This window comes from Duganella sp. BJB1802 (genome assembly GCF_013369445.1).
GTDB classification, from domain to species: Bacteria; Pseudomonadota; Gammaproteobacteria; order Burkholderiales; family Burkholderiaceae_D; genus Rugamonas; species Rugamonas vulcania_A.
This window is the reverse complement of record NZ_JABWEF010000013.1, coordinates 113001-168033: the sequence shown is the minus strand read 5'-3', so window position 1 is coordinate 168033 and position 55033 is coordinate 113001. Positions and strand designations below refer to the sequence as shown.

The 55033-nt window shown below is 64.7% G+C and carries 57 protein-coding genes (1 of these 57 running past the window's edge); 42 read left to right on the top strand and 15 right to left on the bottom strand.

The window, feature by feature from the left end; all coding sequences use genetic code 11:
• The first annotated feature begins 208 nt into the window (after positions 1-208).
• The 5 genes from HUX88_RS20660 (at position 209) to HUX88_RS20640 (ending at position 3787) form a co-directional block, all read left to right on the top strand.
• A complete protein-coding gene (locus tag HUX88_RS20660; RefSeq protein WP_176362970.1) occupies positions 209-835 on the top strand; it encodes a hypothetical protein in 627 nt (208 codons plus the stop codon).
• A 585-nt stretch (positions 836-1420) separates the two neighbouring features.
• A complete protein-coding gene (locus tag HUX88_RS20655) occupies positions 1421-1810 on the top strand; it encodes a VOC family protein (protein WP_176362969.1) in 390 nt (129 codons plus the stop codon).
• 84 nt (positions 1811-1894) lie between these two features.
• Entirely contained in the window at positions 1895-2587 is a 693-nt protein-coding gene (locus HUX88_RS20650; protein WP_176362968.1) for an aspartate/glutamate racemase family protein, read from the top strand.
• 15 nt (positions 2588-2602) lie between these two features.
• The gene (locus HUX88_RS20645; RefSeq protein ID WP_117014794.1) at positions 2603-3223 is read left to right on the top strand and encodes a glutathione S-transferase family protein; all 621 of its coding nucleotides are present in this window, start codon (positions 2603-2605) and stop codon (positions 3221-3223) included.
• A 33-nt stretch (positions 3224-3256) separates the two neighbouring features.
• On the top strand, positions 3257-3787 hold the full coding sequence (locus tag HUX88_RS20640) for a gamma carbonic anhydrase family protein (RefSeq protein ID WP_117014795.1): 531 nt from the start codon (positions 3257-3259) through the stop codon (positions 3785-3787).
• 4 nt (positions 3788-3791) lie between these two features.
• Here the strand turns inward: HUX88_RS20640 and HUX88_RS20635 are convergent, their stop codons facing one another.
• Positions 3792-4259, bottom strand: a complete 468-nt coding sequence (locus HUX88_RS20635) for a hypothetical protein (RefSeq protein ID WP_117014796.1) — start codon at positions 4257-4259, stop codon at positions 3792-3794.
• A 20-nt stretch (positions 4260-4279) separates the two neighbouring features.
• Positions 4280-5260 carry a poly(3-hydroxybutyrate) depolymerase gene (locus tag HUX88_RS20630; protein ID WP_229213394.1) on the bottom strand — a complete coding sequence of 327 codons (981 nt, stop codon included), beginning with the start codon at positions 5258-5260 and terminating at the stop codon, positions 4280-4282.
• A gap of 331 nt (positions 5261-5591) precedes the next feature.
• Between HUX88_RS20630 and HUX88_RS20625 the strand changes: the two genes are divergently transcribed.
• From HUX88_RS20625 to HUX88_RS20605, 5 genes are all read left to right on the top strand, one after another.
• Complete coding sequence (locus tag HUX88_RS20625) at positions 5592-7892, top strand: TonB-dependent receptor domain-containing protein (protein ID WP_176362967.1); 2301 nt, start codon at positions 5592-5594, stop codon at positions 7890-7892.
• A gap of 9 nt (positions 7893-7901) precedes the next feature.
• Positions 7902-9074: a hemin-degrading factor gene (locus tag HUX88_RS20620; RefSeq protein WP_176362966.1), complete on the top strand. Its 1173-nt coding sequence runs from the start codon at positions 7902-7904 to the stop codon at positions 9072-9074.
• Positions 9075-9132: 58 nt separating this feature from the next.
• Positions 9133-9885 carry a DUF4440 domain-containing protein gene (locus tag HUX88_RS32495; RefSeq protein WP_176362965.1) on the top strand — a complete coding sequence of 251 codons (753 nt, stop codon included), beginning with the start codon at positions 9133-9135 and terminating at the stop codon, positions 9883-9885.
• 112 nt (positions 9886-9997) lie between these two features.
• On the top strand, positions 9998-11284 hold the full coding sequence (locus HUX88_RS20610; protein WP_176362964.1) for a selenium-binding protein SBP56-related protein: 1287 nt from the start codon (positions 9998-10000) through the stop codon (positions 11282-11284).
• Between the two features lie 13 nt (positions 11285-11297).
• A complete protein-coding gene (locus tag HUX88_RS20605) occupies positions 11298-12008 on the top strand; it encodes an SCO family protein (RefSeq protein ID WP_229219436.1) in 711 nt (236 codons plus the stop codon).
• 12 nt (positions 12009-12020) lie between these two features.
• Here the strand turns inward: HUX88_RS20605 and HUX88_RS20600 are convergent, their stop codons facing one another.
• Positions 12021-12800 carry a MipA/OmpV family protein gene (locus HUX88_RS20600; protein WP_176362962.1) on the bottom strand — a complete coding sequence of 260 codons (780 nt, stop codon included), beginning with the start codon at positions 12798-12800 and terminating at the stop codon, positions 12021-12023.
• A 158-nt stretch (positions 12801-12958) separates the two neighbouring features.
• On the opposite strand from HUX88_RS20600, the gene HUX88_RS20595 reads away from it, so the two are divergent.
• Together HUX88_RS20595 and HUX88_RS20590 are read left to right on the top strand one after the other, a co-directional pair.
• Positions 12959-13651 (top strand): response regulator, encoded by a 693-nt coding sequence (locus tag HUX88_RS20595; protein WP_176362961.1) that lies wholly within the window; start codon positions 12959-12961, stop codon positions 13649-13651.
• Complete coding sequence (locus HUX88_RS20590) at positions 13648-15078, top strand: ATP-binding protein (RefSeq protein WP_373886819.1); 1431 nt, start codon at positions 13648-13650, stop codon at positions 15076-15078. Before HUX88_RS20595 ends, HUX88_RS20590 begins: the two co-directional genes overlap by 4 nt.
• Here the strand turns inward: HUX88_RS20590 and HUX88_RS20585 are convergent.
• Positions 15038-16207: a glycerophosphodiester phosphodiesterase gene (locus HUX88_RS20585; protein WP_176362960.1), complete on the bottom strand. Its 1170-nt coding sequence runs from the start codon at positions 16205-16207 to the stop codon at positions 15038-15040. The two genes, HUX88_RS20590 and HUX88_RS20585, sit on opposite strands and share 41 nt — an antisense overlap.
• Positions 16207-18603 carry a TonB-dependent receptor gene (locus HUX88_RS20580; protein ID WP_176362959.1) on the bottom strand — a complete coding sequence of 799 codons (2397 nt, stop codon included), beginning with the start codon at positions 18601-18603 and terminating at the stop codon, positions 16207-16209. The genes HUX88_RS20585 and HUX88_RS20580 overlap by 1 nt, the downstream gene beginning before the upstream one ends.
• 118 nt (positions 18604-18721) lie before the next feature.
• Here HUX88_RS20580 and HUX88_RS20575 point away from each other — a divergent pair, with 118 nt between their 5' ends.
• From HUX88_RS20575 to bla, 4 genes are read left to right on the top strand one after another with little or no spacing between them, the layout of a single operon-like run.
• Positions 18722-19036: a hypothetical protein gene (locus HUX88_RS20575; RefSeq protein ID WP_117014807.1), complete on the top strand. Its 315-nt coding sequence runs from the start codon at positions 18722-18724 to the stop codon at positions 19034-19036.
• A 55-nt stretch (positions 19037-19091) separates the two neighbouring features.
• A complete protein-coding gene (locus HUX88_RS20570; protein ID WP_176362958.1) occupies positions 19092-19667 on the top strand; it encodes a GNAT family N-acetyltransferase in 576 nt (191 codons plus the stop codon).
• The gene (locus HUX88_RS20565) at positions 19660-20148 is read left to right on the top strand and encodes an MgtC/SapB family protein (protein ID WP_176362957.1); all 489 of its coding nucleotides are present in this window, start codon (positions 19660-19662) and stop codon (positions 20146-20148) included. The genes HUX88_RS20570 and HUX88_RS20565 overlap by 8 nt, the downstream gene beginning before the upstream one ends.
• Before the next feature lie 17 nt (positions 20149-20165).
• Positions 20166-21068: a subclass B3 metallo-beta-lactamase gene (bla, locus tag HUX88_RS20560; RefSeq protein WP_176362956.1), complete on the top strand. Its 903-nt coding sequence runs from the start codon at positions 20166-20168 to the stop codon at positions 21066-21068.
• A 57-nt stretch (positions 21069-21125) separates the two neighbouring features.
• On the opposite strand, the gene hslO is transcribed toward bla, so the two are convergent.
• Positions 21126-22085 carry an Hsp33 family molecular chaperone HslO gene (gene hslO / locus HUX88_RS20555; protein WP_117014812.1) on the bottom strand — a complete coding sequence of 320 codons (960 nt, stop codon included), beginning with the start codon at positions 22083-22085 and terminating at the stop codon, positions 21126-21128.
• 3 nt (positions 22086-22088) lie between these two features.
• Positions 22089-22613, bottom strand: a complete 525-nt coding sequence (locus HUX88_RS20550; protein WP_176362955.1) for a gamma carbonic anhydrase family protein — start codon at positions 22611-22613, stop codon at positions 22089-22091.
• A gap of 157 nt (positions 22614-22770) precedes the next feature.
• On the opposite strand from HUX88_RS20550, the gene HUX88_RS20545 reads away from it, so the two are divergent.
• The 10 genes from HUX88_RS20545 to bamC all read left to right on the top strand — a co-directional run bounded on the left by HUX88_RS20545 (position 22771) and on the right by bamC (position 32221).
• On the top strand, positions 22771-23655 hold the full coding sequence (locus HUX88_RS20545; protein WP_176362954.1) for an alpha/beta fold hydrolase: 885 nt from the start codon (positions 22771-22773) through the stop codon (positions 23653-23655).
• Positions 23656-23906: 251 nt separating this feature from the next.
• Complete coding sequence (locus tag HUX88_RS20540; RefSeq protein ID WP_176362953.1) at positions 23907-24935, top strand: threonine/serine dehydratase; 1029 nt, start codon at positions 23907-23909, stop codon at positions 24933-24935.
• A 29-nt stretch (positions 24936-24964) separates the two neighbouring features.
• Positions 24965-25798, top strand: coding sequence for a 3',5'-nucleoside bisphosphate phosphatase (locus HUX88_RS20535; RefSeq protein WP_117014818.1), 834 nt, complete (start codon positions 24965-24967; stop codon positions 25796-25798).
• A gap of 116 nt (positions 25799-25914) precedes the next feature.
• Entirely contained in the window at positions 25915-26805 is an 891-nt protein-coding gene (gene htpX / locus HUX88_RS20530; RefSeq protein WP_176362952.1) for a protease HtpX, read from the top strand.
• 37 nt (positions 26806-26842) lie between these two features.
• Positions 26843-27466 carry an L-threonylcarbamoyladenylate synthase gene (locus HUX88_RS20525; RefSeq protein ID WP_117014820.1) on the top strand — a complete coding sequence of 208 codons (624 nt, stop codon included), beginning with the start codon at positions 26843-26845 and terminating at the stop codon, positions 27464-27466.
• A 106-nt stretch (positions 27467-27572) separates the two neighbouring features.
• Positions 27573-28250: a site-2 protease family protein gene (locus HUX88_RS20520; RefSeq protein WP_117014822.1), complete on the top strand. Its 678-nt coding sequence runs from the start codon at positions 27573-27575 to the stop codon at positions 28248-28250.
• 6 nt (positions 28251-28256) lie between these two features.
• Positions 28257-29459, top strand: coding sequence for a tryptophan--tRNA ligase (locus tag HUX88_RS20515; RefSeq protein WP_176362951.1), 1203 nt, complete (start codon positions 28257-28259; stop codon positions 29457-29459).
• On the top strand, positions 29456-30004 hold the full coding sequence (locus HUX88_RS20510; protein ID WP_117014826.1) for a bifunctional 2-polyprenyl-6-hydroxyphenol methylase/3-demethylubiquinol 3-O-methyltransferase UbiG: 549 nt from the start codon (positions 29456-29458) through the stop codon (positions 30002-30004). Before HUX88_RS20515 ends, HUX88_RS20510 begins: the two co-directional genes overlap by 4 nt.
• Positions 30005-30091: 87 nt before the next feature.
• Positions 30092-30967: a 4-hydroxy-tetrahydrodipicolinate synthase gene (gene dapA, locus HUX88_RS20505; protein ID WP_117014828.1), complete on the top strand. Its 876-nt coding sequence runs from the start codon at positions 30092-30094 to the stop codon at positions 30965-30967.
• Between the two features lie 138 nt (positions 30968-31105).
• Positions 31106-32221: an outer membrane protein assembly factor BamC gene (gene bamC / locus HUX88_RS20500; protein ID WP_176362950.1), complete on the top strand. Its 1116-nt coding sequence runs from the start codon at positions 31106-31108 to the stop codon at positions 32219-32221.
• A gap of 161 nt (positions 32222-32382) precedes the next feature.
• On the opposite strand, the gene HUX88_RS33295 is transcribed toward bamC, so the two are convergent.
• The 3 genes from HUX88_RS33295 to HUX88_RS20485 all read right to left on the bottom strand — a co-directional run bounded on the left by HUX88_RS33295 (position 32383) and on the right by HUX88_RS20485 (position 34535).
• A complete protein-coding gene (locus HUX88_RS33295; RefSeq protein WP_116990225.1) occupies positions 32383-32625 on the bottom strand; it encodes a hypothetical protein in 243 nt (80 codons plus the stop codon).
• Positions 32626-32921: 296 nt separating this feature from the next.
• On the bottom strand, positions 32922-33398 hold the full coding sequence (locus HUX88_RS20490) for a hypothetical protein (protein ID WP_176362949.1): 477 nt from the start codon (positions 33396-33398) through the stop codon (positions 32922-32924).
• A gap of 15 nt (positions 33399-33413) precedes the next feature.
• Positions 33414-34535, bottom strand: a complete 1122-nt coding sequence (locus HUX88_RS20485; RefSeq protein ID WP_176362948.1) for a cupin domain-containing protein — start codon at positions 34533-34535, stop codon at positions 33414-33416.
• Between the two features lie 103 nt (positions 34536-34638).
• Here HUX88_RS20485 and HUX88_RS20480 point away from each other — a divergent pair, with 103 nt between their 5' ends.
• Positions 34639-35181 (top strand): peptidylprolyl isomerase, encoded by a 543-nt coding sequence (locus HUX88_RS20480; RefSeq protein ID WP_161090055.1) that lies wholly within the window; start codon positions 34639-34641, stop codon positions 35179-35181.
• A gap of 4 nt (positions 35182-35185) precedes the next feature.
• Here the strand turns inward: HUX88_RS20480 and HUX88_RS20475 are convergent, their stop codons facing one another.
• Positions 35186-36226: a hypothetical protein gene (locus HUX88_RS20475; RefSeq protein ID WP_373886818.1), complete on the bottom strand. Its 1041-nt coding sequence runs from the start codon at positions 36224-36226 to the stop codon at positions 35186-35188.
• On the bottom strand, positions 36223-38913 hold the full coding sequence (gene mutS / locus HUX88_RS20470) for a DNA mismatch repair protein MutS (protein ID WP_176362947.1): 2691 nt from the start codon (positions 38911-38913) through the stop codon (positions 36223-36225). The genes HUX88_RS20475 and mutS overlap by 4 nt, the downstream gene beginning before the upstream one ends.
• A 250-nt stretch (positions 38914-39163) precedes the next feature.
• On the opposite strand from mutS, the gene HUX88_RS20465 reads away from it, so the two are divergent.
• From HUX88_RS20465 to HUX88_RS20425, 9 genes are all read left to right on the top strand, one after another.
• Positions 39164-39835, top strand: a complete 672-nt coding sequence (locus tag HUX88_RS20465) for a heavy metal response regulator transcription factor (RefSeq protein WP_176362946.1) — start codon at positions 39164-39166, stop codon at positions 39833-39835.
• Positions 39832-41238, top strand: a complete 1407-nt coding sequence (locus HUX88_RS20460; protein ID WP_176362945.1) for a heavy metal sensor histidine kinase — start codon at positions 39832-39834, stop codon at positions 41236-41238. The genes HUX88_RS20465 and HUX88_RS20460 overlap by 4 nt, the downstream gene beginning before the upstream one ends.
• A gap of 88 nt (positions 41239-41326) precedes the next feature.
• Complete coding sequence (locus HUX88_RS20455; protein ID WP_176362944.1) at positions 41327-41671, top strand: CzcE family metal-binding protein; 345 nt, start codon at positions 41327-41329, stop codon at positions 41669-41671.
• A gap of 105 nt (positions 41672-41776) precedes the next feature.
• Positions 41777-42055 (top strand): copper-binding protein, encoded by a 279-nt coding sequence (locus HUX88_RS20450; RefSeq protein ID WP_117014999.1) that lies wholly within the window; start codon positions 41777-41779, stop codon positions 42053-42055.
• A gap of 17 nt (positions 42056-42072) precedes the next feature.
• A complete protein-coding gene (gene copC, locus HUX88_RS20445; protein ID WP_117014841.1) occupies positions 42073-42441 on the top strand; it encodes a copper homeostasis periplasmic binding protein CopC in 369 nt (122 codons plus the stop codon).
• Between the two features lie 23 nt (positions 42442-42464).
• A complete protein-coding gene (locus tag HUX88_RS20440; protein WP_117014842.1) occupies positions 42465-42974 on the top strand; it encodes a plastocyanin/azurin family copper-binding protein in 510 nt (169 codons plus the stop codon).
• Between the two features lie 122 nt (positions 42975-43096).
• The gene (locus tag HUX88_RS20435; RefSeq protein WP_147330507.1) at positions 43097-43450 is read left to right on the top strand and encodes a hypothetical protein; all 354 of its coding nucleotides are present in this window, start codon (positions 43097-43099) and stop codon (positions 43448-43450) included.
• Positions 43447-43731: a hypothetical protein gene (locus HUX88_RS20430; RefSeq protein WP_117014844.1), complete on the top strand. Its 285-nt coding sequence runs from the start codon at positions 43447-43449 to the stop codon at positions 43729-43731. The genes HUX88_RS20435 and HUX88_RS20430 overlap by 4 nt, the downstream gene beginning before the upstream one ends.
• Positions 43732-43792: 61 nt before the next feature.
• Positions 43793-44695: a LysR family transcriptional regulator gene (locus HUX88_RS20425; RefSeq protein WP_117014845.1), complete on the top strand. Its 903-nt coding sequence runs from the start codon at positions 43793-43795 to the stop codon at positions 44693-44695.
• Here HUX88_RS20425 and HUX88_RS20420 read toward each other — a convergent pair.
• Positions 44667-46037, bottom strand: coding sequence for an MFS transporter (locus HUX88_RS20420; RefSeq protein WP_176362943.1), 1371 nt, complete (start codon positions 46035-46037; stop codon positions 44667-44669). The two genes, HUX88_RS20425 and HUX88_RS20420, sit on opposite strands and share 29 nt — an antisense overlap.
• Positions 46038-46166: 129 nt before the next feature.
• Positions 46167-46904 (bottom strand): CPBP family intramembrane glutamic endopeptidase, encoded by a 738-nt coding sequence (locus HUX88_RS20415; protein WP_176362942.1) that lies wholly within the window; start codon positions 46902-46904, stop codon positions 46167-46169.
• Positions 46905-47317: 413 nt separating this feature from the next.
• Here HUX88_RS20415 and HUX88_RS20410 point away from each other — a divergent pair, with 413 nt between their 5' ends.
• The 6 genes from HUX88_RS20410 (at position 47318) to HUX88_RS20385 (ending at position 53994) form a co-directional block, all read left to right on the top strand.
• The gene (locus HUX88_RS20410) at positions 47318-50215 is read left to right on the top strand and encodes a M12 family metallo-peptidase (RefSeq protein WP_229219435.1); all 2898 of its coding nucleotides are present in this window, start codon (positions 47318-47320) and stop codon (positions 50213-50215) included.
• Between the two features lie 44 nt (positions 50216-50259).
• A complete protein-coding gene (locus HUX88_RS20405; protein WP_176362940.1) occupies positions 50260-50844 on the top strand; it encodes a cohesin domain-containing protein in 585 nt (194 codons plus the stop codon).
• Positions 50845-50993: 149 nt separating this feature from the next.
• Positions 50994-51467 carry a VOC family protein gene (locus HUX88_RS20400; RefSeq protein ID WP_117014853.1) on the top strand — a complete coding sequence of 158 codons (474 nt, stop codon included), beginning with the start codon at positions 50994-50996 and terminating at the stop codon, positions 51465-51467.
• A gap of 12 nt (positions 51468-51479) precedes the next feature.
• On the top strand, positions 51480-51893 hold the full coding sequence (locus tag HUX88_RS20395; protein ID WP_176362939.1) for a YciI family protein: 414 nt from the start codon (positions 51480-51482) through the stop codon (positions 51891-51893).
• A 33-nt stretch (positions 51894-51926) separates the two neighbouring features.
• Positions 51927-52739 (top strand): YciI family protein, encoded by an 813-nt coding sequence (locus tag HUX88_RS20390; protein ID WP_176362938.1) that lies wholly within the window; start codon positions 51927-51929, stop codon positions 52737-52739.
• A gap of 31 nt (positions 52740-52770) precedes the next feature.
• Positions 52771-53994: an RNA polymerase sigma factor gene (locus HUX88_RS20385; RefSeq protein ID WP_176363007.1), complete on the top strand. Its 1224-nt coding sequence runs from the start codon at positions 52771-52773 to the stop codon at positions 53992-53994.
• 70 nt (positions 53995-54064) lie between these two features.
• On the opposite strand, the gene HUX88_RS20380 is transcribed toward HUX88_RS20385, so the two are convergent.
• Positions 54065-55033: the final stretch of a TonB-dependent receptor gene (locus HUX88_RS20380; RefSeq protein WP_158568951.1), read on the bottom strand. Its footprint extends 1803 nt past the window's final position; the window shows 969 of its 2772 coding nt (coding positions 1804-2772); the start codon falls outside the window, past its right edge — the gene reads right to left on this strand; the stop codon is at positions 54065-54067.

Here is a 55033-nt window from a genome sequence, read left to right as displayed (position 1 = left end):
GGTTAGGCATCGGCCTGAGCTACGGATATGCTGCATTTTTTTGGATTATTCGTCACAACAATTATAGGTGGATGGTTTTTTCGACTTCGTGCAACAGCCATTAGCGGCGAAGCGCTTGGGTGGCGCGGCGGTATGCAACTTGCCGCACTGGCTTTTGTTTTAATGATGCTTACTTCGCTGACGATCTCGGTGCTACTGCGTAAATAGCATGACCGTGGCGCTGACGGTCAGAAGCGCCGCCCGACCCTTCTTGTGTGTTAATTTTTCAGGATTTTCAGTGTATCGACGCTTATCAAAAAATCTGGTTGTCATGCTTACGAATTTATTTTTGCTTTCTGGCTTATCTACTTCAGCAATCGCTTCGCCGTTACCTGTTACTGATAAAACTGCGAGGATGATTGGCATTGCTGCCACCGTGCCGGAATCTACCCGACGAGTACTTATAGGTATGGTTTCGTACTGTTCACAGTTTGGTGTGAAATCAACTGATGCGTTCACAGGTGCATTTTCTACCTGGCTGCTACGGCACCAAGAGTATCTTGCGGAAAGTGCTCGCGTTAAGGAGGACCTGATTGCTCTTGTCAAGCAAACAGGAAATCCACCTACCTATCTGAAGGAAATCGAGCAAATGTATATGGTCGGAATCCCGAAGATGGTAGCTGCTAAGATTGCAAGAAATACGAATTCAATCGACGTCCTACCAAACGCAGACGCAAAGGCAAGCCGCTGTATGGCTGATGCGAAAATGATCAATGATGGCCTATGGGATTTGAAAGTAAACCACGCCGATGCCGCTCGGTTTCTCGAGGAACGCTTTCTTATACGGAAAAAATAAGCGGAAACTGGTAGTGCACACCATATATGAAGGAATGGTTTTGGCCGAGATCGGCCAATAACGGACCTTCAACAACTGTCGGAATTTGGATGCCAGAATTTTCATGGGAACCGCTAGATTTTCTTGATGCCTTGGGCGTCGTACCTGTAGGCGAGGAGTATGGCATTTCCTATTGCTATTCCGTCGAACGCTCTCCGTTAAATTTAGCTCTCACCATTTGGCCGATGGCGGGTGACGTGGAACTAGCGATTCGATGTGACGGAGTTGCCGAACCAGTGATATTCTTGAATCTCTTAAGTAGCCCTGGGGCGAGAGTAATCAACGGTAAGGACGGTAAATTCATCGAATTCGCTGCGGCTAATTTATTCGCTGGGCGCTACGATATCACGCGTCCGGCCCCTTACGGTTTCCGTCTCAGGCTGGAACCTAGTTGGCAGGTAACGACATTTAGCTATGACGTGTAGTAGATTTGCTGGTTTGGTAGAGCATCTCGAATTGCATTCTAAACTTTGAGGGACTGCTTCGGGGCGTAAGCGATCTGACTACCTCCGCGCCGCTGCGCTAAAATGACAGCGGGAGGTGCATATGACTATTCATCTTGATCATTTGTTGATACCCGTACGCGACAAGATCGCTGCAGCAAAGCAGCTGGCGGAACTGCTGGGTGTGTCCTGGTCGGCAAATGGCGTCGGCCCGTTCGCACCGGTGTTCGTCAACGACGGCCTGACCATCGACTTCGACCAGTGGCCCGAACCCATCCCGCTACAACACTACTGTTTCCGCGTGGAGCAGGCGGACTTCGACGCCATCCTCGGCCGCATCAAGGCCGCCGGCATTCCCTACCGCAGCTCAGTGCATGCCGAGATCGACTATCAGGTCGGCAGCTACAACGGCGGCAGCATCGTCTACTGGAACGAGCCCGGCGGCCATCAGTGGGAAATCCTGACCGTCAGCTACGCCCGGGCCGACGCGTGAGGTGCGCGCCGCGCGCACCAGCGGCCGCTGCGCAAATGCGCGGCGCCGTGTATGCTTGCGTTCCGACTTCTTGAGGGAGCGCAGGTGAAAACGATAGGGCTGATAGGCGGCATGAGCTGGGAATCGACGGTGCCTTACTACCGTCAGGTCAACGAGACGGTGAAGGAACACCTGGGCGGCCTGCACTCGGCCAAGGTGGTGCTGTACAGCGTCGACTTCCACGAAATCGAGCGCCTGCAGCACGCCGGCGACTGGGGCGCGGCCGGCGCCATGCTGGCCGATGCGGCCCGCTCGCTGCGCGCCGCCGGCGCCGACTTCCTGGTGCTGTGCACCAACACCATGCACAAGGTCGCGCCCGCGATCGAGGCGGCGGTGGACATCCCGCTGTTCCACATCGCCGACCCCACGGCCGCCGCCATCAAGCAGGCCGGCCACACGAAGGTAGGCCTGCTGGGCACGCGCTTCACGATGGAGCAAGCCTTCTACAAGGACCGCCTGCGCGCGCGCCACGGCCTCGACGTGATCGTGCCCGGCCAGCACGACCGCGACATCGTCCACCGCATCATCTACGAAGAGCTGTGCCTGGGCCGCATCGTCGACGCCTCGCGCGACGAGTACCGCCGCATCATCGCCGGCTTGGTGGAGCAGGGCGCACAGGCTATCATCCTGGGTTGTACCGAAATCTCGTTGCTGGTCGCGCCGCAGGATGCGGACGTGCCGCTGTTCGACACCACCGCCATCCACGCGCGCACTGCCGCCGAGTGGGCGCTGGCTTAACTCATTGGAGAAAACATGAAACTGATCGGCATGCTCGATTCACCCTATGTCCGCCGCGTGGCGGTGACCTTGCAACTGATGGGCGTGCGCTTCGAGCACCAGTCGCTGTCGGTGTTCAGCACCTTCGATCAATTCCGCCAGATCAACCCGGTGGTCAAGGCCCCGACCTTCCTGGCCGACGACGGCACCGTGCTGATGGATTCAACGCTGATCGTGCAGTACGCGGAAGCGCTGGCCATGCCGTCCAGCCGCCTGACGCCGTCGATGCCGACCGAGCTGTTGCGCTCGCTGCGCGTGCTGGGCCTGGCGCTGGCCGCCTGCGACAAGGGCGTGCAGCTGGTGTATGAAGGCATGGTGCGCCCGACCGCGCACCAGCCGTGGGCCGAGCGCGTGACCGTGCAGTTGCTGGCGGCGTTCGACGCGCTGGAGGCCGAGCTGCGCGCGCATCCGCTGTCGGTGGCGGCGCTGGACCACGCCGGTGTGATGACCGCCGTGACCTGGCACTTCATGCAGCAGATGCTGCCGCAAGTGGTGGACGCGTCGCGCTATCCGCTGCAAGCCGAGTTCTCGCGCCAGGCCGAAGCGCTGCCGGCCTTCCGCGCCGCGCCGCACGGCGACAGCACGTATGTTGCCTAACTAAGCCGCTTAAACTACCCACTCCAGGAAACCATGCCTATCTCCAGCTACCTCAACACCAGCCCCTACCTTGGCGAGAACATCTACCTGCACGCCTCGGCGCAAGTGATCGGCGACGTGCGCGTCGGCCGCGACAGCTCGATCTGGTGCAACACCGTGCTGCGTGGCGACGTCAACCGCATCGTCGTCGGCGAATGCAGCAACGTGCAGGACTTCGCGATGTGCCACGTCTCGCACAAGCACCCCGGCAAGCCCGAGGGCTCGCCGCTGATCATCGGCGACTACGTCACCATCGGCCACTCGGTGCTGCTGCACGGCTGCACCATCGGTAATGAATGCCTGATCGGCATGGGCACCATCATCATGGACGACGTCGTTGTGCAGGACCGCGTGATGGTCGGCGCCGGCAGCCTGGTCCCGCCGGGCAAGGTGCTGGAGAGCGGCCACCTGTACGTTGGCCGCCCGGCGCAGAAGGTGAGGGCGCTCACCGCCGAGGAAATCGCCTACCTGAAGTACTCGGCGGAGCACTACGTGCGCGTCAAAAACAACTACCTGGCGGGTTGAACGCCTATAGTTTCTGGCTGGCCCAGTAGCCGAAATCGACGTCGATGTTTTCCAGCAGCGCCACGAAGTCCGTGGCCTGGCTGGTCATCAGGTCGGCTGATTGCGAGATGAGATTGCCCTGCTTCTCCAGCAGCTTGGACATGGTGTTGGCCTGCCGCAGCTGCGCGTAGTCCTCGGCCAGGATCGCAAACCCCTTGCGCCAGTTCTGGTTCTGCAGCTGCAGCCGCTGCGCTATCGCCGCCTGCATCTGCGTCAACTCGCTCCACACCGACGGATCCCACAGGCGCGCCGCCAGCGCCATCGACAAGGCGCCATTGTTCATCAGGTGGGTGGTGTCCTTTTGGATCAGCCTTTGCGCGGTCATCGCGTGCGCCAGCGGCGCCACCGTGCTGGTGGCAAACGCGGCCGATTCGGCCACGACGTTCTCGTTTTGGATCGGATTCAGGCTGACAGTGGCGGGAAATTTGTTCATTACGTTCTCCATGAATGCGCTCAAGCGCAAAGTCGGTCCAGCATTTTGTGGATGGCCTTGATCTGCACGGCCTCGCGCGAATAGTAGGGCGACTCGGCATACCGGGTGCTGTATCCCCACCAGTCCCAGCAGCCATCCGGGTTCTGAATCTCGCCGTTGTCCGTGCCTTCGGCCTGCGGATACAGCACGATGATGTCGTTGCTCTCGGCGATGTGGTTGTAGCCGGTGGTGGTGAAGTAGCGGTTGCCGTACGGCGGCTGGTTGGCGATGTCGGCGCGGCCGTTGACGTAGTCGGTGTAGTTGTAGCCTTGCTTGCAGCCGTGCAGGGCGATGTGCACGCGCGGCTCGGCCACTTCCCCCGCCAGCACCTTCGACGGAATGTAGGCGTAGCCGAACTTGCTCATGCTGGCCCACGGCGCGTCGTCGCCCAGGAATTCGGTCTGGTCGAAGCACTGCAACTGTCCGGTGAGCTGCTCGGCGGGCGGCTTCAGCGGGCCGTAGATGTGGCGCAGGATGTCGTGCGATTGCATGAAGCCGCCGTTGTTGATGTACGGCGGCTGGTTGGTCGCCAGCTCCGAATCTTCCGGGTTGTCGGTGATGATGCTGTGCCCGGCGGGGATGTTGTCGTGATAGGCGATGTTCTCCTGCTTCACGCCCAGCATCTCGTAGAACTCGCGGGTGCGCCGCACCACGTCGGAATAGACCACGTCGTCCTCGCTGCCGGTGAAGATGTAGAGCCGGTCGTCGGCCAGGTTGGCGACGTCGTCGATCAGGCCGGCCTGGGCCGTGTCGCGCGCCATGCCCGCCAGCCGTTGCGCATCCGGGCTGGTGGCCGGAATCAACGGGTTCATGCAGATGTACAGCGAGTTCTCGATGCGGGAGTCCTGCGGCGTCACCATGCCGCCGGCCTGGTAGGTCTCGGCGCAGCGGAACGGCCCGCCGGCGATGATGCCGGCCCCCGCGAAGCTGGCCGACCGCGCCAGGTGCAGCTGCACGGTCATGAAGGCGCCGGACGAAAGCCCGGAGATGGAATTTTTCTGCTTCGACGCCGCATATGATCCGAGTTGAACAATTTTGCCACTGGCTACCATCGTGGACCTCCTGTTTGAGCTGGGGATGAATTTTCCGGGGGGAACTGGCTAGAAGCGGTATTCTGCGGGCGCTTCGCGCAAGGCTATTGAGCTTTATCAAGATAAGCGAAGAACAATTAGATGCAAGAAAAATAATTATTCTCCACGACTTGTAAATGAGAATCATTATTGTTAATATGTGTTTTTTGCCAGCAATCGCCGTAGGTCCGAGAGCCAGCCGTCACCTCACTCCTGGAACTCTATGGCCGCTATCACTTCGGGCGCCCGGCATACGGCCGCGCCTTTCATCCTTCACGCCGTCACGCTGGCGGTGCTCACCGCGCTGCTGCCGGCCCATGCCGCCGACGCGCCCGCCACGCCCGCGCTGGGCGAGATCCTGGTCAAGGCCAAACGCGACGACAGCGGCAACACCCGCAACGGCGCCACCACCGTCATCGACGCCGAGCAGATCGGCAAGAACAACGCCATCGACCTGGCCAACCTCGCGCGCTATTCGCCGCTGATCAGCGTGCCGTCCGCCGCCAGCGGCTCCGGCAATATCTGGGATGGCGCCGGCAATACCGGCATCAACATCCGTGGCGCCGAAGGCAACCGCGTCAGCCTGGAGCTGGACGGCATCGCGCTGCCCGACGCCGCGCCCAAGCCGGACGCCAATTCCACCAACGCCTTTGGCATCGGCCGCGACTACTTCGATCCCGAGACCTTCCGCGAAGTACGCATCGGCTCCGGCACCAGCCCGGCCGGCGCCGGCACGCCGGGCATCGGCGGCGCGGTCTCGTTCATCACCAAGACGCCGGAAGAGTACCTGGCCACCCGCAAGCTCTACGCCGACTACAAGTTCGGCTATACCTCCGATCATGCGCAGCGCATGCATGCGGTGACCGCCGCCGCCCAGCTCAGCGATCATTTGCAAGGCCTGATCGTCGGCGTGCACCGCGACGGCGAGCAAGGCAAGAGCAAGGGCGGCACGCCGCAGAACCCCGACGACTGGAGCTCGGACGCCGTATTGGCCAAGCTGAACTGGACGCTGGCGCGCGACCAGAAGCTCAACTTCACCATCGACAACTACAAGGCCCAGCACGACCTGGTGTTCGCCAACAAGCTGGCCGCGTCCTACCCGGAAGGCGCGACGCAGGATGCGCGCACCGAGCGCACCCGCTACAGCATCGAACACCATTACACGCCGGGCGCCGGCCTGCTGTTCGACACGCTGGACACCCGCGCCTACACGCAGAACGCGTCGGTGGTGGACCAGACCCGCGCCAGCTACATCACCGGCGGCCAGCCCTACCTGCGCAACATCTCGACCGGCTTCTACAACAACAGCAAGGGCCTGGCGCTGGACGCCACCAGGCAGCTGGCTCCGCTGAGCATGCTGAGCTACGGCATCAGCTACGAGCAGCAGGAGTCGCGCCGTCCGTGGCTGGAAGACCGCACGGTGATCAAGACCGGCGCGCACCAGGTCACCATGAAGAACCGCATGGCCGACATGGACACCGACAAACTGGCCGCCTACCTGCGCGGCGAGTTCGGCTTCACGCTGCTGGGTCGCCAGGCCACGCTGACGCCGGGCCTGCGCGCCGAGCGCCGCAAGCTCACGCCGAAGAACCTGGCGGCCTACCTGATCGCCGTGCCCAGCGCGGCCAGGGAAATCCGGGAGGAGACCGACTCCTTCCTCACGCCCAGCCTGAACCTGTCGGTCGAACTGGCGCCCGGCTTCAGCACGTACGCGCAGTACAGCCGGGGCACGCGCCTGCCGACGGCGGCCGAGCGCACCGGTACCTACGATTCGTTCAGCTACACGGCGGCCGGCAACGCCTACGCCGTGCTGGGCAATCCCAACCTGCAAAAGGAAACCAGCAACGCGTTTGAAATCGGCGTGAAGGGCGCGCCGGCCAACGGCGTGGAACTGAGCGCGTCGGCGTTCTACACCCGCTACAGCAACCTGATCGAATACGCCGCGCAGCCGCTGGACCCGGTCAACTATCCGACCATCACCTTCGGCCTGTATCGGCCGGAAAACGTCGGCAAGGCCAACACCAAGGGCATCGAAGTCAGCAGCCGTTTCCTGCTGGGCCAGTGGGCCGAGGCGATGAAGGGCTACAGCGTGGCGCTGGCCGGCGGCATCTCGCAGGGCACGGCGGAGAACCGCCTGACCGGCAAGCAGGCCGACCTGCCGTCGATCCAGCCCTACAAGGCCAACGCTACCTTCGCCTATGACGATCCGGCGTTGCGCGGCGGCGCGGCCTTCGTGGTCAGCACCGTGCGCGGCAAGAAGGCGGCCGACGATGTAATCGCCGACGCCAGCGGCGCGCGCTTCGCCGTGCCGGGTTCGACGGTGATGGATCTCACCGCCTACTGGAATATCGGCAAGCACGCCGTGCTCAACGCTGGCATCTACAACCTCGGCGACAAGAAGTACTGGGATTACGCCTCGGCGCGCAGCCTGCCGGCCGGCACCAGCGCCGCGACCCTGGCCGATATCGAACGCTACGTCCGTCCGGGCCGCAACTACGCGGTCAACCTCAAAGTGATCTACTAAGGAGTTCTTATGAAAGCACATCACCGTTTTGCCCTGGCGCTGACCGGCGCCCTGATGCTGGCCAACCTGCCGGGCCACGCCGCCAGCCTGTCCGAGCGCTACGACGCGCTGCGCGCCGAACAACCCAGGCTGCAACTGCGCGACGCCGCCAAGACGCTCAACGTCTCCGAAGCCGAGCTGCTGGCCGCCGGCATCGGCAAGACCGTCACCCGCTTGAAGGAAGGCGAGAACGTGCCGCGCGAAATCATGCGCCGCGCGCTGGACCTGGGCACCGTGCTGGCGCTGACCCGCAACGACAACGGCGTGCTGGAACGCACCGGCGTCGCCACGCGCCTGAAGCCGCAGGAAGAAATCACCGGCCTCGACGCCGACAAGGAAAAGGAACGCGAAGCCCGCCTGCGCAACATCGCCGGCGGCTACCTGGGCGGCGAGATCGACCTGCGCTTCACCTTCAAGAACTGGAAGTACGCGTTCGCCGTGGTCCAGCCTGGCAAGGATGGCGTGGTATCACGCAGCCTGCAATTCTTCGACACCCACGGCAACGCCGCGCACAAGATCTACGTGAAGAGCGACGCCGGCGTGCCGGTGTTCGACAAGCTGGTGGCCGAGTTCCGCAACCCGGTGCAGAGCGCCGAGCTGAACGTGGTGGCCATGCCCGCCAGGGCCGCCGAGAAACCGGACAGCGCCGTCGACGTCAAGGAATTGCAGATGGCCTGGAACGAGCTGAGCGACGTGCACCAGTTCAACCGCCTGCTGAGCGAGTTCGGCGTGTCGCGCGAGCAGGCGATGCGTCTGGCGCCGGCCGGCGCGGTGCAGCGCGTCACGCCGCTGGCGGTGCGCCAGCTGCTGGAGGAGTCGGCCAAGCAGAAGCTGGACATCATGGCCTTCCTCGGCAACGAGTCGACCATCCAGATCTACAGCGGCAAGGTGAGCAAGGTGCAGGAGGCGGGCGGCTGGTTCAATGTGCTGGACCCGGACTTCAACCTGCACCTGCGCGACAACGCCTTCAACAGCGGCTACGTCATCAAGCGCGCCGGCGTGACGTCGGTGGAATTCTTCGACAAGAACGGTGAGCTGGTGGTGAGTTTCTTCGGCGTGCGCGAGCGGAACAAGCCGCAGCCGCAAAGCTGGGTCGACATGACCGCCGCGCTGCCCAAGCCCGACACCATAGCGCGCCGATGATTGCTTTAATACTAATGTTTCGCTATGCTGAGCCCCTCATTGAAAAGGGAGGAATGCCATGTGGACCCATGTATCGAGCATAGAAACCAGCGCATCGCCGGCGGAGGTGTGGGCTAAGTTCGCGGACGTCGTCGGCTGGAAGCGCTGGAACGCCGGCATCGTCAGCATCGAGCTGCACGGCCCCTTCGCCGAAGGCACGCGCTTCACGATGCAGGTGCCGGGCGGCGACACCTTCGTCAGCACCTTGCGGGCGGTGCGCGAGAACGAGGAGTTCACCGACGAAACCGTCATCGACGACAACCGCGTGCTGGTGTTCCACCGCATCGAAGCCTTGCCGTCCGGCGGCAGCCGCATCAGCTACCGCACCGAGATCACGGGGCCGCAGGAAGCCGAGTTCGGCCCGATGGTGGTGGGCGACTTCCCCGACGTGCTGGCCGCGCTGAAGCGCCACCTGGAAATCCCCGCCGCCGAGGAGCGCCTGCGGCTGGCGATGCAGGCCTCGGACGTGCAGGCGCTGGACCGGATCCTGGCGGACGATCTGCTGTTCACCAACCACATGGGCCAGATCGTCAGCAAGCCGCAGGACCTGGAGCTGCACCGCTCCGGCACGATGCGCTTCCGCAGCGTCGAGACGGTCGATTTGCAGGTGCTGGGCAACGCCGCGCTGCCGATGACGTCGATCTGCGTCAAGCTCGACGGCATCTACGGCGGACAGGACTTCGAAGCCCTGCTGCGCTTCACCCGCATCTGGCGGCAGGCGGACGACGGCCAGTGGCAACTGGTCGTCGTCCACAGCAGTCCGGTGCATTAACTTGCAGAGTTAAGGCCGCCTGTTGTTTTTCGTTCGCGTGAAAAGTATCGGTTGATTTTTCGACCCAACGATGTCAGATTGTATAAATTGACAAATACGCACGGAGCGCGAAATGAAATTTCTGCCTGTCGCCGGTTTGTGCTTGTCGGTGTTGCTGGCCTGTCCCGCCGGCGCCGACGAGACCTGCAATTCCCCCTACATGGCCAACCTGATCAAGGGCCAGGAAGACTACGTCCATGTCTGGACGCTGGGCATCAAGGGCATCGGCGACGGCCGGGACAAGCTCGTCACCATCGACGTCAACCCGGCCTCGCCCAGGTACGGCAAGGTGATCAACAAGCTGTCGGTGCAAGGGCACGGCGACGCGCACCACTTCGGCTTCACCGAGGACCGCAAATACCTGTGGGCCGGCCGTCTGGAGGACAGCAAGATTTTCGTGTTCGATGTCGGCACCGATCCGGCCCATCCCAAGCTGGTCAAGACCATCGACAACGTGGCCGCCAAGACCGGCTTCGTCGGCCCGCACACCTTCTACGCGCTGCCGGGCCGGATGCTGGTCGGCTTCCTGTCCAACCCGCGCGACAAGGGCGGCGCCACCGGCATGGCGGTGTACAACAACAAGGGCGACGTGGTCGCCAGCTATCCCAACCCGACCGGCAAGATCGGCGACGTGCAGGGCGACGGCTACGGCTACGACGTGGCGATCAACCCCGCCCGCAACGCCATGCTCACGTCCAGCTTCACCGGCTACGACAACTACCGCACCGACCTGGACAAGCTGATCAAGGATCCGGCGGCCATGCAAAAATTCGGCAACACCATGGTGCTGTGGGACTTCAAGGCCATGCAGCCGCTGCAGATATTCAGCACGCCGGGCGCGCCGCTGGAGGTGCGCTGGTCGCAGGCGCCCGGCGACAACTGGGCGATCACGGCCACCGCGCTGACCTCCAAGCTGTGGCTGGTCCGGCCCGAAGCCAACGGCCGCTGGCAGGCGCGCGACGTCGGGCCGATCGGCGATCCGGCCACCACGCCGCTGCCGGTCGACATGTCGATCACGGCCGATGGCAAGGGCTTGTGGGTCAACACCTTCATGGACGGCAAGACGCGGCTGTTCGACCTGAGCAATCCGGAAGCGCCGCGCCAGGTCTATGAGAAGGTCACCGGCAAGCACGTCAACATGGTCAGCCAGAGCTGGGACGGCAAGCGCCTGTACATCACCACCAGCCTGCTGGAACACTGGGACTTGGGCAACGACGACCACTTCATCAAGCTCTACCACTGGGACGGCCACGAGCTGAGCCAACAATGGAAGATCGATTTCTACAAGGAGAAACTGGGCCGTCCGCACCACATGAAGTTCAGCGCGAAGCCGGCCGCCAATGTGGCGTCATTGCATTGACCGCTGGCCGCTGTTGCCGGTCCTGCTCCTGTTCCTGCTGCTGAGCGGAACGGAGACAGCGCCGCTGGCGGGCGCGGCGCCACAGCCGGTGCCCGCGCCATCGCGGCTGATCGTGCCGGCGGCGGGCAGCTACCGCCTGCCGGTGATACAGCCCGGTCCGCGCGGCATGGTGCTCGACAGCGACGGCCGCGACATGCCGTTGGAACGCTACACCACCGGCCGCGTCACGCTGCTCAGTTTCATGTACACCTATTGCACCGACGCGACCGCGTGCCCGGCGCTGTTCTCCACGTTGAACGCCTTGCGCGAACGGCTGCTCAACGCGCCCGCGCTGGCGCATCGCGTGCGGTTGGTCAGCATGTCGTTCGACCCGGTCAACGATACGCCCGAGGCCATGAAGAACTACGGCGGCGAGCTCGCGCAGCCCAGCCAGTCGCTGCGCTGGCATTTCCTGACATCGCGTTCGGTGGAACGCCTGCAGCCCATCCTCGATGAGCTGGGGCAGAGCACCTCGGTCCAGCTCGACAAGCAGGGCAGGCCGACGCGCCTCTACTACCACCAGGTCAAGCTGTTCCTGTTCGACCAGCGGGGGCGGGTGCGCGAGATCTACAGTCCGGCCTTCCTGCAGCCGGAGCTGATCTACCGCGACATCCAGACCCTGCTGCTTGAGGCCGACACGACGCAAACCCACGCCGCCGTGCCGGACCGGCTACTGCAACGCTAACGGCGCGCTGGCTTAGTAAGCGTAGCTGACGTAGACCGCGCCGGTGGGGCTGGTCTTGCGCTGGGTCAGCGGGCTGCGCGACGCGTCGCGCAGCAGGTGGTTGGCGCCCAGCATCGAGGTTACGCTCCATTTCTGGTCGATCTTGTGCTGCCAGGTCAGCATCAGGTTGGCCTCGTACAGGCCGGACTTGGCCTGGTAGGCCTTGAACTGCGATGCGGCCGCCTGCTTGGCCGTCACACCGTAGTAGGTCTGCGCATATTTGTTGTCGGCGAAGCCCGCCGTCGCGCCCAGCGAAACATGGTCGTTGGGCGCGTCGAGCAGCTGGGCCGTCACGCCGGCGCGGTAGGTCTTGCCGTTCTCGCGCTGCGACAGCGGGATTTCCGCGCCGACGTTGAACTCCAGCATGGACAGCGGCTTGTAGCCCAGGCGCAGGTTGGCGGTGGCGCTGCCCTTGATGTCGCCCATGCCTTTCAGGTCCGCGCTGCCGGTGTTGCCGAAGATGCCCTTCTCGTTCTTTTCCTTGCGCTCGCCGCGGTAGCCCAATGCCGCGCTGTAGGTCAGCGGGGCGGCCTCGCCGCCGTAGCCGATGCCGCGCAGGGTGCTGGCGAAGAAGCCGCTGGCGTGGCTGTAGTCCAGCACCACCACCGGCGCCACGGTGTTCTGCTTGGAGCCGGAGTAGCGCGCGCCGGCCGCCACGCCACCGCCTAGGGTGAACTGGCTGTCGTCGGCCGCCAAGGCCAGGGAGGGGAGCAGCAGGCAAGCCGCCGCAGCGGAGATCAGGCGTAAATTCATGGTCTAGTCCATTCAGAAGTAGCACCGGCGCCACGATGGCCCGGTCGACTGCATGCAGTATGGACAACCGCCATGAAGGCAATCTGAGCCTTTGATGAAGAAAACATGAAGACGGCATCTTTAGCTCATCTTCAGATTCGGATGGTCTAATATCGCTCATGAAAATCCTGTTGATAGAAGACGACCTCGACCTGGGCAACGGCGTGCGCATCGCGCTGTCGGAGCAGGGCATGGAGGTGGTGTGGGTGCGCACCCTGGACGACGCCACGCGCAGCCTGGCGCGCGACGGCTGCGACCTGGTGCTGCTCGACCTGGGCCTGCCCGACGGCGACGGCCTGACCCTGCTGGGCCAGCTGCGCCGCCACCGCGTGCCGGGCGACAGCGGCGGCCTGCCGGTGCTGATCCTGAGCGCGCGCGATACGCTGGACGACCGCCTGTCCGGCCTGGACGGCGGCGCCGACGACTACCTGGTCAAGCCTTTCGTGCTGGCCGAGTTGCTGTCGCGGGTGCGCGCGCTGGCGCGGCGCAGCTACGGTTTCGACGGCGAGACCGTCGAGGTGCGCGGCCTGGTGCTGCACGCGCCCACCCGCCGCGTCAGCGTGGCCGGCCGCACGGTGGAGCTGACGGCCAGCGAATATTCGCTGCTCAAGATGCTGATGATGCGCACCGACCGCGTGCTGACCCGGCGCGTGCTGGAGGAGCAGACCCTGCCCGGCAGCCAGACCAACGCCAGCAACACGCTCGACGTCCACATGGCCAACCTGCGGCGCAAGATCGGCGAAGGCTATATCCGCACCGTGCGCGGCATCGGCTACGTGATCGACCTGCAGGCGCCGGGCGGTGCCGCGTGAACTGGCTGCGGCGCGCGTGGCGCGTGGTGGCCGAGCCGACCCTGGTGCGGCGGCTGATGCTGGTGCAGGTGGCGCTGGTGCTGGTGATGTGGGGCGGCGTGATCGCCATCATCGTCCACAACGGCGGCGACAGTTCCGGCTATCTGAAGTCGAGCAGGAACTTCGAGGCGGTCATCAGCGTGGCCGACAACCTGGCCGGCCAGCCGGCGCGCCAGCGGCAGAGCCTGGCCGTCATCGACAGCGCGCTGCGTGATGATTTCGAATCCAGCGACCTGGGCGAAATCGGGCCGCTCCTGCTGGTCTGGCAGGGCGGCCGGCTGGTCTACCACTCCAAGGGCGCGCCGCCGGACCTGCGCGGCAGCGGCACGGACCAGATGGAAACCCTGTACATCGGCGACAAACGCTACCGCGCCCGCACCGTGCGCTCGCCCACCACGGATACGCAGGTGATGATGGCGGGCCCGGTCGGCGTGCTGAATGTGTTCGTCACGATCAATTCGCGCGGCTACTTTCTGCTGCCGCTGGTGATCAGTTTGCCGCTGCTGCCCCTGCCGGCGTGGTGGTCGATCCGGGTCGCCATGCGGCCGTGGCGGCGGGTGGCGCAGGAGGTGGCCGCGCGCGGCCCGCAGGACTTGACGCCGCTGACGTTCCGGCCGCCGCACCGTGAGCTGGCGGCGATGGTCGACAGTGTCAACGCCTTGCTGCTGCGGGTCAGCCAGAGCGCGCTGCGCGAACGCAGCTTCATCGCCGACGCCGCGCACGAGTTGCGCACGCCGCTGGCGGCCATGCGCGTCAACGCGGAAGCCTTGCAGGGCCAAGCCAACGGCCCGGTGCAGCGCGAGCTGTTGAACGGCATCCTCAGCAGCGGCAATCGCGCCGGCCGGCTGGTGGGGCAGCTGCTGCAACTGATGCGCAGCGACGCCACCGGCAGCGAGCCGCACGCGCCGCTGGCGCTGGACGCCTTGCTGCAGGACCGGCTGGCGGCGCTGTCGGGGCTGGCCTCGCGCAACGGCGTGGAGCTGGAGCTGGCTGCGACCGAGCCGGTGCGCATCATGGGGCAGCGCGAGAGCCTGGTGTCGCTGGTGGACAATCTGGTGGAGAACGCGATCAAGTACAGCCCGCCGCATGGCGTGGTGCGGGTGGGCCTGGCCTGCGCGGCGGGGCGGGCCGTGCTGACGGTGGAGGACCAGGGGCCGGGCATCGCGCCCGAGCTGCGCGAGCGCGTGTTCGACCGCTTCTTCCGCGATCCGCAGCAGACCAAGAGCGGTAGCGGCCTGGGCCTGTCGATCGCCGCCTCGGCGGCGGCCAGCCATGGCGGGACCATCGAACTGAGCGACGCACAGGGCGGCGGCCTGCTGGCCACCGTCCTGCTGCCGCTTGACGTGGTCAGGCCAGCGCCGCCCGGCCCAGCGCCGGGTCGTCGGTGAAGAAGCCGTCCATGCCGGTGGCGATGTAGCGCTTGATCTCGGCGATCGAGCCGGCCTCGTTGCGCGCGGCGTCGCCCGCGTTGTTGCGGAAATCCGCCGCCAGGAAATGGTTCTCCGGCCGGAAGGTCCACGGCTCCACCCGCAGGCCGGCCTTGTGCGCGTCGTCCACCAGCGAGCTAGGCTGGTCCAGGCTGCCGTCCTTCTTCAGCGGGATCAGCGAGCGCGTCGGCGGCGCCACCACGTCGGCGTACTGCGCGATGTCGCGCAGGCCGGCCGGCGTGCACATCTGCGCGAAGGTCAGCGTGCCGCCGGCCTTGGCCACGTCCATCGGCCGCACGTTCTCGCCGATCACCAGCTGCATCAGGCGCAGGTTGGCGCGCTGGCCCAGCTTGCCGCGCATGTATTTCAGGTTGGCCACCTCGAACGACTGGATCTCGACCGGATTGCGGCGCGTGTAGTCGTGCGCGGCCAGGATGGACAGGAAGCGGTCCTCCAGCGGCAGGCCGACGCTGGCGAAGTAGGTCGAGTGCTTGAGCTCCGGCACCAGGCCGATGATGCGCCCGCGCGCCGCCGCCTCGGCCGCCGTGAAGTCGATGATCTCCTCGAACGTCAGCACCTGGAACATGCCGTTGTACTGCACGCTGCCGGGACGGAACTGCGGCAGGCGCTCCACCGCGCGCAGCGTCTTGAGCTCGGCCAGCGTGAAGTCGTCGACGAACCAGCCCTCGTGGGTTTCGCCGTCGATGGTCTTGCGCGTCTTGCGGCTGGCGAATTCGGGATGGTTGGCGACGTCGGTGGTCTCGCTGAGGAAGGCTTCATGGCGCGCGACCAGCACGCCGTCCTTGGTGCTGCATAGGTCCGGCTCGATGTAGTCGGCGCCGTCGGCGATGGCCTTGGCGTACGAGCCCAGCGTGTGTTCGGGACGCAGCGCGCTGGCGCCGCGGTGGCCGAACACCAGCGGCGTCTTCGGCCCCGCGCCGCCCGCGCCGACGCCCGGCATGCCGGACAGGTCCGGCGTAGCCGCCGCCAGCACCGAGCCCGGCAGGATTAACGAAGCGCCGGCGGTCGCCGCCGCCGCTTGAATGAAGCCGCGCCGCGACAGGCGCTTGGGCAAATAAAGATTGTTCATCAGAAGTCAGCCATCAAAGTCAGGAAGCCCTGACGCGGTGCGATCGGGTAGGTATTGTACGTCCCGCTGGCCGCGCCGACCACCACGTTCAGGCTGCCGTCGCGATTGGCCAGGTTGCTGACGTTGAGGCGGTAGCGCGCGTTCTTGATCCAGCTGTTGTTGAGCATCGGCAGCTTGCCCGACACGCCCAGGCTCATCAGGAAGTAGCTCGGCACGTCCAGGTCATTGGTGTAGGTGGCGTAGCGCTTGCCGACGTAGTCGCCGATCAGCTGGAACTCGGTGTCGGCCACGGTCATCGTGGCGACGAACTTGTTCATCCACTCGGGGCTGCCCGGCACCGACTTGCCGGAGGTCGGCACCACGTCCTTGCCGTTGTTGTAGTTGTCCGAGTAGGTCGAGCGGTTGAACGACAGCGCGTCGTAGAACGAGAACATGCGGCCGAAGTGCAGCGTGCCGGAGAGGTCGATGCCGTCGGTCTTGACGCCGCCGACGTTGGCCAGCACCGGATTGCCGCCGATGATGGAGGTGATCACCGGCGTCGGGCTGATGGTCAGCAGGCGGTCCTTGAAGTCCACGTGGTACAGGTTGACCTGGCCGTCGATGGCCTTGAGCGGGCCGAGGTCCAGCTGGTGGCTGGTGCGCAGGCCCAGTTCGTAGGTGATCGAGGTTTCAGGCTTGGCGCTGCTCTTGAACAGGTCGAACGCGGCCTGGCTCGCCAGGCTCCACGGCGAGGCGCCGCCACCGCCGTAGGTGACGAACTGGCGCATATTCTTCTGCACGTTGACGAACATCTGGTCCTGCGGCGTGATGTCCCAGCGCGCGCCCAGCTGCGGCAGGAACCATTTCTTGGTGATGATCTCGCCCACCGGCAGCGCCAGCGAGCCGTTGGCGATGGCGCCCTTGGCCGGCTGCACCGGGAACTGGCCGTCGGCGAACTGCAGGCTGGACTTGAAGCCGGCCTGCAGCGCCAGGTCGTTGCGCACGCGCCATTCGTCCTGCACGTGGATCTGCGCGACCTTGTTGTCGATCTCGCTGCCGTACTGGGTGATCAGCGGATTGCTGGGACGATCGTACGGCGAGCTTGGATGGTTCACGTCCAGCGCGTACCAGCGGCGGTAGGCCGACGAGCGGTTATGCTCCAGCCACAGGCCGCCCTGCAGCTTGTGGTTGCCGAACTCGCTGGTCAGGGTCGACAGCCAGCCGTTGCGGTTGATCGCATATTCGGTGGTGCGGGTGGCGTAGCCGGAGTTGCCGAACACCTGCTTGAGGTTCTGGCCGGGGAAGTAGACCGCGAACAGGCCGGGCAGGCCGGCCACGCCGATCGGGCCGGCCACCACGCCGACGCCGTCGTCGTTGTGGTAGTAGACCTGGTTGGACCAGGTGGTCGAATCGTTGATGTTCAGGTCGTACTTGGCGTAGGTCAGGTAATCCTTGCGCTGGGCGTCGCTGTAGTAGTTGCGGTAGTTGTTGCCATCGGCCGGAGGCGTGGCGCCGGTGGGCGACAGGTAGGCCAGCGCGGCCTGGAAGTCCGGGTAGGTGAACGGACGGGTGTAGGGCTGGAACTTCTCGCTGGCCGAGCGCACGGTGGCGTCCTCGTTCGGTTCGATCTTGTCCGAATAGTTGAAGTACAAGGTCAGCTTGCCGGCGTTGCCCTGGTTGATGTACTTGGCGTTGATCTGGTCGCCGCCCTGGCGGCCGTTGAAGTCCCAGGCCTTCTGCTCGTGATGGATGGCCGAAATGTAGGCGCTGTTGCCGTTGCCGAAATCGCCCGTGTCGTAGCGCAGGAAGGTGCGCGAGGTGCTGTGGCTGCCGACGGTCTGCTGCACGGCCAGGTTGCGGCTGCGCTGCGGATCGCTGGAGAAAGTCTCGATGGTGCCGCCCAGGTTGCTGGTGGAGGCGGTCGACAGATCGCCCGCGCCGGACGACAGGATCACGCTGCCGACGTTCTCGCTGATGACGGCGCGCTGCGGCGACAGGCCGTTGTAGTTGCCGTACTGCTGGTCGCCGAGCGGCACGCCGTCCATGGTGTAGCCCAGCTGCTGGCCGCTGAAGCCGTGCACGAACAGCGACAGGTTTTGTTCATTGTTGCCCCAAGGGTCGGCGGTCTGGAAGCTCACGCCCGGCAGGGTTTCGAGCGCCTTCAGGGGATTAATCCCTGGCAGGATCTTCTGCATATCGCCCTTGGTCAGCGCGACCGAGGAGCGGGTCTTGCGGGTGGCGATTTCGATCGTGGCGACCGGTGCGGCGGCGGCCGCTTCGGCTTCCGTGGCGTGACCGGCGGCCGCGGCGGGCGCATCGGCGGCCATGTCGGCAACGGCGGCGGCGACATTGGCGGCCATCGCCAGCATAGGGAAGCTCAGCGCGGCGAAGCACACTGCGGATAATTTCTTGTTCATGATCAGCCTTGGATACCAGTTGGAGGAAATGTAAACTTTGCGCATGATAGGCACCGAGTGTTACCGGGTGATGACGCCGTGCGCTACACTGCTGGCTGGAAATAACGAGAGGATCGCGATGCGCAAACTTTGGATGCTGGCGCTGGCCCTGCCATTGGCCGGCTGCTACACGGTGAATCAGGCGGGGCTGGGCAACTTCATCACGCAGACGGTACAGCCGGGCATGCCGCTGGAGCAGGCGCTGGTACGCATGCGCGCCGAAGGCTTCTACTGCAACACCAGCACGGCCGGCACGGTAACGATCTGCACCCGCAACCAGGAGCGCCTGCTGCGCGGCTCGTGCGTGGAGCGGGTCGACCTGGTGCGCAGCGCCACCTCGACGCAAACGCTGGGCAAGATCGACGTCATGGAAACCCGTTGCGCAAAACTATGATGGGGTCAAGTCTGACATTCGGACACGGCCTCTGCCGTAGCTGGCGGGTGCCTGCATGACCTCGCCCGTACAGATCGCGCAGATGACCACCGGTCGCCTGCTGCTCAAACGCCCGGCCGCCGGCGATGGCGTCAGGATGCTGGCGTATCGCGAAAGGAACCGCGCCCATCTGGAACCGTGGGAGCCCAAGCGCACCGGCCAGTTCTACACCTTGCAAGCGGTTGAGGAACAGCTCGGCCGGATGGAGCGGCTGATCGAGGAAAGGTCGGCGCTGTTCTGGCTGCTGCAATTTCCCGACAGCGAGGAAGTGGTCGGCGAGTGCGGCTTCACCAATATCGTGCGGGGACCGTTTCAGGCGTGCCACCTGGGCTTCTCGCTGGACAGCCGGCACACGGGCAAGGGCCTGATGCACGAGGCGCTGGCGGCGTCGATCGCATACACGTTCGAAGCGCACGGCCTGCATCGCATCATGGCCAACTATCAGCCCTCCAACACCGACAGCGAGAAACTGCTGCGCCGCCTGGGTTTCGAGCGCGAGGGCCTGGCCAGAAAGTACCTGAAGATAAACGGACGTTGGGCCGACCATGTGCTCACGTCCCTGATTAACCCTGTGGAAGCAAAAGATGATTGATTATTGGGATATCGCGGGCCGGCTCGTGATCGCGCTGCTGTTCGGCTGCATCATCGGCATCGAACGCAATCTGCACGGCAAGCCCACCGGCATGAACACGCTGGGCCTGGTCGCGATGGGCGCGGCGCTTGTGACGATGGCCAGCATGGAGTTCTCACCGCTCGACGGCGCGTACAGCCACGATGCCCTGAGCCGCGCGATCCAGGGCGTAGTGACGGGCATCGGATTTCTTGGGGCCGGTGTGATCGTGTTGAACAACCAGTCATCGAAAGTGAAGGGGCTGACGACGGCCGCGTCGATCTGGATGACGGCGGGCATCGGCATCGTCTGCGGCATGGGCGCGTGGCGCATCGCCGGCATCGGCCTGGGTCTGGTGCTGCTGCTGTTCCTGGTCGGCCATCCGCTGGAGCGCATGCTGCACCGGCGCTGGCTGGGCAAGAGCGAGAACGAGCGGGCTGAAATCAATCTGCACGACGAATAGAAAAAGTGTATCCAAAAATGAAAAAGAAACTTCTCGTTTGTTCCATGCTTTTCCTGGGAGCGTTCCTCACCACCGCCGGCGCGGCGGACTGGTATGCGCCGCAAGAGCCTTTCCGCGTGTATGGCAGCACCTACTACGTCGGCACGGGCGGCATAAGCGCTGTTCTGATCACGTCGCCGTCGGGGCACATCCTGGTCGATGCCGGCGGCCCCGAGGCGGGCGCCCAGGTCGTGGCGCATATCCGCAAGCTGGGCTTCCGGGTCGAAGACATCCGCTACATCCTGAATTCGCACGCCCACCAGGATCATGCCGGCGCCATCGCGGACTTGCAGAAGCTGAGCGGCGCGACGGTGCTGGCCAGCCCGGCCGCCGTCCAGGTGCTCGCAAGCGGCCAGCCGGACCGGGGCGATGCGCAATATCCGAACCTGACGCCCATGGCTTCACTCGCGCCCACGCGCGCGGTGCGTGACGGCGAAATCATCCACCTCGGACCGCTGGCCGTGACCGCGCACTTCACACCGGGACACACCAAGGGCGGAACCAGCTGGGCTTGGAAAGTCGAAGAAAAAGGACGGATCGCGAACGTGGTGTTTGCCGACAGCCTGACCGCGCTGGCCGCCGAAGGACTGCGTTTCAGCGGCAATCCGCTTTACCCGCAGGCGCAGGCCGATGTCGAGCGCTCGTTCGCCACCGTCGAAGCGCTGCCCTGCGACATCCTCGTCTCCGCGCATCCGGAAGCCGGCGGCCTGTGGGAACGCAAGGCTAAACAGGCGGAGCTCGGCGATGCCGCCTTCATCGACACCAAGGCCTGCCGCAACTACGCGGCCAAGGCGCGCGCGACTCTTGCCGAGACGCTCAGTGCCGAGGCGGCGCTCGGCAAGGCCAGCGCACACGCGAGCAGCGCGAGCGCGGAGCAATAAAAAAACGCGCCGGACTTGAACGTCGGGCGCGTTTCTCTGTATGGCGAAGGCGAGGACTTAGTGCTTCACTTCGCCCGCCGGGATCAGCGCCTCGACCGGCGCGTCGGTGGCGAACAGCTGCGCGCAGTCGACCTTGTCGTAGTCGTAGCGCTGGCCGCAGAAGTCGCAGTTGACGCCGACGTGGCCTTGCTCTTCCAGCACGCTGTCGACCTCGGCGCGGCCCAGCATCTTCAGCATGTTGCCGACCTTCTCGCGCGTGCAGGTGCAGTGGAAGGCCGGATGCAGCGGGTCGAACACGCGGATGGTCTCTTCCCAGAACAGGCGCTGCATCAGCACGTCGATGGTGGTCGACAGCAGTTCCTCTTCCTTCAAGGTCGAGCCGAGGATCACGGCGCGGTTCCAGGTTTCCAGCGCTTCGTCCTCGGTCAGCGGCGCCGCTTCGGTCTTGCCGCCGTTGTAGGGCAGCTTCTGCAGCAGCAGGCCGCGCGAGACGTTGTCGTCCGCCGCCAGCCACAGCTTGGTGTCCAGCTGTTCCGAACGCAGCATATAGTTTTCAATCACGGTGCCGACATCGTCGCCGTCCAGCGGCACGATGCCCTGGTACGGCTGCTGGCCCGGCATCTTGTCGGCCGGATCGAGCGTGATGATGAAGCGGCCCTTGCCGTGCGCGTTCAGCAGCGACGGCAGCTTGGCGTCGTCGGCGATCACGGCTTCGGGATCGATCTTGGCGGTGGCGCGCAGATGCAGCTCGGCGTCGCACTCGACCACCAGCAGGCGCACCGGACCGTCGCCATGGATCTGCATGATGATCGAACCGTTGAACTTCAGGTTGGCCGACAGCAGCGCGGCGGCGGCCACCATCTCGCCCAGCAGCTTCTTGACCGGGGCAGGGTAGGCGTGGCGCGACAGCACCTCGCGCCAGGTGGCGGAAATGTCGATGAACTCGCCACGCACGGCGGCGTTGTCGAAGATGAATTTCTGCAGGGTGTCCTGGCCGATGATGGGGGTAATGCTCATGTGTTATCCGATCTTTTTGAGTTGCGTCTTGAACAGTTGGCCGCGCTTGACGTAGCTGTCGGCGCTGGCGAGCAGGCGCGCGGCGTCCTCGTCGGTCAGCGCGCGCACGGCCTTGGCCGGCGAGCCGATGATCAACGAGTTGTCCGGGAATTCCTTGCCCTCGGTGACCAGCGCGCCGGCGCCGACCAGGCAGCCCTTGCCGATCTTCGCGCCGTTGAGGATCACGGCCTGGATGCCGATCAGGGCGCCGTCGCCGATGGTGCAGCCGTGCAGCATGGCCTGGTGGCCGATGGTGACGTTCTTGCCCACGGTGAGCGGATAGCCCATGTCGGTGTGCATGACCGTGCCTTCCTGTACATTGCTGTTTTCGCCGATGGTGATGCGTTCGTTATCGCCGCGCAGCGTCGCACCGAACCAGACCGAAGTGTTGGCGTGCAGGCTGACTTTGCCGATCACTGTGGCAGTGTCGGCAACAAATGACGATGCATCGATCTCGGGCGCATGTTCGCCCAGTTGATATATAGACATTGGAAACCTTAGGTTGAGTGCTGAATACAGCGCTGATGAGCGGTGGGATGGCGCTATTTTACGCTTGAGCGGCTATCGAACGGTCGTGCTATTATTTTACTTCATCGCCAGCAAGCAACCGATATTGCGCCGGCTCACGTAATTTCAAGGACCACCCATGACCTTCACTTCGTCCCGCTCCGAGTTCCTGACCATCCGCGGCCTGCGCTGCCACGTGCGCCACTGGGGGCGGGAGGGCGCCCCCAAGATCTTCATGCTGCACGGCTGGATGGACGTGGGCGCCTCGTTCCAGTTCGTGGTGGACGCCCTGAAAGGGGACTGGCACGTGATCGCGCCGGACTGGCGCGGCTTCGGCCTGTCGCAGCGCTGCGGCACCGACACCTACTGGTTCCCCGACTACCTGGCCGACCTCGACGCCATCCTGCGCCACTACTCGCCGGATCAGGCGGTCAACCTGCTGGGCCACAGCATGGGCGGCAACGTGGTCGGCATCTACGCCGGCGCGCGGCCGGAGCGTGTCCGCAAGCTGATCAACCTGGAGGGCGGCGGCCTGCGCTCCAGCAAGCCGGAGCAGGCGCCCGGCCGCTACGCCAAGTGGATGGACGCGCTGCTGGAGCAGCCCGAGCTGCGCAACTATCCGACGCAGGCCGCCGTCGCCGCACGGCTGCAAAAGACCAATCCGCGCCTGAGCGACGAGCGCGCCGCCTTCCTGGCGCAGCACTGGTCGGCGCAGAACGACGCAGGAGAGTGGGAGATCCTCGGAGATCCCGCCCATAAGCAGCCGGGCCCGCTGCCTTACCACGTCGAGGACATCATGGCGTGCTGGAGCGCGATCAGCGCGCCGGTGCTGTGGGTCGAGGCGGACCAGACCAATATGTGGACCTGGATGGGCGGCGAGCTGGAAGGGCGTGCCGAGCTGGTGCGCCGCCTCGGCTTTTTGCGCGACGTTGAATGCAAGGTGCTGGCCGATGCGGGCCACATGCTGCATCACGACCAGCCGGAGGAACTGGCGCACCTGATCGAGGCCTTCCTGGCGCGCTAGAACGAAACGCTTGCCAAGGCCTGGCGCTTTTGGCATGATTGAACGCATGAACTCCCATCCGACCATCCAGCCAACCCGCCGCCACGTCGCTACCGACGCTGGTGCCGCCGCGTTGGCCGGTCGGAGCCTGTCCGCCGTCTCCATTATTCGAATTATTCAGGGTCGCTGAGCTGCGGCTGCGCCGGTGCTCGGCGCCCCCAGCCTCCACGCGGCCATGCCGCATTCCCTCGAATATTCTATGGAGCTGCACCATGACACCATCCTATCCCTCGCTGGCCGAAGTCCGCGACACCGCCCGCCGCCTGCAAGGCAAAATCCTTGAGACGCCCGTGTGGCGCTGGCAGACCGGCGTGGCCGAAGAACAGTTCGCCGGCGGCGAGGTCTGGCTCAAGCTGGAACTGTTCCAGAAGACCGGCACCTTCAAGCTGCGCGGCGCCCTCAACTGCATCGAAGCGCTGGATGAGGCGGCGCGGCGGCGCGGCATCGTCGCCGTCAGCGCCGGCAACCACGCGATCGCCGCAGCCTACGCCGCGCGGCTGGCCGGGTGCGGCGCCAAGGTGGTGATGCCACAGCACGCCAGCCCGGCCCGCATTGCCGCCTGCCGCGAATGGGGCGCCGAAGTGCTGCTGATGCCCGACGTACACCAGGCTTTCGCGCGCGGCCGCGAGATCGAGCGCGACGAAATGCGCACCATGCTGCATCCGTACGAAGGGCCGCTGACGGCGCAAGGCACGGCGACGGTCGGCCTGGAGCTGATGGCGCAGGTGCCGCAACTGGACGCGGTGGTGGTGCCGGTGGGAGGCGGCGGCCTGTGTGCGGGCATCGCCGCCGCCGTCAAGCAGATCAATCCGGCCTGCGCGGTGTATGGCGCGGAACCGTTCGGCGCCGACGCGCTGTACCGCAGCTTCGCCTCGGGCCGGCCGGAGGCCCTGGAGCGGGTGGACACCGTGGCCGACAGCCTGGGTGCGCCGTACGCGATGCCCTACAGCTTCGGCGTGTGCCGCCGCTTCGTCGACGAGGTGGTGCGGGTGACAGACGACGAGATCTGCCTGGCGATGCTGAACCTGTTCCGCGATGCCAAGCTGGTGGCCGAGCCGGCCGCTGCGGTGGCGACCGCCGCGCTGTTCGGGCCGCTGCGCGAGCGGCTGGCGGGCAAGCGCGTGGGCCTGCTGGTGTGCGGTTCGAACATCGATCCGGTGCGCTTCGCCGAGCTGCTGGCGCGCGGCGCGCGCATTCGCGGCACGGCCATGGATGGACTTTGCTCAGGCAGCGTACAATGAAGCCTTCATTGCCGTAATTATTGAGCCATATGTTGAAAGTCGATCTGCACTGCCATTCCAACGTTTCCGACGGCGTCCTCGCGCCGGCCGCCGTGGCGCAGCACGCGCGCAAGGCGGGGGTGGACGTGTGGGCGCTGACCGACCACGACGAAGTGGGCGGCATCCCCGCCGCCCGCGCCGCCGCGCAGGAGCAGGGCATGCGTTTCGTCACCGGGGTCGAGATATCGATCACCTGGGCCAACGAAACCGTGCACATCGTCGGCCTGCAGATCGATGAGAACAACGCCGGGCTGGTCAACGGCCTGGCCTGCACCCGCTCCGGCCGCGACAACCGTGGCCGCGAGATCGCCAACCAGCTGGCCAAGGTCGGCATCGAGGGCGCCTATGAAGGCGCGCTCAAGTACGTCGGCAATCCCGACCTGATGTCGCGCACGCACTTTGCGCGCTATCTGGTGGAGATCGGCGTGTGCGCCAATATTCCCGAAGTGTTCAAGAAATATCTGTCCGAAGGCAAGCCGGGCTACGTGCCGCATTGCTGGGCCAGCCTGGCCGACTCGGTCAACTGGATACGCGGCGCGGGTGGCATCGCCGTGATCGCCCATCCGGGCCGCTACAGGTTCAGCCAGCTGGCGCAAGGGCAGCTGTTCGACGAGTTCAAGCAGCTGGGCGGCGCGGCCATCGAGGTAGTCACCGGCAGCCATACGCCGGAGCAGTACCCGATCTACGCGCAGCTGGCCAACAGCTATGGCTTCCTGGCCTCGCGCGGCACCGACTTCCACGCGCCGGGCGAATCCCGCGTCGATTTCGCGCTGCTGCCGCCTCTGCCGGCCAACGTCACCCCGGTCTGGCACGACTGGTTCTGAACGGTTAATTACCGCGCCGATTACCGGCGCCTTGTAATAGCTTGTATCTTGAATTCGCGTTTGCACGGTCATACCTTATTATTTGGGCAAATTACTGTCCGTACCGGAGACCTCCAATGAAACGCATCGTCCTGTTTATCGCCACCAACCTCGCCGTGATGCTGGTGCTGTCCGTCGTGCTGTCGCTGCTGGGCATCGGCCGTCCGGGATCGGGCAACACGCTGCAGCTGGGCAGCCTGCTGGCGTTCTCGCTGGTGGTTGGCTTTACCGGCGCGATCTTTTCCCTGCTGATCAGCAAGCCGATGGCCAAGTGGTCTACCGGCGCCCGCGTGATCGCCACGCCGTCGTCCTCGACCGAGCTGTGGCTGGTCAACACGGTCAAGGCGCTGTCCGAGCGCGCCGGCATCGCCATGCCGGAAGTGGCGGTCTACGACGGCGAACCGAACGCCTTCGCCACCGGCGCCTTCAAGAATTCGGCGCTGGTGGCGGTCTCCACCGGCCTGCTGGCGAACATGAACCGCGACGAGGTGGAGGCCGTGCTGGGCCACGAAGTCGCCCACATCGCCAACGGCGACATGGTGACCATGACCCTGATCCAGGGCGTGGTCAACACCTTCGTGGTGTTCCTGGCGCGGGTGGTGGGCTTCTTCGTCGACAACGTGCTGCTGAAGAATAACGACAACGAACGGCGCGGCCCCGGCATCGGCTACATGGTGACGGTGTTTGTGTGCGAGATCATCTTCGGCCTGGCCGCCTCGCTGATCGTGGCCTGGTTCTCGCGCCAGCGCGAATTCCGCGCCGACGCCGGTTCCGCCAGGCTGCTGGGCAGCAGCGTGCCGATGCAGCACGCGCTGGCGCGCCTGAACGGCATGGAGCCGGGTGCCTTGCCGCAGTCGATCGCGGCGGCCGGCATCACCGCCGCCGGTGGCTGGACCGCGCTGTTTTCCACCCATCCCCCTTTCGAGCAGCGTATTGCCGCCTTGCGTAGCGTACAATCTCAACCGTGATTAACAGCGGCCGGGACCATGCACCGGCAGCGCCCATATGAGTCAATTTTTCCAGGTCCATCCCGTCAATCCGCAGCCGCGCCTGATCAAGCAGGCGGCGCAGATCGTGCACGACGGCGGCATCGTCGCCGTGCCGACGGATTCCTGTTACGCCCTGGTCTGCCATCTGGACGACAAGGCGGCGGTCGAGCGCCTGCGGCGCATTCGCGGCATCGATGAAAAGCACCACCTGACCCTGCTGTGCCGCGACCTGAGCGAGATCGGCGTCTACGCGCGGGTCGACAACCGCCAGTTCCGCCTGCTCAAGGCGGCTACGCCGGGGCCGTTCACCTTCATCCTGGAAGCGACCAAGTGCGTGCCGCGCCGGCTCAGCCATCCGTCGCGCAAGACCATCGGCCTGCGGGTGCCGGAGGACGCCATCGTCCACGCGCTGCTGGAGGAGTTGCAACAACCGCTGCTGGGCACCACCCTGATCATGCCGGGCGAGACCGACGCGCTGAACGACGCCGACGCCATCTGCGAGCGGCTGGGCAAGCAGATCGAGCTGGTCATCGACGGTGGCGCCTGCAGTCTGGAGCCGACCACGGTGATCGACCTCAGCGGTTCGGGCGCCGAGCTGGTGCGCCAGGGCAGGGGCGACGCGGCCATGTTCGGCCTGTAAGCCTGGCCTAAGCCTGGGCTGTCACTGTCAGGCTTTTAACTGGGCAAGCGCGCCGGCCCTCGACGGCGCAGCAAGAGCACGCTCCGGCCTCTGGTAAAATCCCCTCATGAACGAAACCGATAGTATTGTCCAGACCATCGCGGTCTACCTGATCCCTGTTCTTTTTGCAATTTCCCTGCATGAAGCCGCACACGGATACGTCGCCCGTTATTTCGGCGACCCCACCGCAGCCAACGAAGGCCGCCTGAGTCTCAATCCGCTGCGCCACATCGATCCGTTCGGCACGGTGATCCTGCCGTTGATCCTGAGCCTGCTGCACCTGCCCGCGCTCGGCTACGCCAAGCCGGTTCCGGTCGACTACGGCCGCCTGCGCAATCCGAAAAAGCAGATGGCCCTGGTGGCGGCGGCCGGCCCGGCGGCCAACTTCGCCATGGGCCTGGGCTGGATGGCGCTGTGGGTGGTGCTGACCTATGCGCTGGGCATCCCGCAGGACGACTTCTTCATCGAGATGAGCAAGGCCGGCATTGGCGTCAACTCGGCCATGTGCGTCTTCAACCTGATTCCGCTGCCACCGCTGGATGGCGGCCGTATCGTCACCGGCATCCTGCCGCAGGCGCTGGCGCGCAAGTACGCGCAAATCGAACGTTATGGCGTGTACGTGTTCATCGGCCTGATCCTGATGATGCAGTTCGGTATGCTGACCGGTTTCCTGATTGGCGGCATGCATATTTTGCAGAGCATGTTCCATGTGCTGTTGTATCCCCTTATTTTCCTTCTGAGCTGAGCGACTATGTATCCCGATCGTGTTGTATCCGGCATGCGCCCGACTGGCTCCATGCACCTGGGCCACTACCACGGCGCCTTGAAGAACTGGATCAAGATGCAGTCCGAGCTGCCGTGCCTGTTCTTCGTGGCCGACTGGCACGCGCTGACCACACACTACGACGACCCGACCATCATCGAGCGCAGCACCTGGGACATGCTGGTCGACTGGCTGGCCGCCGGCGTCGACCCGTCGCAGTCCACGCTGTTCATCCAGTCCCGCGTGCCCGAGCATGCCGAGCTGCACCTGCTGCTGTCGATGGCCACGCCGCTCGGCTGGCTGGAGCGCGTGCCGACCTACAAGGACCAGATCGAAAACCTGTCCAACAAGGACCTGGCCACCTACGGCTTCCTCGGCTACCCGCTGCTGCAGGCGGCCGACGTGCTGATCTACCGCGCCAGCCAGGTGCCGGTGGGCGACGACCAGGTGCCGCACATCGAGATGATGCGCGAAATCGCGCGGCGCTTTAACCACCTGTACGGCAAGGAAAAAGGCTTCGAGGAAAAGGCGCAGGACGCCGTCAAGAAGCTGGGCAGCAAGCGCGCCAAGCTCTACAACGAACTGCGCACCGAATACCAGCAGGATGGCAAGGAAGAGGCGCTGGAGCAGGCCAAGGCCATGCTGGACGACGCCCAGAGCCTGTCGATGGGCGACCGAGAGCGCCTGTTCGGCTACCTGGAAGGCAGCCGCAAGCTGATCCTGGTCGAGCCGCAGGCCCGCCTGACGGCCGCGTCGCGCCTGCCGGGCCTGGACGGCCGCAAGATGTCCAAGAGCTACGGCAATTCCATCGCCTTGCGCGAGGACAAGGCCACGGTGGAAAAGAAGATCCGCACCATGCCGACCGACCCGGCCCGCGTGCGCCGCACCGACGCCGGCGATCCGGCCCGCTGCCCGGTCTGGCAATTCCATCAGGTGTATTCCGACAACGCGACCCAGGAATGGGTGGTAAAAGGATGTAAATCCGCCGGCATCGGCTGCATCGAGTGCAAACAGCCGGTAATCGACGCCATCATCAAGGAACAGGAGCCCATGCACGAGCGCGCCCAGCAGTATCTGGACGACCCGTCGCTGGTGCGCGCCATCGTCGCCGACGGCAACGACGCGGCCCGCAAGATGGCGCTGGAAACCATGCGCGACGTGCGCGAAGCCATGGGGCTGGCGTACTCATGAGCGACGTCGTCTCCCCCTGGGTGCAACGCTACGCCCCGCTGATCCCGGGCGGCGAAGTGCTGGACCTCGCCTGCGGCAGCGGACGCCATGCGCGTCACCTGGCCTCGCTGGGCCACGCCGTCGTCGCGGTGGACCGCGATCCCGAGGCGCTGGCCGCCGCGGCCGGGCCTGAAATCACCACCACCGCCATCGACCTGGAGGAGGCGGGCGCCGTCTGGCCCTTCGGTCCGGAGCGATTCGCCGGCATCGTGGTCACAAACTACCTGCATCGGCCGCTAACTGCGGACATGCTGGCCAGCCTGGCGCCGAACGGCGTGCTGATCTACGAAACCTTCGCGGATGGCAACGCACAGTTCGGCAAGCCGTCGAACCCGGCCTTTTTGCTGCAGGCCGGCGAACTGCTGGACTGGGCGCGCAACCACGGCTTGCGCGTGGTGGCCTTCGAGGACGGCGTCATCGACACGCCAAAAGCTGCCATGGTGCAACGTCTATGCGCCGTGAAGCCTGATTTCCCGCGTGTGGCGGCGCTTTTACCGCCATTTTGAGGGCCGATTTGTCGCCCTGAATGCACCATATGGGCAGGCTATCGTCTACAATCGTTGTTTTATACTTTATGCAGGCAGTGGTTACCTATGATTAAGGGCAGCATAGTAGCAATCGTCACCCCGATGAACGCAGACGGCAGTCTGGACTTCGAGGGTCTGAATCAGCTGATCGACTGGCACATCGCCGAAGGTACGGACAGCATCGTCATCGCCGGCACCACCGGCGAATCGGCCACCGTGAGCGTGGAAGAGCACTGCGCGCTGATCAAGGCGACGGTTGCCCACGCCAAGGGCCGCATCCCCATCATCGCCGGCGCCGGCGCCAACTCGACCGCCGAGGCGATCAAGCTGACCCGCTTCGCCAAGGAAGCCGGTGCGGACGCCACGCTGCAAGTGGTTCCCTACTACAACCGTCCTACCCAGGAAGGCATGTACCAGCACTTCAAGGCCATCGCCGAGGCGGTGGACCTGCCGGTCATCCTGTACAACGTGCCGGGCCGCACCGTTGCCGACATGAGCAACGAGACCATCCTGCGCCTGGCAAAAATCCCGAACATCGTCGGCGTCAAGGACGCGACCGGCAACATCGGCCGCGGCTACGACCTGCTGCGCCTGGCGCCGAAATCGTTCGCCGTTTACTCCGGCGACGACCCGACCGCGATGGCCCTGATGCTGGCCGGCGGCGCCGGCAACATCTCCGTCACCGCCAACGTCGCCCCGCGCGACATGGCCGACATGTGCGAAGCGGCGATCGCCGGCAACCTCGCCAAGGCTGTCGAGCTGAACAATAAAATGTTCCCGCTGCACCAGAAACTGTTCATCGAGCCGAATCCGGTGCCGGTCAAATGGGCGCTGGCGGAAATGGGCAAAATGCCAGCCGGCATCCGCCTGCCGCTGGTGCCGCTGGCGGCCGAATGCCACGACGCGGTACGCGCGGCCCTGCGAGAAGCCGGCGTACTGTAAAAACCTTAGCCACAAGCCCCGACTTCGGTTCGGATCATCCCTGATTTGCTGCTTTTCAGCTTCTTAAACAGTAACGACATGACTATTCGCAAGACAGCTTCTATTTCCTCGCAGCGCGCCGTTGTAGTCGGCGCATTGATGGCCAGTTTGACCGGTTGCGGCATGATCAGCTCCGTGGTCGGCAACGATAAGGTGGACTACAAGTCCGCCAAGAAGGCCAGCACGCTGGACGTGCCGCCGGATCTGACGCAATTGCAGAAAGATAACCGCTACTCGCTGCCGGACTCGAACAACGGCATCGCCACCGCCTCGGGCTACAACGCCTCCAAGGGCATCGTCACCGGCCCGGCCGCCATCATGCCGGGCACGCCGGCCGCCGGTACCGTGGTGCCGACCAGCATCAACGACATCAAGGTCGAGCGCGACGGCAACCAGCGCTGGCTGGTGATCAAGCAGACGCCTGAGCAACTGTGGCCGCAGCTGAAGCAATTCTGGGAAGATTCGGGTTTCGTGCTGGCCAAGGAAAACGCCACCGCCGGTACCATGGAAACCGAATGGAACGAAAACCGCGCGAAGATTCCGCAGGATTTCATCCGCAACACCATCGGCAAGGTGTTTGACTCGGTCTATTCCAGCGGCGAGCGCGACAAGTTCCGCACCCGCATCGAACGCCGCGCCGACGGCGCCAGCGAGATCTACATCAGCCATCGCGGTGCCCAGGAAGTGGTCACCGGCGCCCAAAAGGAATCGACCACCTGGATGCCGCGTCCCAACGATCCGGGCCTGGAAGCTGAATTCCTGGCGCGCCTGATGACCAAGCTGGGCAACGGCTCGGAAGTGGCGCAAGCCAAGTCCGCCGTCGATACCGCGATTGTGCAGCCGCAGCATGCGTCGCTGGTGGGCGCGGGCGCCGACCGCGCCGTGCAGGTGGACGAGGGCTTCGACCGCGCTTGGCGCCGTGTGGGCCTGGCGCTGGACCGCGCCGGTTTCACGGTCGAAGACCGCGACCGCACCCAGGGCACCTACTTTGTCCGCTACGTCGACGACGCCGCCGAAACCAAGGGCTTCTTCGGCAAGCTGTTCAGCTGGGGTTCTTCGTCGGAAGCCGATAAGGAAGCGCAGCGCTACCGCATTTCGGTGAAAGCCGGCGCGGGCAATAGCAGCACCGTTACCGTGTTGAGCAATGCCGGCAAAGCGGAAGCCACCCCGGTCGCCGAAAAGATCCTGACCCTGCTGCACGAGCAATTGAAATAAGTTAATCGGGCAATAAAAAACCCGCCAGCTTGAACGCGCTTAAGATCGCGTTCGGGCTGGCGGGTTTTTTTATATCCGCATCCAAATGGAACTTTCCCCTTGGATGCAAAAGCATCAGGCGTAAAAAAACCGGCCCGAAGGCCGGCTTTTCCGCAAGCTGATTACTTCGAAGCAGCAGGAGCAGCAGCAGCCGAAGCGGCTGGAGCAGCAGCAGCGTCCGAAGCGGCAGGAGCAGCAGCAGCTGGAGCAGCAGCGTCAGCAGCTGGAGCAGGTGCTGGAGCAGCAGCAGGAGCAGCGGCTTCTGGAGCAGCTACTGGAGCTGGAGCAGCAGGAGCTTCTTCTTTTTTCGAGCAAGCAGCCAGAGCAACAGCCAGCAGGGAAACGATCAGCAGGGATTTTTTCATGGGGTTTTCCTTAATTAATTCAAAATTAAACACAATTGTTGCGATTAATAATTACCGGTAATTATCGCTCATTAGGTCGTCTTCGAAGGCTTTCGTACCGGAAATGGTGCCTGCCAGACAACGGAAACTTCCTAACCGAATATTATAGCGATTTTTAGTGCGTCGCAATAGGAGAAACAGCCGTTTCCACAACTATTTTGCGATATCGCAACTTTTCCGTTTCGACTCTACTTTAGCAGATTCGCCACAGAATACCAGTGTTCGCATCGAACACCGGCATTTTACCTTGAACTGGATCATAATCCAGTTGAGTTTGCGAACAAACCGGGCGTTGATTCTAACCAAATCGTAATAAAACGGTCACCACTGGTTTGGGTATCTTCCGGCCCGTCAAAAACTGCTTCGCCACGGAAATGATTCGCGTGAAATCGCCGCACGATATGGCGCTCGTCGGCGATGCAGAAAGAGTCCGTCAACTGGCGCAATTGCTGGCTGGTGCGGCGCACCTCCACCAGATGGCTGTAATCCTTGATCAAGCGCAGAAAGCGCGGCGCGTCGCGCTCGATGTGATGGCCGTCGTGCCCGGCCAGTTGCAGCTGGCCGCCATTGTGCAGGAATCGGCGCAGCAGGGCGTCGGTGGCGCTGCTGCCCAGCTCCCAGATGGCGAAATCCGGGTCGAACAGCGTCAGCGTGCGCTCGGCGCGGGTGAAGCAGCTGGCCAGGTGCTCAAGAAATTCCGCCCTGGTGGTGAATGGAAAACTCTGCCTGTCCATGCCGCCTCCCTGTGATTAGCCCAACTCGATCCAGCCGTCCTGGTACCAGGTGTACAAGGCGTCCATGACGTCGTCCGACGCCTGGGTGACTTCCGCGCCGGTCAGCGCGCGGTTGTTGGCCAGCAGCTCCAGCGTGATCTTGTCGGCGCGGCTGACGCCGAACGATTCGCCGTTGATGAACACGTGCTTGCCTCGGTACAGCATTTGCGACTTGCGCGACAGCGACAGGCCCTTTTTCGCCACCGCTTCGCCGAACTTGCCGAACGTCAGCGGCTTGGCCGGGCCGGTGAAGAACACATTGTGCTTGGGCTCGGACATGTACTCGCCCAGGAAGATGGTGATGTCTTCCTCGGTGAAGCTGACCTTGTTGATCTCCGCGGCGATCGTGTTCAGCATGTCGCGCGGGATCTCGGCCGGTTTGGAGGTCGCCTCCAGCTCCGGATCGCCGTAGCGGCCCGGCAGGTCGATCGAATCGGCCATGAACTGCAGGAAGGCCTCGCCCAGCTCCTGGTAGGACGGCGAACGGAAGCCGATCGAATAGGTCTGGCAATCGCCGATGGCGACGCCGTCGTGCGCGTAGTGCGGCGGCAGGTACAGCATGTCGCCCGGATTGAGCACGAACTCCTCTTGCGGCTTGAAATTGGCCAGGATCTTCAGCGGCAGGCCCTCGACCAGGCTCAGGTCCTTCTGCGGGCCGATTTGCCAGCGGCGCTGCCCCTGCGCCTGCAGCAGGAACACGTCGTAGGAATCGAAGTGCGGACCGACGCCGCCGCCGTCGGTGGCGAAGCTGACCATCAGGTCGTCCAGGCGCGCGTCCGGCAGGAAGCGGAACTGGCGCAGCAGCGCGTCGGCCTTGGCGTCGAACAGGTTGACGCCCTGGACCAGCACGGTCCATTCCTTCTGGTCCATCGGCGGCAGGCCTTCCAGCGGGCCGTGCTGCATATTCCACTGGCCGTCGACGTTGGTCACCAGGCGCGATTCCGCGTGGTTGGTCGAGGCCAGCTTGGTCAGCGCCTCCATGCTCAGCAGCGGCTTGAAGCCGGGGATGGCGTTACGGATCAGCAGGGGCTTTTTGTGCCAGTAGTCGCGCAGGAACTGCGCCGGCGTGATGTCGCCGAGGAGAGGTAATTTTTTCATGCGCTCATTATAACCATCGCCGCGCCGATTGTCGGGCCGGCGGCGGCCGGGCAGGCGATCCAAGGTATAATTCCGGGGCTTATATACAGAAAGGAATTACAAAATGAAGATTGCCAAGAACACGGTCGTGACTGTGAATTACAAGCTGTCCGATGCCCAGGACAATCTGATCGAAGACGGCCGTCAGCCTATGGTCTACCTGCACGGCGGCTACGAGAACACCCTGCCGAAGATCGAAGAAGAACTGGACGGCAAGGAAGCCGGCTACTCCACGATCCTGCAGATCGAACCGGAAGATGCGTTCGGCGACTACGACGCCGCGCTGGTCAAGGTCGAGCCGCGCAACCGCCTGCCGGAGCCACTGGAAGTGGGCATGCAGTTCGAAGGCATGCCGGATGGCGACGATGGCGAAGAAGCGATGATCTTCACCGTCACCGATATCGCTGACGACAAAGTGGTCCTGGACGGCAATCACCCGCTGGCCGGCATGGCGCTGCGCTTCTCGTTGAACGTGGCCGAAGTGCGTGAAGCCACGGACGAAGAAATCGCCCACGGCCACGTGCACGGCGCCCACGGCCACCACCACGGTGACGAGGACGACGAAGGCGAAGACGGCGATCACGTCGCCATCCACCCGATCCACTAAGTGGTTACTGCGTCGCCTCGGCGGCGCCGCCCTTGAGCGTGAACAGGGCGGCGCTGCCGGGCGCGACGCGCACCTCGGCCCATTCCGCGGCCAGGCTCAGATGTCCCACATTGCCGCGCCAGACGATGGACGGCTCGGTCCCGGCGCCGCCCTGGGTGTCGACCAGCAGCACCTTCCCTTTGAATTTTTCCGACATCGCCCGTATCTGCCGGCGCGGTTCGGCGAAGCCATCCTGTTTCGATTGGAAACTCGGCAGCAGCGAGAAGCCTTGCTCCGCCTGCACGCCGACATCGCCGTCCGAGAACAGCACCAGCCCCTGCATCTTCTGCCGCTCCGCCAGCGTGAACAGGCGATGCAGCCAGGCGCGGTTGGCCACCAGGCGGTCCTCGTACTCGCTGTTGCGGCCGGCCTCGGCGCGGAAGTGGTTGTTGTTGGCCGGCAGATTGATGGTGGCGAACAGCACCTTGCCGTATTCCCAGTGCGCGTTCTCCGCGTAGCTGCGGAACTTGGCGCTGGCCGACAAGCGCGTCAGCGGCAGGCGGCGCTCGCCCAGCGACTCGCCGTCGGCGTAGAACAGTTCGCGCAGGCGGTTCAGGCGCTCGATCGCGTTCGAGCGGCCGATGGAATTGACGCAGCCGCTCCAGTCGCTGCCGGCCAGCGAGACGATCATCGGCGCCGCCGCGTCGTTCAGCAGCGCGCGGCGCTGGGCATACAGCCTGTCGCTGCAAGGCTCCGTGCTGGCCTTGATGCCGGTGGCGACGATGAAGGCCGGCGCCACCTGTGTGACATCGGCGATGGCGCGCTTGAGCACCGATTCATCCGGGCCGCTCTTGAACGAATGGCCGATCACGCCGAACTGGAAGCCGCGCGTCGCCGGCTGCGCGGCCTGCGCCGTCTGCATTGGGCACGCGGCCAGCACGGCAAGCGTAACCAGCGCGACCAGCGCTGCCGCACCGGCGGTATCGGGCGCGCAGGCCGCGATTGCGGCGCGATGGCGCAACGGCGCAGCGGCGGTGGCCGGACCAGGGACGCGCAGCTGCATCATGCCTGCGCCGTCTCCGTCAGGCGCTTGAGCTGATACAGGCGTTCCAGCGCTTCGCGCGGGGTCAGCGCATCGGGATCGAGATCGTCGAGCGCATCGAGCAGTTCGCGCATCGCCGGGCTGGCCGTTGCGGGCGCGTTGTGCGCCGGCGCGTCGAGCAGCTCGTCGTCCGCATCGGCGGTCGGCGCGGCGAACAGGTCCAGCTGCGGCGTGGCGTCCAGCGCCTGCGCCTCCAGCCGCGCCAGATGCTTGCGCGCGGCCTTGATCACCGGCTGCGGCACGCCGGCCAGCTGCGCCACCTGCAAGCCGTAGCTCTGCGACGCCGGACCATCCTGCACCGCGTGCAGGAACACGATGCTGTCCTTGTGCTCGACCGCCGACAGGTGCACGTTGGCCGCCGTCGGATGGCTCTCCGGCAGCTGCGTCAGTTCGAAGTAGTGGGTGGCGAACAGCGAGAAGCTGCGGCTGGTGTCGATCAGGTGGCGCGCGATGGCCCACGCCAGCGCCAGGCCGTCGAAGGTCGAGGTGCCGCGTCCCACTTCATCCATCAGCACCAGCGAATGCTCGGTGGCGCCGTTCAGGATGGCGGCCGATTCTGTCATCTCCACCATGAAGGTCGAACGGCCGCCGGCCAGGTCGTCGGTGGCGCCGATGCGGGTGAAGATGCGGTCGATCGGACCGATGGTCGCGCTGGCGGCCGGCACGTAGCTGCCCACGTAGGCCAAGAGCGTGATCAGCGCCACCTGGCGCATGAAGGTCGATTTACCGCCCATGTTGGGGCCGGTGATCAGCAGCAGGCGGCGGTCCTCGACGAAGCGGCAATCGTTGGCGATGAAGCGCTCGATCTGGTTCTCCACCACCGGATGGCGGCCCTCGGCGATGTTGATGCACGGCGTATCGACCAGCTGCGGCGCGCACCAGTTGTGGCGCAGCGCGTGGTCGGTCAGCGAGGTCAGGGCGTCGAGCTGCGCCAGCGCCTTCGAAATCGTCTGCAACGTGCCGATGTACGGCGCCAGGTCGCCCAGCAGCTGGTCGTACAGCATCTTCTCGCGCGCCAGCGCCTTGTCCTGCGCCGACAGCGCCTTGTCCTCGAACGCCTTCAATTCCGGCGTGATGTAGCGCTCCGCGTTCTTCAACGTCTGGCGGCGGCGGTAGTCGTCCGGCACCTTGGTGGTCTGGCCGTGCGTGACCTCGATGTAGAAGCCGTGCACCTTGTTGTACTCCACGCGCAGGTTGGCGATGCCGGTGCGGGCGCGCTCGCGCGTTTCGAGATCGACCAGGAACTGGCCGGCGTTCTCCGACAGCGCGCGCAGCTCGTCGAGCTCCGCGTCGAAGCCGCGCGCGAACACGCCGCCGTCGCGCACCATCGCGGCCGGCTCCAACGCCACCGCGCGTTGCAGCAGGTCGAGGCAGGCGGCCGGCGTGGCCATGTCGCCATGAACGGAGGCCAGCAGGCCGTCCGGATCGGTCAGCGCGCGCTGCATCGCCTGGCGCAGCGACGGCAGCTGCTGCAAGCCGTCGCGCAGGCTGGCCAGGTCGCGCGGACGCGCCGACAGCAGCGCGATGCGGGTGGTGATGCGTTCGATGTCCGGCACCTGCGCCAGCGTGTGCGACAGCGCGCCGGTGGCGTCGGCGTGGCCCAGCGCGGCGATGGCCTCGTGGCGCGAGCGGGCGATGGCCTGGTCGCGGCGCGCGTGGTGCAGCCAGTGGCGCAGCAGGCGCGAACCCATCGCGGTGCGGCAGTGGTCCAGCAGCGAGAACAGGGTCGGCGACTCCTGGCCGCGGATGGTCTCGGTCAGCTCCAGGTTGCGGCGGGTGGCGGCGTCGAGGCCGATGAATTCGTTCTCGGTCTCGGTGGCCAGCGAGCGCACGTGCTGCAGGCCGCGTCCCTGCGTCGATTGCGCGTAGCGCAGCAGCGCGCCGGCCGCGCCGAACGCCGCGCCCAGGCCGTCGGCGCCGAAGCCGGTCAGCGTCGCCACGCCGAGCTGGTCGAGCAGCGACTTGTGGCCGCTGACCACGTCGAAGTGCCAGTCCGGCACGCGGTTGACGTGGCAGTGGACGGCTTCCTCGAACAGGTCGGCGTTATCGCCGCGCAGCACCTCGGCCGGCGCGATGCGCTCCAGCTCCTGCTGCATGCGGGCGGTGACGGTGCGGGTGTCGCCGGAGAACTCCATCAGCTTCAACGCGCCGCTGGCCAGCGACAGCCACGCCAGGCCGGCCGTGGCCACCTTGCGCTGGCTGATGATGCACATCGCCAGCAGCGGGCGTTCGGCCTTTTCCGGCAGCAGGTCGGCGTCGGTCAGCGTGCCCGGCGTGACCACGCGCATCACCTTGCGCTCGACCGGGCCCTTGCTGGTGGCCGGGTCGCCGATCTGCTCGCAGATCGCGCAGGACTCGCCGATCTTGACCAGCTTGGCCAGATAACCTTCGAGCGAATGGAACGGCACGCCGCACATCTTGATCGGCTGGCCGCCCGAGCTGCCGCGCGCCGTCAGCGTGATGCCCAAGATACGCGCCGCCTTTTCCGCATCCGTGTGGAACAGCTCATAAAAGTCGCCCATGCGGTAGAACACCAGCATGTCCGGGTATTCGGCCTTGATGCTCAGGTACTGAGCCATCATCGGAGTGACTTTTTCGGTAGGGCTGTTCTTGACGGCGGCGGCGTTGATTTCGGTCGGGACGGTGGTCATTGGTTCTTTTTCGGCGGTGCGATGAGTCTGGTTTTGCAGGGGCGAAAACGGCCCCGGCGCTTAACCCATCATTCTACCGCTTTCGGGCGCGCCGCCCCAAAGATTGTGTGTGCGAACAGACCGGCCCTTGGCCACGGAACGACGCCGTTTCTGACAATTTGTAATGCTTCGGCCATGTTGGCGTCATGTTGCTGCGGTAGACTAACGGCCGCGAGGGCGGGAAGCTCCGCGGAGACTGCAAAGGACAGATATGCGCTTGCTCGTGGTGGAGGATGAACAAAAGGCCGGGGAGTATCTCCAGAAGGGCCTTACCGAGTCCGGCTTTGTGGTGGACTGGGCCAACAACGGGCCGGAAGGCTTGCATGCGGCGACCACCAGCCACTACGACCTGATCGTGCTCGATGTCATGCTGCCCGGTATGGACGGCTGGCAAATCGTCACGGAACTGCGCAAGACGGTCGATACGCCGGTGCTGTTCCTGACCGCGCGCGACGCGCTGAACGACCGCATCAAGGGCCTGGAGCTGGGCGCCGACGACTACCTGGTCAAGCCGTTCGCCTTCGCCGAGCTGCTGGTCCGGATTCGCACCTTGCTGCGGCGCGGGCCGATCAAGGAGCCCGAGCTGTTCCAGATCGCCGACCTGGAACTGGACGTGCCCAAGCGCCGTGTCACCCGCGCCGGCCAGCGTATCGATCTCACGGCGAAGGAATTCGCCTTGCTGCACCTGATGTCCAAGCGCGTGGGCCAGGTGCTGTCCCGGCCATTGATCGCCTCGCAGGTCTGGGACATGAATTTCGACAGCGACACCAATGTGGTGGACGTGGCGGTGCGCCGGCTGCGCGCCAAAATCGACGATCCCTACACGGTCAAGCTGATCCACACCATCCGCAGCATGGGATACGTGCTGGAAGACCGCGGATGAACAGGCCGGGGTATTCGCTGACCGCGCAGCTGGGCGCGTTGTTCGCCATTGTCGCGGTCATCGTTTTCTCTGCGGTCGGCTTCTATCTCTACCGAGCGCTGGCCGTCCAGCTTCAAGAGCGGGATGAGGCGGAACTCGTGGAGCGCGTGCTGCAGCTGCGCCATTTGCTCGCTGAAACCTCGGATGCCGGTTCCATACAACGCGAGCCGCACCGCTTCCTCGATGCTGTCGATGTCAGCCACGGACTTTTCCTGGTCATCCAGACTCCTGGCGGACAGGTGCTGGTCAAGAATACGGCGGAACGCGGCTTTGCGTTGCCCGGAGGCGCCGTGGCAGCCGATGCGACACCGTCCACCGGCGATACCCGCCACATGATCGCGGCCGATGGCGCTGCGTTGCAAGTATTGACTGCGATGGGCCGGGTCGGTACCAGCGGCGATGTCGTGCACATTTCGGTGGCATGCACCGCCCATGAACGCCAGCAGGTGCTCCGGGCCTACCGCTTGAAAGTCTGGATCGCGGCGATCGCCGGCGCCATGTTGACCGCCGCGACAGGGTATTTTCTGGTGCACCGGGGCTTGGCGCGCGTACGCGCGCTGGCCGCGCAGGCGCAGGAGGTCACGGCGCGCAACCTCGACAAGCGGCTGGACGCCGACGCCGCGCCCGCCGAGTTGCGCCTGCTGGCGGATTCCTTCAACCTGGTACTGGACCGCTTGCAAAACAGCTTCAACAACCTGTCGCAATTCGCCGATGACCTGGCGCATGACTTGCGCACGCCCTTGAACAATCTGATGGTGCAGACCGAGGTGGTGTTTTCGCAGCCGCGCGATATCGAGGAGTACCAGAATTTATTGTCCTCCAACCATGAGGAATTCGGCAGGCTGGCCAGAATGGTGGAAAGCATGCTGTTCCTGGCGCGCGCGGATCACGACCAGGTCGCCCTCAGCACCGAACGTCTGGATGCCGCCGAGGAGCTAGGCAAGGTCGCCGAATACTTCGAAGGATTGGCGTCCGAGGCCGATGTCAGGCTGACGATAGCGGCGCAGGGGGAGGTCTGGGCTGACGGACTTCTGTTGCGCAGGGCGGTCAGCAACCTGGTGGCCAATGCCGTGCGCTACACACCGCCAGGCTGCGACATCGTGCTGGCGGCTGCAAGCAGCGGCGCCGGCACGACGATTTCCGTGACCAATTCCGGCCCCGGGATCGATCCAGCGCACCTGCCACGGGTGTTCGACCGCTTCTACCGCTCCGATCAATCGCGCTCCTCGCAATCGAGCTCGGCTGGCCTGGGCCTGGCCATCGTGAAGTCGATCATGGCGCTGCATGGCGGGCACGCGAGCGCGACGAGCGAACTCAATGGCAAGACGCGCTTCGCCTTGTTCTTTCCAGGGCCTGCAATGTAAATGTAATTTTTCGGTCATGCGGGTGTGCGAGTTGGCTCCTTAGAATAGCCTCATCGACTTCACAACACACCACCTCGAAAGGGTAAGCATGAAAAACGTCAAAGCCACTATCGCCTCCATCATCTTCGCCGCCGCCATGGCGCCGTTGGCCGGCATGGCACACCAGGACAACGCCGTGGCCGGTCCGGCGCTCGGCCGCGCGGCGCCGGCGCAAGCGGCCACGCGCACGATCGTGATCTCGGCCGCCACCAAGTTCATCAACGTTGAAAACGGCGATGTGGTGACGATCGATGTGGACGGCAAATCGTTCACCTGGCAGTTCGACACGCTGCGCGACAGCGACCGCTTCGCACTCGCCGCGATCGCGCCGGCCGGCATCAACACGCATGGCGTGTGGGTCTACGTCGCGCCAAATCCGCTGTACGTGAACTGAGGCTGGTTCAACGTTGCGGTCACGGCTCGCAAGCGGTCCGGTTTAAACCTGAAAGGAAATATCGTGAAACACCTGAATAAACTCATCCTGGCCGCCGCCGTCGCCATGTCTTTCGGTTCGGCGTCGCTGGCTCACGCACAGCAGGCGGCACACGCCCAGATGGCGATGAGCGAAGGCGAAATCAAAAAAGTGGATCGGGAAGCCGGCAAGCTGACCATCAAGCACGGCGAACTCAAGAACCTGGGCATGCCGGGCATGACGATGATGTTCAAAGTCCAGGAACCGGCCATGCTGGATCAGGTCAAGCAGGGCGACAAGGTGCATTTCGTTGCCGACAAGGTCAACGGAGCGCTCACGGTCACCGCTATCGATGTTGTTAAATAACCCAAGGGAGCACGCGTATGAAAGCACTGTATAACACCATCGCCGCAGCGACCGTTGCCGCCGCCGTCCTGGCCAGCCCTATGGCGATGGCGCACGCGACGCTGAAAAGCTCCGACCCGGCCGCGGGCTCGATCGTCGACGCGGCGCCGAAGGCAATCGCGCTCACCTTCAATGAAAAAATCGAACCGGCATTCAGCAACATCACTGTCGCGGACGGCGCGGGTAAAGAGCTGGCGACCGGGAAAGCCACGGTGGACGAGGCCGATCCCGCCATCCTGCGTCTCTCTGTGGCTGGCCTGTCGGCGGGAACCTATACGGTCAGCTGGGCCGTTGCGGGGCATGACGGCCATCGTCGCAAGGGCGACTTCAAGTTTACGGTGAAATGAACGCTTAAATTCTGGAGAAACAAATGAAGAGTATTGGTGCCGCGATTTCACTCGCTTTATGTACTTCGATGTTGTCGCTGGCCGCGGCAGCTGCAAGCGACGACCAGATGCAAGGCGCCGCGCATCGGCATGGCGCTCACGATCATGGCGCATCTCTGGTCGGAAAATCGGGGGACCCAGCCATGGTGACACGGACTGTCGTGGTCGACATGAACGACACGATGCGGTTTTCGCCGTCGACCATCACGGTCAAACAAGGCGAGGTGGTACGGTTTGTGGTGAAGAATTCGGGGAAGCTGAAGCATGAGATGGTAATTGGCTCTGCCAGCGAACTGAAGGAACATGCGCAAATGATGATGAAGTTTCCGGAAATGGAGCACGCCGAGGCCAATCAGGTGACCCTCGCGCCAGGCATGAGCGGCAATCTGGTCTGGCAGTTCGACAGCGCCGGAAAAGTCGAGTTCGCCTGTTTGCAACCGGGGCATTTTGAAGCCGGGATGAAGGGCATCGTGGCGGTTGAAGGGAAAATGTAGTCTTAGTTTTTTTGCGAACGCTCAGCCGGCCCGCGAGCGTCACCTGTCTTTTTGGCGTTTTCGGCTGTGCTACTGGTGAAGTGGCGCGGCCGTCTTTGGTGGCGTACACTGGACCAACCAAAATGAGTGTCGAAGACGCGTTGAGAACCGCAGTGGCGAAAGCCCGCGCAGGGCGGGACGGCTTTTTGGACTATGCGTTTGATACGCCGGAAGGCGAGGTAAGGGTTTTGGCTGAGGTCGTTCTGGAAAAAGATACGATCGTTTGCAGAGATCTCTGCGTCTATCCAGCATTCGACCCGCCCGGCATAAAAAAATCGACAATTACGAAAGAGTTGCTTGCTCAATTTCGCGCCTTGCTGAAAGCTGGCAATGCGCTTGGATATGATGCAATGACTGTGCTTGGAAAACGCACTGCTGGTAGTAGTTCTGCGAATGTAGGAAAGATCGTGGATATCAGACGTAGGAGGAGGAAATGAACAAATCTGAACTTGGTGCCGAGCTCGTAAAATCGAAATGGCAACAGGCCAATGATGTTGAGCGAGAAGAGGTCCTGTTGGAGCTGAAGCGGCGAGGATTGTCTATTAGCGATGCAATTCTGGCGCTGCGGAACTCCGGATTTTATTCGCTTGGGGAGGCGAAGGAATATATCTCCACCAGCCCTGCATGGCAGGCTGAAGTCGAAAACGGAAAAGCCCTGCATGAGATAGCCTGGCAAGTCCTTGATGACTTCGTCGCGTCCCAACGCTACAAGCCATGATGCTCCCTGGCGTCCTTCCAGCTTGCGGGGTAATATTGCAGAAATAGTCAGAGGACGTGCAATGGATAAATTGAAGGCGATGCAAATTTTCGTCAAGGTCGTGGACAAGAAAAGCCTGACGGTCGCAGCGCAGAACTCCAATCTATCCGTGTCGATGGTCAGCAACTACCTCAAGTATCTCGAGGAGGACCTGGGCACCGCGCTGGTGGCCCGCACCACCCGCAACCTGTCGATCACCGATTTCGGCACCTACTATTACGGCGTCTGCCAGAACGTGCTGGCGATGATCCGGGAGAGCGGGGAGGTCGCCTCCAATTTCAGCGTCAATCCCGAAGGCACGCTGAACCTGACGGCACCCCGCACCTTCGGCGTCGCCGCGCTGCTGCCGCGGCTGGGCGAGTTCTACGCGCAGTACCCGAAGATCCGCGTCGACGTCTCGATCAGCGACGACATCGTCGACATGACCACGACCGACTACGACGCCGCCATCCGGCTCGGCCCTCTGTCCGATTCGAACCTGGTGGCGCGGCCGTTGCGGCCGTATTCCGTGGTGCTGTGCACCTCGCCCGATTACCTGGCCGGCCATCCGCCGCCATCCACGCCCGGGGACCTGGCTCGGCATCCGTGCATCGCCACCTATTTCGATCACAAGACCGTCTGGAACCGCCTGCAAACCACGTGGGAATTCATCGGCGGCGACGGCGCCATCCACAAGGTCGACGTCCCGTTCAAGATGCAGGTGAACGATGCGCAGGGCGCCTGCGCGCTGGTCCTGAAAGGCGCCGGCATCGCGCTGATACCGGAACTGCTGGCGCAACCATGGCTGCAAAGCGGCCAGCTGGTGCGCCTGCTGCCGGACTACCGCGTGCCCGACCGCGCCATGCACCTGGTCTACCGGAAAATGGACCACATGCCATCGACGCTGAAGGCCCTGGTCAAATTTCTGCTCGACGAATTTTCCTGACACCCGGCGCCACGATCAACGCGCCGACGGCCAGCGCGGCGATCGAGCACAGCAGCGCAGGGACCATGCCGCCGGCCAGGCGCGCGGCCGTGACGTCGCCGACCATCAAGCCCATCGTGGCGACGCCGATCAAGCCGCCGATCTGGCGCGAGGCGTTCAGCACGCCGGACGCGACGCCGATGTAGCGCTGCTCGGTTGACGACACCATCGCATTGGTCAGCGCCGGCACCGCCAGTCCGATGCCCAGCCCGGCCACGATGAACTGAACGCCGATGTGCGCGTAGTGCCCGTCGCCGACAAACGGCAGCATCGCCAGGTAGCCCAGCGCGGCCAGCGAGATGCCGGACACGAGCACCGTCCTGTGGCCATGCCGCACCATCAGTTTTCCGCACAACAGGTTGGCGGCCATGATGGAGCCGGTCATCGGCAGGAAGGCCAGGCCGGTGTCGAGCGGCGAGTAGGCCCACGCATATTGAAAGAACAGGCTGAACAAAAAGATCTGTCCATAGAACGCGAAGTTGACCAGTATGCCCGCCAGCGCCGACGAGGCGAAATGGCCGGTCCTGAACAGGTGCAGCGGCAGCATGGGCTGTGCCATGTTCTTCTCGGTCGCGACAAACGCCGCGCCGGACAACAGGAACACCATCATCCCGCCCACCACCAGCGGCGAATAGGGACCGGACGCATTCACCTGTATCAAGGCCAGCGTGAAGCCGCCCAGCGCCAGGGCGGCCAGCAGCTGTCCCGGAATATCGATCGCGCGGGCGGCCGTGCTGGCGGCGTCCTTCACCCAGCGCCAGGCGATCAGGCTGCCGAGCAGCGCGATGGGCACGTTGACGTAGAAGATCGATCGCCAGCCGGTCAGCGAGATCAGCACGCCGCCGAACACCGGGCCGAGCGCCAGCGCCATGCCGCCCGCCGCGGCCCACAGGCTGATCGCCCGGCTGCGCGCGTCCTTGTCCGGGAAGGTCTGGTTGACGATGGCCAGCGAGGCCGGCACCACCAGCGCCGCGCCCAGGCCTTGCAGCAGGCGGTAGACGATCAGCGCGGCCAGGCTGCCGGCGACGCCGCACAGCAGGGAGGCCAGCGCGAACAACACGAAGCCGGTGAGGAAGACCTTGCGCGGACCGAAGCGGTCGCCCAGCGCGCCCGCCGTCAGCAGGAAGGCGGCGAAGGTCAGCGTGTAGCCGCTGACCACCCATTCAAGATGCGACATGGTGCCGGTGAATTCGGCGCGCAGGCTGCGCAGCGCGACGTTGACCACGCTGACATCGAGTATGACGATGACGAAGGCGAGGCAGGATGACAGGAGCGCGAGGCGCTTCCCGGTTGGCGTGGACATGATGAGTTCTCCTGTTGCGTGAGGCAAGGCGTCGATCGTAGTGCCTGCTCGATCGCGCCGTAAAGAACTCATCCCTGAAAACAGTTTGCAGCGGCGTTAAACAATCGCGGAGCGCGGGCCCTTATCGTTTCACCGCCGGCCGCCGCGCAGCAGGAACACGCCGTACAGGCAAAGCGGCAGCACCGCCAGCACCGCCGCGAATGGCAGCACCGAACCCTCGCCGGTGCCGGCCGCCGCCAGCGCCGACGTCACCAGGGCGAAGTCCCACACGCCGTGCACCACCACCATCGGCCACACCGAACGCGTGCGCAGGCAAATGGCGGCGTAGCCCACGCCCTGCAGGGAGGCCGCGAGCGACTGCCACAGCGCGCCGCCGAAGTCGCCGCTGGCCCAGCCATTGACGGTGTGGACCACGCCGAACAACAGCGACGAGACCAGCACGGCGGGCCAGACCGGGTGCCGGTCCAGCAGGCCTTGCAGCAATACCGACCGGAACATCAGCTCTTCCGACACCGCCACCAGCGCGGTATTGCAGCCGACGACCAGCAGCACTTTCGCCGGCGGCCATCCGTCCGCCCACGCCACAAGCAGCATCAGCAGCGAAAAGAGCAGGGGCGGCAAGACCAGCCGCAGCGATTTCCACGATTCGGGAGCATGCAGGCCGGCGGCGCGGCGGTCGATCGAAGCCAGCGCCACCCCCAACGCAAACAAGGCCGCCAACACCCACGCGGGGCCGATGCCGCCGGCCACCGATTCAACCAACGATAGCTGGCTGCGGCCGAGCAATCTGCCGGTGCCCAATGTCAGGCCCAGCCAAACCGTCAGCGCAACCAGCGCCAGCGGCAAAGTAATGTGGAGTCGTTTCATGCCCATGTTTTCTTTGTTTATTTGTGAAGCAATAATACAGGAGTGCAATGCCCTTCGCTTTCCCCGTCTTGTCTAACATACAAATCAAAGCTGTGTATTAAAGACAACAGTGATTTTTTGCGTTTGTGGCTGAAACGCTCACGGTTGCTGGCCGCAAGAAAAAAAATGCCCGCGAACTGTTGTGACAACAAGTTAATTAAGTAATACTTAAATTGAAACTTTTGCATGTCTTGTTCGCAACACATGAATGTTTCACTGGGCATATTTCACAGGGAAAACGGACCTTTCGTATCAACAATAACATTAAGGGTATAGCAGGCATGAAACTTTCAGTGAACCCGTCACCGACTCCCCGCCTCAAAAAGGCGAGGGCAACGCTGCGTCCCACCGCTGGACGCATGTTAATTGCTTTCATGGCATTGGGCTGGACCATCTCCAGTTCCGCCGCCGTCATCGCCACGGACGCGCCGACCCCGAGCCATCCGACCGGCGACTTCTGGCAGGACGTCGGCCCCGCAGGCGGACGCAGCGCGCAAGCGGCCGGCACGTCCGGCCCGCGTCGCTTCCACGCCGCCACCCTGAACCGCAACGGCCTGAGGCAGCTGGCCCAGTCGGCGCCGCTGGAGCGCACCGACGCCGCCGCCGTCAGCCCGCTGATCATTTCGCTGCCGCACCCGGACGGCGGCTACCAGCGCTTCGCCATCGTCGATTCGCCGATCATGGAAGCGGGCCTGGCCGCCAAGCACCCCGAAATCAAGACCTACGCCGGCAAGGGCATCGACGATCCGAACGCCAGCCTGCGCATGGACATCACGCCGCTGGGTCTGCACGCCTCGGTACGCACGCCGGCCGGCGCCTGGTATGTCGATCCGCAGACCGCGCTGGACGACAGCGTCTACAACAGCTATCACAGCCGCGACCTGGCCAACAGCCACGGCGCGCTGCGCGAAGCGCCGCTGACCGAGGCGCAGATCGCGCTGTCGCAGGGCTTCTACCACGCCGACGACAAGGTCGAAGTGCGCGGCGCCGGCTTCACGCCGGGCGCCTCGGTCACGGTCTCGGTGCGCAACGAGGGCGACAGCGCCACGCGCCAGAGCGTGGTCGTCACCGCCGACGCCGAAGGCGTGATCAACACCACGCTGGTGGCCGACCCGTCGCGCAACACCGGCGCCTTCGAAGTGAGCGCCACCGACGGCAAGTCGACCAGCACCGTGGCCTACCACGTGGTGGACGACCAGGTCGTGGCCGGCCCGACCTCGGGCAACCAGCTGCGCACCTACCGCCTGGCGCTGGTCACCGATCCGTCCTACGCCACCTATTTCGGCGGCCCGGCCAACGTCACGGCGGCCAAGGTCACGCTGATCAACCGCGTCACCCAGGTCTACGAGGACGAGACCGCGATCCGCCTCATGCTGATCAATAACACCGACGCGCTGAACCTGGACACCGCCGCGCAAATGACCGGCGCCAACGGTCCCTGCGGCGGCGCGGCCTGCTTCACGGCTGAACAGGCGAGCACCTGCGGCAGCGGCACGCTGTCGCGCAACCGCGTGGTGGCGGGCCTGCTGGCCGGGGCCGGCAACTTCGATGTCGGCCACATCGCGCTCGGCCTTAACGGCGGCGGCATCGCCAGCCTGGGCGTGGTCGGCGGCAGCGGCAAGGCGCAGGGCTGCACCGGCATCCCCACCCCGGTCGGCGACTTCTACGCGGTCGATTACGTGGCGCACGAAATGGGCCACCAGTTCTCCGGCAACCACACCTTCAACGGCGTGATCAGCAATTGCTCGGGCGGCAACCGCAACGCCGGCACCTCGGTGGAGCCGGGCAGCGGCTCGTCGATCATGGCCTACGCCGGCATCTGCGGCACCGACAACCTGCAGACCCACAGTGACGCCTATTGGTCGCAGCGCAGCTTCGATGAAATCGTCACCTACACCTCCGGCGCGGAAACCAACGTCAACGAAGTGCAGATGGTGGCGCTGACCAACTTCGGCGGCACCCAGCAGTTCAAGCTGCGCTACAACGGCCACGACTCGGCGCCCATCGTCCGCGGCGGCAACTTCAACGCCGGCGGCATCAAGAACGCTATCCAGGGCATCAGCGGCTGGCCCGCGGGCGGCACCGTGTCCGTCACCGCGGTCAGCGACAACGCCGTCACGCTGACCTTCAACGGCGCGCTGGCCGGCACCAAGGTGCCGCTGCTGCAGCTGGTCGATTGCAGCGGCGGTTGCAGCGGCTATGTCGGCGAGGTCGTTTCCGGCGGGTCCACCACCCGTCGCGGCGCCTTGTCGTTCACCGGCAATACCACGCCGGTGGTGACGGTGCCGACCGGCTACACCATCCCGGTCCGCACGCCGTTCGCGCTGACCGGCAGCGCCACCGACGGCGAGGGCGACACCCTGACCTACATGTGGGAGCAGAACGACCGCGCCAACGGCAACGGCACCGGCTTGATCAGCAACGACAAGACCAACGGGCCGCTGTTCCGCCAGTTCGGCGTGCGCGCCGTGGTCAGCAACGACGACACCATCAAGTACGGCTCGCCGGGCGAGAACCACGTCAGCACCGATCCGACCCGCGTGTTCCCGGACATGGCGCAGATCCTGGCCAACAACACCAACGCCGAAACCGGCAGCTGCCCGGCCGCCGCGGCGACGCCGACCCCGGCCGACATCGAGTGCTTCTCGGAGTTCCTGCCGACGGCCGACTACGTGGGCTTCAGCGCCAACGCCAATCCGGCCTCGCTGAACTTCCGCCTGACGGCGCGTGACGGTCGTGGCGGCGTGGGCAACGCCAGCACCAGGCTGGTATTGGCGCCCAACGCCGGTCCCTTCCTGGTGACGTCGCCGAACACGGCGGTCTCGCTGGACGCCGGCTCGACCCAGACCGTGACCTGGAGCGTGGCCAACACCAATGTGGCGCCGGTCAACACCGCCAACGTGAAGATCACGCTGTCCACCGACGGCGGCAAGACCTATCCGTACACGCTGGCGGCCAGCACGCCCAACACCGGCAGCAAGGCGGTCGCGCTGCCGATGGTGGGCAGCGCCACGGCGCGCATCAAGGTGGAAGCGGTCGACAACATCTTCTTCGATGTGTCGAACGCCAACTTCACGATCCGCCTGGTGGGCGACGTCAACGGCGACGGCGCGGTCAACTGCGACGACCTGGCCATCATCAAGGCCGCGCTGGGCAAGCGCACCGGCCAGGCCGGCTTCGACGCGCGCGCCGACCTGAACAAGGATGGCGTGGTGGACGCGCGCGACCTGTCGGCCGAGACGCAACGCATACCGGGCGGTTGCCGCCTGTAAGCCACCCCACAATTGAAGCCCGTCGGGCAAAAGGAAAAAACAATATGTTGAGTTTGAAAAAATGGAAATACCAGGCCGGCGCCGCGTTGCTGGCCGCCGCCTTCGCCGCGCCGTCGGCCTACGCCGCCGACCCGGTGCTGAGCATCGTCGCCGCGCCGTCCAGCGGCGTGGTGGGCTCGACCATCGACCTGGACATCCGCATCGCCGGCGTCACGGACCTGTATGGCTACAACTTCTCGCTGGTGTTCAATCCGGCCTACCTGCAAGTGGCTGGCAGCAGCGAAGGCGCCTTCCTGGGTTCGGACGGCGGCGCCACCGACTTCGGCGTGGTCGATGCGACCGGCACGCCGGGGCTGGTGTCCTATGTGTATGGCAGCAAGTTCGGCCAGGTGCCGGGCGTGAGCGGCGGCGGCAGCCTGGCGCACCTGAAGTTCAATGTGATCGGCGCCGGCACCAGCACGCTGAGCTTCACCGACGCCTTGTTCCTGAACTCCAGCCTGGCGGACATCACCACGCAACTGGGGACGCAGACGCTGGTCACGACCGCCGTGCCGGAACCGTCGGCCTACCTGATGCTGGGTGTCGGCCTGGCCGGCCTGGCGGCGTTGCGCCGCCGTAAAGCCGGCTGATGTTTCACCGCGCTGCCGCCTCGCGCGGCAGCGCGGCCAAAAATATTTAAAAAAATTTAAAAATATTTGTCGATTTGATGCGTGCTGCTTCGTCGTGGAGGTAGAGTGAGCGTTTCACTCGGTCCTACTTTCACTTAAAGGAGAGCATCATGACTGCAAAAGTAAATCCTATCCCGGAAGGCATGCACAGCGTCACCCCGCACCTGGTCGTCGACGGTGCGGCGGACGCCATCGAGTTCTATAAAAAAGCGTTCAATGCCGTCGAGACCGCGCGCATCCCCGGCCAGGAAGGCAAGCTGATACACGCTGCCGTCCGCATCGGCGACTCCACCGTCATGCTGGTGGACGAGTTCCGCGACTTTGGCAACCTCGGCCCCAAGGCGCTCAAGGGCAGCCCGGTCACGCTGCACATCTACGTGCCCGACGTCGACGCCACCTACGCCCAGGCGATCGCCGCCGGCGCCACCGAGAAGATGCCGCCGGCCGACATGTTCTGGGGCGACCGCTACGGCCAGGTCACCGATCCCTTCGGCCACGTCTGGTCGATCGCCACCCACACCAGGGACATGACGCGCGAGGAAATGGACGCGGCCATGAAGCAACAAATGCCCGATTGCGGCTGAGCGGAGAACACTATGCGTTTCATGATTATCGTTAAAGCCACCGAGGATTCCGAAGCGGGCAAGATGCCGAGCACCGAGCTGCTGACGGCGATGGGCAAGTTCAACGAGGAACTGGTGAGCGCCGGCGTGCTGCTGGCCGGCGAGGGCGTGCATCCCAGCTCCAAGGGCGCGCGCATCCGCTACGAGGGCAGCAAGCGCACCGTCATCGACGGCCCGTTCGCCGAAACCAAGGAGCTGATCGCCGGTTTCTGGCTGCTGCAGGTGAAGTCGAAGGAGGAGGCCATCGAGTGGATGAAGCGCTGCCCGAATCCGTTCGACACGCCGTCGGAAATCGAAATCCGCCAGGTGTTCGAGATGGAGGATTTCGGCGCCGCCGCCACGCCGGAGCTGGTCGCGCAGGAAGAAGCCTTGCGCGCCCGCCTGTGATGCTGCTACCTTAGCGGAAAAAAGGAGCTAGCGATGGAATACATGGTACTGCGCCGCGCCAACCAGAGCACCGAACGCGGCCAACAGCCGCCGGCGCTGGAGCCGGGAACTTTTCTCAAGCCCAGCACGGAGGCGGTGCGGCTGCTGCGGCGCGACGGCGTCTGGAGCCAGCAGCACGGGCCGTTCGCGCCCCGCGAGCTGGTGGCCGGCTTCACCTTGATCGAGGCGGCGTCGAAGGAGGACGCCATCGAGCAGGTGCGCTGGTGGCCGCTGTTCGACAGCGGCGCCGTGTATGAAATCCGCGACGCGGGCTGCCCCGGCAACTGCGTCGGCTTCGACGAACGCGGCACGGCGGCGGGCACCATCCCGCGCCGCGACGAGGCGCTCACGCGCTACGTGGTCTTCATCCGCTCCGACGACGACGCCGAGGCCAACGCGGTGCCGCCGCCGGAAGTGATCGACGTGATGAACGCCTACAACGAGGCCGGCGTGCGGCAGGGCGTGCTGCTGGCGGGCGAGGGCCTGAAGGCCAGCGCCTCCGCCACCCGCGTCCACTTCGCCAATTCGAAGACCTCGGTGGTCGACGGCCCGTTCACCGAAGTCAAGGAACTGATCGCCGGCTACTGGATGCTGCAGGCGGCCTCGCTGGACGACGCCATCGCCTGGGCCAAGACCTACCCCTATCCCAGCCCCGGCGACCTGACGCTGGAGATCCGCGAAGCCTGCGAGCGCATCGCCCACCAGGAATTCACCCCCGAGATGCGCGCCGCCGAGGAACGCCTGCGCGCCGAACTGCTGGAGGCCGGCCTGCGCGACGCCTTCAGGAAGAAAGCCCGTGGCGGCTGACGTCCACAAGATCGTCGAGGCGGTATGGCGGATGGAGTCCGCCAAGATCATCGCCGTGCTGGCGCGCATGCTGCGCGACGTCGGCCAGGCCGAGGAGCTGGCGCAGGACGCGCTGGTGATGGCGCTGGAGCGCTGGCCCGACACCGGCGTGCCGGACCAGCCAGCCGCGTGGCTGACCACCGTCGCCAGGAACCGCGCGCTGGACGTGCTGCGCCGCCGCCAGCTGCACCAGGAAAAGGAAGGGGAGCTCACCTACGAGATCGAAGGCGTGCTGCAGGACGCCGCGCCCAACCTCGACGCGGCCGTGGCCGACGCGCTGGAGAACGACATCGGCGACGACCTGCTGCGGCTGGTGTTCGTGGCCTGCCATCCGGTGCTGCCGACCGACGGCCGGGTGGCGCTGACCTTGCGCATGCTGGGCGGCCTGGGCACCGGCGAGATCGCCCGCGCCTTCCTGGTGCCGGAGGCGACGGTGGCGCAGCGCATCGTGCGCGCCAAGCGCACGCTGGCCGAGGCCAAGGTGCCGTTCGAGGCGCCGCGCGCGCACGAGCTGGCCGAGCGGCTGGCGTCGGTGCTGCAGGTGGTCTACCTGATCTACAACGAAGGCTATTCCGCCAGCGCCGGCGCCGACTGGATGCGGCCGGCGCTGTGCGAGGAGGCGCTGCGGCTGGGCCGCATCCTGGCCGAGCTGGCGCCGGACGAGCCGGAGGTGCACGGCCTGGTGGCGCTGATGGAGATCCAGTCCTCGCGCGCCCGCGCCCGGGTCGGCCCCAAGGGCGAGCCCATCCTGCTGCTGGAGCAGGACCGCGCGCGCTGGGACCAGTTGCTGATACGGCGCGGCCTGGCGGCGCTGGAGCGCGCCGAGCGCACCGGGCGCGGGCTGGGTTCCTACGGCGTGCAGGCGGCCATCGCGGCCTGCCATGCGCGCGCGCGGCTCGCGGCCGACACCGACTGGCAGCGCATCGCCGCGCTGTACGACGCGCTGGCGCAGCTGACGCCGTCGCCGGTGGTGGAACTGAACCGCGCGGTGGCGCTGGCCATGGCCTTCGGACCGGAGGCGGGGCTGGAGGTGGTGGATGGCTTGATGGATGTGGCGGCGCTGAAGCACTACCATCTGCTGCCGAGCGTGCGCGGCGATTTCCTGTCCAAGCTGGGCCGGCATGACGAGGCGCGCCGTGAATTCGAACGGGCCGCGCAGCTGACGCGGAACGAGCGCGAACGCGCGCTGCTGCTGGCGCGCGCCGCGGCCCAATAGGAAGGCGTCATGAAAAAGCCCCCAAGGCGCTGTGGCCGTGGGGGCTTTTTAGTCATGCAACGCGACGAACTTAGAATGCGTAGGTCGCGCTCACGTAGGCGGTCGCGCCGTGCGGATCGTAGTAGGTCGGATCGTAACCAGCCTGGAAGTAGTTACCCAGGGTGATCGCCTCAGGCGGTTTGCGGTTGAACAGGTTCTTCACGCCGCCGCGCAGGTTCAGACCCTTGACCAGGCCGGAGTAGGACACTTGCGCATCCCAGGTCGAGAACGCGCCGATGTGCACCGCGTCGGTGCCGGTGGCCGAGTCGGCCCGCGCCGCGTCGTAGTAGCCGGACTGGAAGTTCTGGGTCAGGTCGGCGCCCCAGTTCTTGTATTTCCAGTCCAGGGTCAGCTGGTGCTTCCAGCGGAAGATGATGCCGCCGGCGCTGACCGCGTTCAGCGGCGCGCCTTTGTCGTCGATCGTGTGCGCCACGCTAGGCTGAACGGTGCCGTCCGGCAGGGTCTGGTCGAACTTGCTGGTGTAGGTGCCGTTCAGGTGCGTGTTGAAGGTGCCGTAGTTGTCGGTCTTGGCGATGCGCCAGCGGGCGTCCAGGTCCAGGCCTTCGGTTTTCATGCCGCCGGCGTTCAGGTTGGTCGCCGTGATCTGGGAAATGGCGCCCGAGCCGTCGCGCTGCACCAGGCCGGTGTACAGCGGGTTGCCGGCAAACGCCTGCTTCACGATCAGCTGGGAATCCAGCGTGGTGATCAGGTTGCTGACGTTGATTTTCCAGTAGTCCAGCGCGAACGACAGGCCGGGCACCGGATCGATCACCAGGCCCACCGACGTTTGCTCGGACTTCTCCGGTTTCAGCTGCGTATTGCCGCCCGTCAGAACGGTGTACTGGCCGGAGGTCTTGGTGCCCGGGTCGGTGAAGGTCGCGCTGGTGGCGAAGGTCTGCGGGTTGAACAATTCCGGCAGCGCCGCCTCGCGGAAGCCGCGGCCGTACGAGGCGCGCACCAGCAGTTGCGACAGCGGTTGATAGCGCAGGCTCAGCTTCGG

Bases quoted from the DNA above. Each gene is read 5' to 3' on its own strand.
- HUX88_RS20460 (WP_176362945.1), top strand. From the start codon at position 39,832: ATGAACAGGCCGGGGTATTCGCTGACCGCGCAGCTGGGCGCGTTGTTC.
- mutS (WP_176362947.1), bottom strand. From the start codon at position 38,913: ATGACCACCGTCCCGACCGAAATCAACGCCGCCGCCGTCAAGAACAGC.
- HUX88_RS20510 (WP_117014826.1), top strand. From the start codon at position 29,456: ATGAGCGACGTCGTCTCCCCCTGGGTGCAACGCTACGCCCCGCTGATC.
- HUX88_RS20635 (WP_117014796.1), bottom strand. From the start codon at position 4,259: ATGAACAAATTTCCCGCCACTGTCAGCCTGAATCCGATCCAAAACGAG.
- hslO (WP_117014812.1), bottom strand. From the start codon at position 22,085: ATGAGCATTACCCCCATCATCGGCCAGGACACCCTGCAGAAATTCATC.
- HUX88_RS20490 (WP_176362949.1), bottom strand. From the start codon at position 33,398: ATGGACAGGCAGAGTTTTCCATTCACCACCAGGGCGGAATTTCTTGAG.
- HUX88_RS20655 (WP_176362969.1), top strand. From the start codon at position 1,421: ATGACTATTCATCTTGATCATTTGTTGATACCCGTACGCGACAAGATC.
- HUX88_RS20405 (WP_176362940.1), top strand. From the start codon at position 50,260: ATGTTGAGTTTGAAAAAATGGAAATACCAGGCCGGCGCCGCGTTGCTG.
- copC (WP_117014841.1), top strand. From the start codon at position 42,073: ATGAAAGCACTGTATAACACCATCGCCGCAGCGACCGTTGCCGCCGCC.
- HUX88_RS20390 (WP_176362938.1), top strand. From the start codon at position 51,927: ATGGAATACATGGTACTGCGCCGCGCCAACCAGAGCACCGAACGCGGC.
- HUX88_RS20450 (WP_117014999.1), top strand. From the start codon at position 41,777: ATGTCTTTCGGTTCGGCGTCGCTGGCTCACGCACAGCAGGCGGCACAC.
- HUX88_RS20465 (WP_176362946.1), top strand. From the start codon at position 39,164: ATGCGCTTGCTCGTGGTGGAGGATGAACAAAAGGCCGGGGAGTATCTC.
- HUX88_RS20440 (WP_117014842.1), top strand. From the start codon at position 42,465: ATGAAGAGTATTGGTGCCGCGATTTCACTCGCTTTATGTACTTCGATG.
- HUX88_RS20600 (WP_176362962.1), bottom strand. From the start codon at position 12,800: ATGAATTTACGCCTGATCTCCGCTGCGGCGGCTTGCCTGCTGCTCCCC.
- HUX88_RS20385 (WP_176363007.1), top strand. From the start codon at position 52,771: ATGGAGTCCGCCAAGATCATCGCCGTGCTGGCGCGCATGCTGCGCGAC.
- HUX88_RS20625 (WP_176362967.1), top strand. From the start codon at position 5,592: ATGGCCGCTATCACTTCGGGCGCCCGGCATACGGCCGCGCCTTTCATC.
- HUX88_RS20420 (WP_176362943.1), bottom strand. From the start codon at position 46,037: ATGTCCACGCCAACCGGGAAGCGCCTCGCGCTCCTGTCATCCTGCCTC.
- HUX88_RS20550 (WP_176362955.1), bottom strand. From the start codon at position 22,613: ATGTCTATATATCAACTGGGCGAACATGCGCCCGAGATCGATGCATCG.
- HUX88_RS20455 (WP_176362944.1), top strand. From the start codon at position 41,327: ATGAAAAACGTCAAAGCCACTATCGCCTCCATCATCTTCGCCGCCGCC.
- HUX88_RS20575 (WP_117014807.1), top strand. From the start codon at position 18,722: ATGCGCAAACTTTGGATGCTGGCGCTGGCCCTGCCATTGGCCGGCTGC.
- HUX88_RS20585 (WP_176362960.1), bottom strand. From the start codon at position 16,207: ATGAACAATCTTTATTTGCCCAAGCGCCTGTCGCGGCGCGGCTTCATT.
- HUX88_RS20570 (WP_176362958.1), top strand. From the start codon at position 19,092: ATGACCTCGCCCGTACAGATCGCGCAGATGACCACCGGTCGCCTGCTG.
- htpX (WP_176362952.1), top strand. From the start codon at position 25,915: ATGAAACGCATCGTCCTGTTTATCGCCACCAACCTCGCCGTGATGCTG.
- bla (WP_176362956.1), top strand. From the start codon at position 20,166: ATGAAAAAGAAACTTCTCGTTTGTTCCATGCTTTTCCTGGGAGCGTTC.
- HUX88_RS20565 (WP_176362957.1), top strand. From the start codon at position 19,660: ATGATTGATTATTGGGATATCGCGGGCCGGCTCGTGATCGCGCTGCTG.
- HUX88_RS20400 (WP_117014853.1), top strand. From the start codon at position 50,994: ATGACTGCAAAAGTAAATCCTATCCCGGAAGGCATGCACAGCGTCACC.
- HUX88_RS20480 (WP_161090055.1), top strand. From the start codon at position 34,639: ATGAAGATTGCCAAGAACACGGTCGTGACTGTGAATTACAAGCTGTCC.
- HUX88_RS20410 (WP_229219435.1), top strand. From the start codon at position 47,318: ATGGCATTGGGCTGGACCATCTCCAGTTCCGCCGCCGTCATCGCCACG.
- HUX88_RS20435 (WP_147330507.1), top strand. From the start codon at position 43,097: ATGAGTGTCGAAGACGCGTTGAGAACCGCAGTGGCGAAAGCCCGCGCA.
- HUX88_RS20645 (WP_117014794.1), top strand. From the start codon at position 2,603: ATGAAACTGATCGGCATGCTCGATTCACCCTATGTCCGCCGCGTGGCG.
- HUX88_RS32495 (WP_176362965.1), top strand. From the start codon at position 9,133: ATGTGGACCCATGTATCGAGCATAGAAACCAGCGCATCGCCGGCGGAG.
- bamC (WP_176362950.1), top strand. From the start codon at position 31,106: ATGGCCAGTTTGACCGGTTGCGGCATGATCAGCTCCGTGGTCGGCAAC.
- HUX88_RS20630 (WP_229213394.1), bottom strand. From the start codon at position 5,260: ATGACCGTGCAGCTGCACCTGGCGCGGTCGGCCAGCTTCGCGGGGGCC.
- HUX88_RS20515 (WP_176362951.1), top strand. From the start codon at position 28,257: ATGTATCCCGATCGTGTTGTATCCGGCATGCGCCCGACTGGCTCCATG.
- HUX88_RS20535 (WP_117014818.1), top strand. From the start codon at position 24,965: ATGTTGAAAGTCGATCTGCACTGCCATTCCAACGTTTCCGACGGCGTC.
- HUX88_RS20540 (WP_176362953.1), top strand. From the start codon at position 23,907: ATGACACCATCCTATCCCTCGCTGGCCGAAGTCCGCGACACCGCCCGC.
- dapA (WP_117014828.1), top strand. From the start codon at position 30,092: ATGATTAAGGGCAGCATAGTAGCAATCGTCACCCCGATGAACGCAGAC.
- HUX88_RS20580 (WP_176362959.1), bottom strand. From the start codon at position 18,603: ATGAACAAGAAATTATCCGCAGTGTGCTTCGCCGCGCTGAGCTTCCCT.
- HUX88_RS20660 (WP_176362970.1), top strand. From the start codon at position 209: ATGACCGTGGCGCTGACGGTCAGAAGCGCCGCCCGACCCTTCTTGTGT.
- HUX88_RS20395 (WP_176362939.1), top strand. From the start codon at position 51,480: ATGCGTTTCATGATTATCGTTAAAGCCACCGAGGATTCCGAAGCGGGC.
- HUX88_RS20520 (WP_117014822.1), top strand. From the start codon at position 27,573: ATGAACGAAACCGATAGTATTGTCCAGACCATCGCGGTCTACCTGATC.
- HUX88_RS20525 (WP_117014820.1), top strand. From the start codon at position 26,843: ATGAGTCAATTTTTCCAGGTCCATCCCGTCAATCCGCAGCCGCGCCTG.
- HUX88_RS20425 (WP_117014845.1), top strand. From the start codon at position 43,793: ATGGATAAATTGAAGGCGATGCAAATTTTCGTCAAGGTCGTGGACAAG.
- HUX88_RS20595 (WP_176362961.1), top strand. From the start codon at position 12,959: ATGAAAATCCTGTTGATAGAAGACGACCTCGACCTGGGCAACGGCGTG.
- HUX88_RS20610 (WP_176362964.1), top strand. From the start codon at position 9,998: ATGAAATTTCTGCCTGTCGCCGGTTTGTGCTTGTCGGTGTTGCTGGCC.
- HUX88_RS20640 (WP_117014795.1), top strand. From the start codon at position 3,257: ATGCCTATCTCCAGCTACCTCAACACCAGCCCCTACCTTGGCGAGAAC.
- HUX88_RS20475 (WP_373886818.1), bottom strand. From the start codon at position 36,226: ATGATGCAGCTGCGCGTCCCTGGTCCGGCCACCGCCGCTGCGCCGTTG.
- HUX88_RS20545 (WP_176362954.1), top strand. From the start codon at position 22,771: ATGACCTTCACTTCGTCCCGCTCCGAGTTCCTGACCATCCGCGGCCTG.
- HUX88_RS20430 (WP_117014844.1), top strand. From the start codon at position 43,447: ATGAACAAATCTGAACTTGGTGCCGAGCTCGTAAAATCGAAATGGCAA.
- HUX88_RS20485 (WP_176362948.1), bottom strand. From the start codon at position 34,535: ATGAAAAAATTACCTCTCCTCGGCGACATCACGCCGGCGCAGTTCCTG.
- HUX88_RS33295 (WP_116990225.1), bottom strand. From the start codon at position 32,625: ATGAAAAAATCCCTGCTGATCGTTTCCCTGCTGGCTGTTGCTCTGGCT.
- HUX88_RS20620 (WP_176362966.1), top strand. From the start codon at position 7,902: ATGAAAGCACATCACCGTTTTGCCCTGGCGCTGACCGGCGCCCTGATG.
- HUX88_RS20415 (WP_176362942.1), bottom strand. From the start codon at position 46,904: ATGAAACGACTCCACATTACTTTGCCGCTGGCGCTGGTTGCGCTGACG.